We start from the raw sequence: 56,575 nt of genomic DNA, 5'->3' as shown, positions 1-56,575 counted from the left end.
CTTCATGTCGAACGACGGCTTCTACTTCGGCGTCCTGCCGGTACTGGCCGAAGCCGGCGCCGCCCACGGCGTCTCGCCGCTGGAGATCGCGCGCGCCTCGCTCGTCGGGCAGGCCCTGCACATGTCCAGCCCGCTGGTTCCGGCCGTCTACGTGCTCGTCGGCATGGCCAAGGTCGAATTCGGCGACCACACCCGCTTCACCGTGAAATGGGCGGCACTGACCTCCCTCGTGGTGCTGGCGGCAGGGATGCTTTTCGGCATCATCTGATCCCGGTGAACCCTGGCGCCGATAAAACTACCGTTGCTAGTTTGTAGGCTGTCCGCGAGGTCCGCGTCTACACGCTCGTGCGTGCTCGGGAGGAAAGCCATGAAGGCCCACGACGGGATGTACATCGGCGGCGCATGGCGGCCGTCCTCGGGACGCGACCGGATCGAGGTCGTCAACCCGGCCGACGAACAGGTCATCGGCGGGGTCCCGGCCGGCACCGCCGACGACGTGGACGCCGCGGTACGGGCGGCCCGCGCGGCGCTGCCCGGCTGGGCGTCGACCGCCCCGGCCGAACGGGCCGCCCTGATCGGCGCCCTGCGCGACGTACTGACCGCCCGCAAGACCGAGTTCGCCGAGACGATCACCGCCGAACTCGGTACCACGCTCGGCTTCGCGGAAGCCGTCCACGTCGGCGCCCCGATCGGGGTCGCCGCCTCCTACGCCGAACTGGCCGCCTCCTACGCCTTCGAGGAGCGCCTGGGCAACTCCACGGTGCTGATGGAACCGGTCGGTGTGGTCGGGGCCATCACCCCCTGGAACTACCCGCTGCACCAGATCGTTGCAAAGGTGGCACCCGCTCTCGCCGCCGGCTGCACCCTCGTCCTCAAGCCGGCGGAGGACACCCCGCTGACCGCACAGCTCTTCGCCGAAGCCGTGCACGAGGCGGACATCCCGGCCGGAGTCTTCAACCTGGTGACCGGTACCGGCCCGGTCGCCGGGCAGGCGCTGGCCGGGCACGAGGGAGTCGACCTCGTCTCCTTCACCGGCTCGACCGCCGTCGGCCGGAAGATCGGCGCCACCGCCGGCGCCGCGATCAAGCGCGTGGCCCTCGAACTGGGGGGCAAGTCGGCCAATGTCATCCTGCCCGGAGCCGACCTCGCCAAGGCCGTCTCCACGGGCGTGGCCGACGTCATGCGCAACACCGGCCAGAGCTGCAACGCGCTCACCCGCATGCTCGTCCACCGGGACCAGTACGAGGAGGCCGTCAGCCTCGCGGCCGCCGCCGTCGCGAAGTACGCCACGGGTGACCCCACCCAGCCGGGCACCCGCGTCGGCCCGGTCGTCAACGCCAAGCAGCGCGACCGCGTCCGCGCGTACATCGTCAAGGGTGTCGAGGAAGGCGCGCGCCTCGTCGCGGGCGGCCCCGAGGCGCCCCACGAGCACGGGTACTTCGTCGCCCCCACCGTGTTCGCCGACGTCACGCCCGAGATGACCATCGCCCAGGAGGAGATCTTCGGCCCCGTGCTGTCGATCCTGCGCTACGAGGACGAGGAGGACGCCCTGCGCATCGCCAACGGCACCGTGTACGGGCTCAGCGGAGCCGTGTGGGCCGCGGACGAGGAGACCGCGGTCGCCTTCGCCCGCCGCATGGATACCGGCCAGGTGGACATCAACGGCGGCCGCTTCAACGTGCTCGCGCCCTTCGGCGGCTACAAGCAGTCGGGGGTCGGCCGCGAGCTGGGGCCGCACGGCCTGGCCGAGTACCTCCAGACCAAGTCCCTCCAGTTCTGAGCCCCGCCGAACCCATACCCGCACCGCCCAACCCGCACCGCCCGGCCGACCTGCCCGAACCCCCGCCACCGCCCGGCCCCCTGCCCGAACCCCCGCCCCGAGAGACGGAAACGACCATGGTCCGCGCCGCCATCCTGCCCGCCGTCGGAGCCCCGCTGGAGATCCGGGACATCGTGCTGCCCGAACCCGGACCCGGGCAGGTCCGGGTCCGGCTCGCCGCAGCCGGTGTCTGCCACTCCGACCTCTCCCTCACCAACGGCACCATGCGGGTTCCCGTCCCCGCCGTCCTCGGCCACGAGGGCGCCGGGACGGTACTCGCGGTGGGGGAGGGGGTCACCCACGTCGCCCCGGGGGACGGAGTAGTGCTCAACTGGGCCCCGTCCTGCGGTGAATGCCACCACTGCCGGATCGGGGAGGTGTGGCTCTGCGTCAATGCCCTCACCGGAGTCGGCGCCGTCTACGCCCACGATGCCGAGGGCACCGAGCTGCACCCCGGGCTCAATGTCGCCGCCTTCGCCGAGGAGACGGTGGTCGCGGCGAACTGCGTGCTGCCCGCGCCCGAGGGGATCCCGCTCACCGAAGCCGCCCTCCTCGGCTGCGCCGTCCTCACCGGCTACGGCGCCGTCCACCACAGCGCCCAGGTCCGCCCCGGCGAGTCGGTCGCCGTCTTCGGCGTGGGCGGGGTCGGGCTGGCCGCCCTCCAGGCCGCGAGGATCGCCCAGGCGGGCCCGGTCATCGCCGTCGACGTCTCCCCGGCCAAGGAGGAGCTGGCGCGGGCGGCCGGAGCCACCGACTTCGTCCTCGCGTCCGACACCACCGCCAAGCGGATCCGCGCCCTCACGGGCGGTCGGGGCGCGGACGTCGCCATCGAGTGCGTCGGCCGGGCCGAGACCATCCGGGGTGCGTGGGAGTCCACGCGTCGCGGCGGCCGCACCACCGTCGTCGGCATCGGCGGCAAGGAACAGCAGGTCACCTTCCACGCCCTGGAGATCTTCCACTTCGCCCGCACCCTCACCGGTTGCGTCTACGGCAACAGCGACCCGGCCCGCGACCTGCCGGTGATCGCCGACCACGTCCGCGCCGGCCGCCTGGTCCTCGGGGATCTCGTCACCGACCACATCACCCTCGACGGCATCCCGGGCGCCTTCGACGACATGCTGGCCGGCAAGGGCGGCCGTTCCCTGGTCGTCTTCTAGCGCCCGTCGCCCTCCAGGGCCGGGGCGCCCGGCAGGCGTCTTCGTCAGGGTCCGCCGCGAGCGGTCACGACGCCTGCCGCAGCGCCTCGTACTGGAGGGCCAGTCCGTCCAGCAGGGCCGTCAGGCCCGTCTCGAACGCGCCCTCGTCCACCTCCCGCTGCCGCTCCGCCAGCAGGTGGGCCTGGCCCAGGTGCGGATAGTCGCCGGGGTCGTAAGCGGTCCGGTCGTCCACGAAACCGCGGGCGAAGGAAGCCACTGCCGAGCCCAGGATGAAGTACCGCATCAGCGCGCCGATCCTGGTCGCCTGGGCCGGCGGCCACCCGGCGGCCGTCATCGCGCCGAAGACGGCGTCCGCGACCCGCAGCCCCGCCGGGCGTCGGCCGGGCCCCCGCGCCAGCACCGGCACGATGTTGGGGTGGTCGGCCAAGGCGGCCCGGTAGGAGTGCGCCCAGTCGTGCAGGGCTTCCCGCCACTCCCGGCCGCCGTCGAACATCGACAAGTCGACCCGGCTGCTCACCGAGTCCGCCACCGCTTCCAGGATCTCGTCCTTGGTCCGGAAGTGGTTGTACAGCGAGGGCCCGCTGACCCCGAGCGCTGCTGCCAGCCGCCGGGTCGACACCGCCTCCAGCCCCTCCGCGTCCACGAGCGCGCCCGCCGACTCGACGATGAGGTCTCTGCTCAGGAGGGGCTTGCGCGGTCTGGCCATGCGGCACATAGTAAGACCCGGCCCGTTAAACTAGCACTGCTAATTAAAGCCCGGGCCGTACGAGACCACCTCACCCCCACGACGCCCGGAGGTCCCCGGTGAACCTGGAGCTCAGCGAGGAGCAGACCGCCGTACGCCGGCTCGCCCGGGAGTTCGCCGAGCGCGAGATCACCCCGTACGCCGCCGAATGGGACCGCGCCGAAAGCGTCGACCGGTCCATCGTCAAGAAGCTCGGGGACCTCGGCTTCCTGGGCCTGACCGTCCCGGAGCAGTACGGCGGTTCCGGCGGCGACCACCTCGCCTACGCGCTCGTCACCGAGGAGCTCGGCCGCGGGGACTCCGCCGTCCGCGGCATCGTCTCTGTCTCCCTCGGCCTCGTCGCCAAGACCGTCGCCGCCTGGGGCACCGAGGAGCAGAAGCAGGCCTGGCTGCCCCGCCTGTGCTCCGGCGACGCGCTCGGCTGCTTCGGCCTGACCGAACCCGGCACCGGCTCCGACGCGGGCAACCTCACCACCCGCGCCACGCGCGAGGGCCACGCGTACGTCCTCAGCGGCAGCAAGATGTTCATCACCAACGGCACCTGGGCCGACGTGGTGCTCCTCTTCGCCCGCACCAACGACGAGCCGGGCCACCGCGGTGTGTCCGCCTTCCTCGTCCCGGCCGACAGCCCGGGCCTGACCCGCCGCGAGATCCACGGCAAACTCGGCCTGCGCGGCCAGGCCACCGCCGAACTCGCCCTCGACGGCGTCCGCGTGCCCGCCTCCGCGATGCTCGGCCCCGAGGGCAAGGGCTTCTCCGTCGCCATGTCGGCGCTGGCCAAGGGTCGGATGTCCGTCGCCGCCGGCTGCGTCGGCATCGCCCAGGCGGCGCTCGACGCGGCGGTCGGGTACGCCGCCCAGCGCGAGCAGTTCGGCAAGCCCATCGCCCAACACCAGCTGGTCCAGGAGCTGATCGCCGACATCTCCGTCGACGTCGACGCGGCCCGCCTGCTGACCTGGCGGGCGGCCGACCTGATCGACCGTGGGCAGCCCTTCGCGACCGAGGCCTCCACCGCCAAGCTCTTCGCCTCCGAGGCCGCCGTGCGGGCCGCGAGCAACGCCCTGCAGGTGCACGGCGGGTACGGGTACATCGACGAGTACCCCGCCGGGAAGCTGCTGCGCGACGCCCGCGTCATGACCCTGTACGAGGGCACCAGCCAGATCCAGAAGCTCCTCATCGGCCGTGCCCGCACAGGGGTTTCGGCCTTCTGACGGGTCCCCGGCCAGAGCCTCGGCCCGCCCGCCCACGCCCCGGCCGGAGTCTCGGCCCGCCCGCCCGGGCTGCGGCGGGGGCGTCGGCGTGTGCCGTCTGAGTACGTACGTGAGTACGCGCGCGGATGCGCCGCCGGCCGCCCCGCCCCGAAGCTGGGGGCATGAACGAGACACCGGTCAAGCAGCAGAACACGGGGGCGTACTACGGCCAGGCCGTCGCCTCCTTCGCCACCGCCCTCGCCGCTGTCGGGCTGGGCATCTACAACATGGACGCCGACGGCTGGGTCCGCGCCTTCCTCGGCATCGCGGTCCTCTACCTCACCACCTCCGCCTTCACCCTCGCCAAGGTCATCCGCGACCGCCAGGAGGTCACGCAGATCGTCAGCCGGGTCGACCAGGCCCGAATGGAGAAGATCATGGCGGAGTACGACCCCTTCTCCCCGAAGCAGGCCCCGGAACGCCCGGCCGCCTAGGCAGGACGCCCGGGGTCGCCTAGCCCGGATGCCCGGATGCCCGGATGCCCGGATGCCCGGATGCCCGGATGCCCGGATGCCCGGCCACTCGGCGCCCGGCCGCAAAGTCCTAAGCGCTTGCTCACCCTCCGGTAAGGTGTTGGTTCCTACAAGCCGAAGAGGGTGAGCGAGCGATGGACAGTGCCGGCGCGGCAGAGACCGGCGGCTACCAGCCGTGGTCGGAGGTCACCCCCGACGCCGCCCGGCGGCTGCTGGTCGCCGCCGTCGAGACCTTCGCGGCGCGCGGCTACCACGCCACCACCACCCGCGACATCGCCGCCCGCGCCGGGATGAGCCCGGCCGCGCTCTACATCCACTACAAGACCAAGGAAGAGCTCCTCCACCGGATCAGCCGCATCGGCCACGACAAGGCGCTGGAGATCCTGGAGACCGCCGCCGACGGCCCCGGGTCCCCGGCCGAGCGGCTCGCCGAGGCCGTGCGGTCCTTCGTGCGGTGGCACGCCGCTCACCACACCACGGCGCGGGTGGTCCAGTACGAGCTCGATGCCCTCGCCCCCGAGCACCGCTCCGACATCGTGGCGCTGCGCCGGCAGAGCGACGCCGCTGTGCGCCGGATCCTCGCCGACGGCGTGCGGGCCGGGGAGTTCGACGTCCCCGACGTCCCGGGCACCACGCTCGCCGTGCTGTCCCTGTGCATCGACGTGGCCCGCTGGTTCAACGCCGCCGGGCAGCGCACCCCCGACGAGGTCGGCGCGCTCTACGCCGACCTCGTGCTGCGCATGGTGGCGGCGAAACCCTGACGGTGCGGGGCGGCGTGCCTCAGAAGTAGTACCGGGACACCGACTCCGCCACGCACACCGGCTTCTCGCCGTCCTCCCGCTCGACGGTCACGGTCGCGGTGACCTGCACCCCGCCGCCCACCTCCGTGACGTCGGTGACCACCGCGGTGGCCCGAAGCCGGGATCCGACCGGCACCGGAGCGGGGAAACGCACCTTGTTCGTCCCGTAGTTGACGCCCATCCGCATGCCCTCGACCCGAATGATCTGCGGCACGAGGCTCGGCAGCAGCGACAGCGTGAGGTAGCCGTGCGCGATGGTGGAGCCGAAGGGTCCGGCGGCCGCCCGCTCCGGATCCACGTGGATCCACTGGTGGTCGCCCGTGGCGTCGGCGAAGAGGTCGATCCGCTTCTGGTCCACCTCCAGCCAGCCGCTCGGGCCCAACTGTTCGCCGATGCCGGCGCGCAGTTCCTCGGCGGACGTGAAGATCCTCGGTTCGGCCATGCCTGCCCCTGCCTCTCGCTGATCAAGCTAATAAGCGCTTGCTCAGCATGCGGGGGACGCCCGCCCCTGTCAACGCACCCCCCGACAACCGGACCGGGACCCCCGCACCGCACCTCCGCCCCGTTCCCCGCCCGGGCCGACTACCCTCGGTCAGGTGCCGCAGATTCCCGGAAACGTCCACGAACTCACGGTCGGCCAGCTGTCCGCGCGCAGCGGCGCGGCCGTCTCCGCACTCCACTTCTACGAGGCCAAGGGCCTGATCAGCAGCCGCCGCACCTCCGGCAACCAGCGCCGCTTCGCGCGTGACGCGCTGCGCCGGGTGGCCTTCGTACGCGCCGCACAGCGGGTCGGCATCCCGCTCGCCAGCATCCGCGAGGCACTGGCCCGCCTCCCCGAGGAACGCACGCCGACCCGCGAGGACTGGGCGGCCCTGTCCGAGGCCTGGCGCACCGAACTCGACGAGCGGATCAAGCAGCTGACCCGGCTGCGCGAGAACCTCTCCGACTGCATCGGCTGCGGCTGCCTGTCGCTCAAGACCTGCGCGCTGTCCAATCCGGACGACGTCTTCGGTGAACGGCTCACCGGGTCCCGGCTGTCGTCGTAGCGGCGCGCGCCCATTCCCGGACGGCGGCCGCCACCAACTCGGCGTTCGAATGCGCCGGCCGCCCGTCCGGCAGAGACAGCACCTCTCCCACGCCGATGCGCGCGCCCGCGCCGCACCGCGCGGCCAGCCGCAGCACGGGCCAGGCGGCGGCCTCCCGCCCGAACAGCATCCACGGCACGGACGGCGGCCTCCCCAAGACCGCCACCAACCCCGCCGCCAACCCGGCCGCCGACCCCGCCACCAGCGCCGGATCCGCCTGCGCCGGCTCACCGACCAGCCGGACCCGCCCCGCCCGGGCCGCCCCCACCCAGGCTCCCGCCTCCCAACGGCCCTCCTCCACCCGGACCACCGCGTCCACCGCCACCCCGCGCGCCAGCAGCGCCGACGCCAACTCCCGCGCCCCCGGCTCCGCCCAGCGCACCACCGCCCGCTCCGGCAGCACCACCCAGGACCGCACCCGCTCCAGCCGCCCCACCGGATCCGGCTCCGCCGCCACGCTCACCGGCACGCTCAGCGGTACGGAGACCCCCGCGCCCCGCAACGCCTCCAGCACCGGCCCCACGACCCGGGGCGAGAGGCTCTCGCGCCCGCACGGGGTCCTCGGGTGGACCAGTACCTCCCGGGCCCCCGCGGCGACCGCCCCCAGGGCCGACTCCGCCAACGCCTGCGGGGACATCGGCACGGCGGCCCCCTCGGCCGCACCCCGCGCACCGTTCAGCGCGACCTGGATCCACGCCCCTCCCGGGCCGCCCGGCCCCACCCCCCTCACCGTTCACGCAGCCGACGCCGGATATGTCAGCGCGTCCGCCAACGCCGGTCTGGGCACGACGATCCCGCAGCCGCCGCACACCGGGCCGTCCCACCCCCACGCCCCGTCCCACGCCCCGTGACCGGCGCCCACCGACGGCCAGCGCAGCTCCTGCTCCCCACAGACCGGGCACGACGTCCCCGGCTCCGACTCCAGCGCCTTCACCAGCCGCCGCAGCACATCGCCCAGCGTCCCGTCCGGCCGTACCCCAGGGTCCGCGCACCGCACCACCGCGTCCCCGCTGCCGCCCCACGCCCACTCCGGCCGGCGCAGTCCGTGGTGCTTCTCGCGCCTTCTGCGCTCCGCGAACTGGCGCTCGTACTCCAGCCAGACCGCCCGCGCCTCCTCCAGCTCCTCCAGCGCCGCGACGAGCCGCTGCGGATCGGCCGCCCGGTCCTCGGGGGCGATCCCGTGCCGGTCGCACAGGTGCCACCACGTCGCACGGTGCCCGTACGGGGCGAACCGCTCCAGACAGCGGCGCAGCGAATGGCGCCGCAACGCCCGGTCGTTGCGCCCGTCCCGCACCTGGTAGGCCAGACTCCGGAATCCCGCCATGACACCCTCACCTCCGCCGCGCCCACGCCCACACCGACGTCGAGACGCCGTACGAGGTGAACGTCGTCCTACGTTCCGACGTGCCCAACATGCCCGGAGGTTCGTGGGCGCATGCGGGGCGGTCGAGGCGTGCGGGTGGCACATGGCCGGAAGTCAGCGCCCCATGCGCCCCGCCGCCACCACGATCCGGGCCAGTTCCTCGTGGCAGATGTCGCTGTGCGCCCCCGTCGGCGCTCCGCCCCTGCGGACCACGGCGCCCGCGTCCACGCTGACGCAACCGGCCGTCGGCAGGCCGTCGCGCAAGGCCGCGGCCAGTGTCATCCGGGGGGCGCCGGCCACCGCCTGCACGCCGTCGTGTCCGAGCGCGCCCCACCGTTCGTCCAGGCCGAGCACACCGGCCGAATCGCCTGCCATCCGCGAAGCCAGCGGGTAGAACACCTTGAGGGCGGTGTCGTAAGGGGAGTGGCAGGCGACCACCGGGCCGTCCACCGCGCGCTGGAGCCCGTGCAGGGCGCCGCCGCGGCTCTTGTCGTGCGGCAGGCGGTCGGTGAAGGCGTAGTGGGAGAAGGCCCCTTGGAGCAGGGTCAGGGACTTCACGTAGCGGGCGCCGCCGGGCACCGCACGCAGGGAGAAGGACACCACCCGGCCGCCGAAGCTGTGCCCGATCAGATGGACGCGCAGGGCGGGTCTGCGCGCGGCCAGCCGGGCCAGTACCGGTCCCAGCCCCCGCTCGCCGATCACTGCGGCACGCTTCTTCATCTCGTAGTACGTGGCCTGGCGCAGCACCTCCTTGGCGCCGCTCCACAGGGCCCGGAGCCCGTCGCCCACGGAGAACTCCGCCCCGCCCGCGGCCGCGCCCGCTTCGGCGAGGGCGTCGGTGAAGCGGCGGCACACCTCCAGGACGTCCTCGGTGAACATCGCCGGCACGTCCTCGCCGGTGGCGGCGGGCACCGCCACCACCCCGGCCAGCTCCCGCACCAGTGCCCCGAACTCCACGAACGCGGCCTGCGACTCGGGCCGTTCCTCCAGCAGTTCGGCGACCCGGTCCAGTTCCGCCTCCCGCCCCGGCCAGAACCGGCCGAGCGCCCGCCTGGTGTCAGGGTCCAGCGCCGTCCCGAACCCCGGCTCGGCGAGCGTGCCCGCGGGGCCGGGGGGGTCGAAGTCCGGTATCGGCTCGTCCGCGAAGCGGATCGAGGGCCACAGCACCCCCGCGTACCCCAGTCGCACCGCCGGCCCCACCAGGTCGGGAAACGGTTCGAAGAACCGGTCGTAGAGCAGCGTCGAAGTGGCGGGTTCGCTGTTCCAGCCGTGCGCGAAGACCAGCAGGTCGGTGACCTCCATCGCGTCGAGCGCGGTCCCGGTGCCCGGGGCCGGATCCCCGTCGGCGTCGAAGACCAGCTCCGCGTACGGAGACACCCCGACGCCCGTTCCCCACGCCGCTCCACCCGACATGACGCCCCCCTCCGGGTCCTGCCACCGCCGCGTCCAGCATCCTGCGGCCGGGCCCGCCCGGCCAGCCCCGCGACGGAACCCGCCGCGGGTCACCGGTACAGCAGGTACCCCTCCCGCACCGCCGCGAACCGGGCCAGGCCCTCGGCCCAGTCGCCGGCGATCTCCTCGACCCCCGCTCCCGCGTCCACCATGGTCCGCACCCGGTCGGAACCGGTCAGCCGGTCGATCCAGTGGTCGGGCCGCCAGGCGAACCCGCTCCACGTCCGGCGGGCGGTGACCAGGAGTCCGATGCCCGCCCGCACCGGATCGAAGGCCGCGCGGTCGTGCACGAGCAGCCGGACCCCGCCGCACACCTTGCCCGCGTGCTTGGAGAAGACCGGCGTGAAGTAGGCCTCCCGGAACCACACCCCGGGCAGCCCCAGCGCGTTCGCCGCCTCGGCCCACCGCCGGTCGACGCCCTCCGCGCCCACCACCTCGAACGGTGTCGTCGTACCGCGCCCCTCGGACAGGTTGGTCCCCTCGAACAGGCAGGTCCCGGGGTAGACGAGGGCGGTGTCCGGGGTCGGCACGTTCGGGCTCGGCGGCACCCAGGGCAGTCCCGTCGCACCGAAGAAGGACTCCCGGCGCCAGCCCGACATCCGTACGGTGCTCAACGCGAGGGGGCGTTCGGCGGGGAACTCCCCCTGGAACAGCAAGGCCAGCTCGGCCACCGTCATGCCGTGCGCGAGCGCGATCGGCTCGCGTCCCACGCCACTGGCGTACGGCCGTTGCAGCACGGGCCCGGCCGCCCGCAGCGCGCCGATCGGGTTGGGGCGGTCCAGCACGACCACCGCCCTGCCGGCCAGTGCGGCCGCCCGCATGCAGTCGTACAGGGTCCAGATGTAGGTGTAGAACCGCGCGCCCACGTCCTGGACGTCGAAGACGACCGTGTCGACGCCGGCCGCCGTGAAGACGTCCGCGAGCTGCCGGCCGCTCTTGCCGTACGTGTCGTACACGGGCAGTCCGGTGGCCGGGTCCCGCGCCGAGCCCTCGGAGCCGCCCGCCTGCGCCGTCCCGCGGAAGCCGTGCTCGGGCCCGAAGACCGCGACCAGGTCGACCCGTTCGTCGGCGTGCAGCACGTCGACCACGTGACGGGCGTCCGCGGTGAGACCCGTCGGATTGGTGACCACCCCGATCCGCTGTCCGTCGAGCAAGCCGTACCCGTCCGCGGCGAGCCGCTCGAACCCGGTGCGCACCCGCCCCGGTGCGGCCCGTGCGCTGCCCGGGCCACACACGGCCCCCGCCGCCCCCACGGCCCCCGCCAGTCCCAGCACCCCGCGTCGTGACAGCGTCATCCGCACACGCTAGGCGGCCGACCCCTTCCGATCCGACATACCGACTGGTTAGTCTGCCCTCCGGATACCGCCTTCCGGATCCGTCCGTCAGCGTCGAAAGGCATCCCTGTGAGCGCGTACCAGGACCAGCGAGTCGTCGTCACCGGCGCGGGCGGCGGCATCGGCGAGGCCCTCGCCCGCCGCTTCGCCGCCGAGGGGGCCACCGTCGTGGTCAACGACCTCGACCCGGCGAAGGCCGCCGCCGTGGCGGACGGGATCGGCCCCCGGGCGATCGCGGTCCCGGGAGACGCCTCGGCCGTCGTCGAGCGGGCCCGCGAGGCCCTCGGCGGGACCGTCGACGTCTACTGCGCCAACGCCGGACTCGCCTCGGGCGGCGACGCCTTCGCCGACGAGGGGGTCTGGGAGGCCGCCTGGGACGTCAACGTCATGGCGCACGTCCGCGCCGCCCGCGCCCTGCTGCCGCACTGGCTGGAGCGGGGCAGCGGCCGCTTCGTGTCCACCGTCTCCGCCGCCGGGCTGCTGACCATGATCGGGGCCGCCCCGTACAGTGTCACCAAGCACGGCGCCCTCGCGTTCGCCGAATGGCTTTCGCTGACCTACCGCCACCGGGGCGTCGAGGTCCACGCGATCTGCCCGCAGGGCGTGCGCACGGACATGCTGACCGCCGCGGGATCGGCGGGCGAGCTCGTCCTCGCGCCGACCGCGATCGAGCCGGAAGCGGTCGCGGACGCCCTGTTCGACGGCATGGAGAAGGGCCGGTTCTTGATCCTCCCGCACCCGGAGGTGGCCGACTACTACGCGGCCCGCGCCACCGAGCCCGACCGCTGGCTGACCGGCATGAACCACCTCCAGCGCAAGTGGGAGGCACGGTGACCGCGAGCCCCGGCTACGCCGACCGGCCCTGGCTGGGCCGCCTCACCGCCGCCCAGCTGGCGCCCGTCACGCCCCCGCCCAGCGTGCTCGACGCCTTCCGGGCGGCCGTCGCCCGCGCGCCCCGCCACCCGGCGGTCGCCTACTTCGACGGCCGGCTCTCCTACGCCGAGACCGACGCGCTCTCCGACGCGGTCGCCGGACACCTGGCCGCGCGGGGCGTGCGCCGTGGCGACCGGGTCGCGGTCATGCTCCAGAACACCCCGCACTTCGTGCTCGCCGTGCTGGCCGCCTGGAAGGCCGGGGCGATCGTCGTCCCCCTCAACCCCATGTACAAGTCGAGGGAGGTCCGGCACATCCTGCGCGACTCGGGGGCCGCCGCGCTGGTCTGCGACGCCCGGGCCTGGCCGGCGTACCTGCGCGAGGCCGTCCGGGACAGCGCCGTGCACACCGCGCTCACCGCGCACGACACCGACTTCCAGACCCGAGACGACGTACGGGTCCTCGGTCCCGGCCGGGACCCGCAGGCAGCCGCCGCGACGGCGGGCCCGACGGCCACCCTCCCCGCGATCCCGCGCCAGAACCACCCCGACCTCCCCGTCCACCACGCCGCGGCCGGCGCCGCCCCCGGGCCCGGCGTCGCCGACCTCACCACCGTCGCCCGCCAGGGCCGCCCCGCCCCGCCCCACCCCGGTTTCGCCGCCGCCGACACGGCCCTCATCAGCTACACCTCCGGAACCTCCGGCACCCCCAAGGGCGCCATGAACCCGCACGGCGCCCTCAGCTACAACGCCGTCCGCCAGGTGACCGGGCACCCCGTCCCCGAAGGCGCCGTCTACTTCGCGCTGGCCCCGCTCTTCCACATCACCGGCATCGTCTGCGAGCTCGCCGCCTGCTTCGCCAACGCCGGCACCCTCGCCCTCGCCCACCGCTTCGACGCGGGCGCCGTCCTCGACGCCTTCCTCGAACACCGCCCCGCCTACACCGTCGGCCCGGCCACCGCCTTCATGGCCCTCGCCGCCCACCCCGCCGCCACCCCGGACCACTTCGCGTCCTTCCGGGTGATCTCCTCCGGCGGCGCCCCGCTCCCGCCCGCCCTCGTCGAACGCCTGCGCGCCGACTTCGGTTTCTACCTGCGCAACGGCTACGGCCTCACCGAGTGCACCGCCCCCTGCGCCTCCGTCCCGCCCCACCTCGAAGCACCCGTCGACCCCGTCTCCGGCACCCTGTCGGTCGGCGTCCCCGGCGCCGACACGCTCGTCCGCATCCTCGACGAGCACGGGGCCGAAGTCCCCTTCGGCGAGAGCGGCGAGATAGCCGTCCGCGGCCCCCAGGTCGTGCCGGGCTACTGGGGCCTGCCCGACGACACCGCCAAGGCGTTCCCGGACGGCGAACTGCGCACCGGGGACGTCGGCTTCATGGACCGCGACGGCTGGCTCTACGTCGTGGACCGCAAGAAGGACATGATCAACGCGTCCGGCTTCAAGGTCTGGCCGCGCGAGGTCGAGGACGTGCTCTACACCCACCCCGCCGTCCGCGAGGCGGCCGTGGTGGGCGTCCCCGACCCCTACCGCGGCGAGAGCGTCAAGGCGTACGTCAGCCTGCGCCCCGGCGCCTCCGTCGAACCCGGGGAACTGTCCGCGTACTGCGCCGAACGCATCGCCGCGTACAAGTACCCGCGCCAGGTCGAGGTCCTGCCTGTCCTTCCGAAGACCACCAGTGGCAAGATCCTGCGACGGGAACTGCGCGAGCGCGGCTGAAAACAGTCGGACGGTCGTACAACGCCCTGACAGCGAGGGAACAGAAAGGAAGGCGAGCGCCATGGCCGCCAGAACCACCACGGAGCCGGAGGGCGCCGCCCGGGAGACCCCGGTGCCTCAGCGGCTGCTGGCCGTCGCCACCCGGCTGTTCGCCGAACGCGGTTACGACCGCACCTCCGTCCAGGAGATCGTGGAGGCGGCCGGGGTCACCAAGGGCGCGCTCTACCACTACTTCGGTTCCAAGGACGACCTGCTGCACGAGGTGTACGCGCGCATGCTGCGCCTCCAGCAGCAGCGCCTCGACGCGATCGCCGATTCCGGCGCGCCGGTGGAGGAGCGGCTGCGGGCCGCCGCCGCCGACGTGGTCGTCACCACCATCGAGAACCTCGACGACGCGGCCATCTTCTTCCGTTCGATGCACCAGCTCAGCCCCGACAAGTCCAAGCAGGTGCGCGCCGAGCGCCGGCGCTACCACGAGCGTTTCCGCGCACTGGTCGAAGAGGGCCAGCGCACGGGCGTGTTCTCGGCCGCCACGCCCGCCGACCTGGTGGTGGACTACCACTTCGGGTCCGTGCACCACCTGTCCACCTGGTACCGAGCCGACGGCCCGCTCACGCCGCAGCAGGTCGCCGATCACCTGGCCGACCTGCTGCTGCGCGCGCTGCGCCCCTGACCCGCAGACACCGGGCCCGGCGGTACCGTCCTCAGCGGTACCGCTTGAGCTCCCGGTGCGCCAGCGAGCGCTGGTGCACCTCGTCCGGGCCGTCCGCCAGCCGCAGGGTCCGCGCCGCCGCCCACAGTTCGGCCAGCGGGAAGTCCTGGCTCACCCCGCCCGCGCCGTGCAGCTGCACCGCGTCGTCCAGGATCCGCACCACCGCGCGCGGGGTCGCGATCTTGATGGCCTGGATCTCGGTGTGTGCCCCGCGGTTGCCGACCGTGTCCATCAGCCAGGCCGTCTTGAGCACGAGCAGACGCAGCTGCTCGACGGTGACCCGGGCGTCCGCGATCCAGTTCTGCACCACGCCCTGCGCGGCCAGCTCCTTGCCGAAGGCCGTGCGTCCGATCGCACGCCGGCACATCAGCTCGATGGCCCGCTCCGCCATGCCGATCAGCCGCATGCAGTGGTGGATCCGCCCGGGCCCGAGCCGCGCCTGGGCGATGGCGAAGCCGGAGCCCTCCTCGGCGATCAGGTTCGCCGCCGGGACCCGGGCCCCGTCGAAGACCACCTCGGCGTGACCGCCGTGGTCGTGGTCCTCGTACCCGTACACCCGCATGGCGCGCCGGACCTCCACGCCCGGCGTGTCCCGCGGCACCAGGATCATCGACTGCTGGCGACGCGGGTCCGCGCCGTCCGGGTCGGTCTTGCCCATGACGATGAAGACCTTGCAGTCCGGGTTCATGGCACCCGAGATGTACCACTTGCGGCCGGTGACCACGTACTCGTCGCCCTGCGCGGAGCGCTCGATGCGGGTCTCCACGTTGGTCGCGTCCGAAGAGGCCACCTCGGGCTCGGTCATCGCGAAGGCCGACCTGATCTCCCCGGCCAGCAGCGGCTCCAGCCACTGCTTCTTCTGCTCCTCGCTCGCGAACTGCGCGAGCAGCTCCATGTTCCCGGTGTCCGGGGCGGCGCAGTTGGTCGCCATCGGCGCCAGGTGCGGGCTACGGCCCGTGATCTCCGCCAGCGGCGCGTACTGGAGGTTGGTCAGCCCGGCGCCGTACTCCCCGCCTGGAAAGAAGAGGTTCCACAGGCCCTGACGGCGCGCTTCGGCCTTCAGTTCACCGAAGACGGCCGGGGTGTCCCAGGGCGAGGCCAGCCGTGCGCGCTGCTCGGCGGCGACGGGTTCCGCCGGGTAGACGTACTCCTCCATGAACGCCGAGAGCCGTTCGCGGAGTTCCTCGGTACGGGCGTCGAATGCGAAGTCCATGCGGATGCCTCAGCCTTCCTGGAGGGTGTTCAGGCCGTGTTCGATGAAGACCGGGACCAGTTCGCCGATCCGGTCGAAGCCCGCGCCGACGGTCTGGCCGAGCGTGAAGCGGTAGTGGATGCCTTCGAGGATCACCGCGAGCTTGAACCAGGCGAACGCCGTGTACCAGGCGATCGCCGTGGTGTCCCGGCCGGAGCGGGCGGCGTAGCGCTCGATCAGTTCGGCGGGCGAGGGGTGGCCGGGCGCGCCGCTCGTCGTACTGACGGGGGAGTCGGTCAGGCCGAGGTCGGCGCTGTACATGACGAGCAGCCCGAGGTCGGTCAGCGGATCGCCGAGCGTGGACATCTCCCAGTCCAGCACGGCCCGGATGCTGTCGTCCGGGCCGCCGATCAGCACGTTGTCGAGCCGGAAGTCCCCGTGGACCACGGTGGGGGCGGGGGAGGCGGGCAGGGCGCGGCCGAGCGCTCCGTGCAGTTCGTCGATGCCGGGGAGGTCCCGGCCGCGGGAGGCCGCGAGCTGCTTGCCCCAGCGGCGCAACTGCCGGTCGAGGAAGCCCTCGGGGCGGCCGAAGTCGCCCAGGCCCACGGCCGCCGGGTCCACCGCGTGCAGGTCGACCAGGGTGTCCACCAGGCCCAGGACGGCCCGCCGGGTGCGGTCGGGGCCGAGGGAGGCGAGCTGGTCGGCGGTCCGGTACGGGACCCCCTCCACGTACTCCATGACGTAGAACGGCGCTCCGAGCACCGACTCGTCCTCGCACAGCAGCAGCGGCTCGGGCACCGGTACGGCCGTGCCGTGCAGGGCCCTGATCACCCGGTGCTCGCGCCGCATGTCGTGCGCGGTGGCCAGGACGTGGCCCAGGGGCGGCCGCCGCACGACCCAGCGGAGGGACCCGTCGGTGATCACGTACGTGAGGTTCGAGCGGCCGCCCTCGATCAGGCGGCCGCTCAGCTCCCCGGCCACGAGCCCGGGCCGGGACGCGTCGAGATGGACGCGCAGCCGGCCCAGGTCGAGGCCCCGGGGGCCGGCCGGCGGCGAGGCTGGTGCTGGGGTCATGGGGCGCACCTCCATGCGGAGTGGACTCCATCCGGAGCGGACGGGGTATGGCGAACGGAAGCCATCATGCCGACCAGTCGGTATGCCGTCCAGTGCCCCCGGGCCGGGAATTCCCCGGTGACCCCCCCGGCCCGGGCTCCTGGCTCCTCAGGCGTGGCAGAGGATCGGCGTCCCGCCGTTCATCACGGTCATGTCCTTGAGTACGGCCAGTATGTCCAGCGGCGCCCCTTCGGGCTCCCCGGCCAGCTCCGCGTACGCCCGGTGCAGGTTCGCCACCAGCCGCTCGCTCTCCCGCCAGGCCGCGAACTCGCCCAGGTCGGCCTCGCGGGCGACCTCCAGCGGCGTCAGCCCCTTCGCCACGCCCTCCCGGGCGAGTTCGGCGACGTAGCGCAGGTACCGCTCGGTGGCGTCGTACGCCGACGGGTCGGTCAGCGGCCCGTGACCCGGTACGACGGTCTCGGCGCCGAGCGAGCGCAGCAGCTCCAGCGCCCGCAGCGATCCGGCCAGGGACCCCATCGCCAGGAACGGCGTGCCCTCGGCGAAGACCAGGTCACCGGTGAACACGACCCGCTGCCCGGGCAGCCAGACGACGGAGTCCCCGGTGGTGTGCGCGACGCCCGGGTGGATGACCTGGACCTCGGTCCCCCCGACGTGCAGGGTCATCCGGTCGCTGTAGGTGAGGGAAGGTGCGGTGATCTCGATCGCGCCGAAGTCGGTCGCGGGCCAGATCATCTCCAGCTGGTGCCCGGCGGCGAGCTGCTCGGAGCGGGCGTTGTCGTGGCCCAGGACCAGCGCCTCGGGGGTGAACACGCCGTTGCCGTAGGTGTGGTCGCCGTGGTGGTGGGTGTTCACGACCGTGCGGGGCAGCGGCACCCCGGCCGCCACGACCGCGTCCCGCAGGGCCAGCGCCCGGCGCTCGGTGGCGGCGGTGTCGATGAGCAGCGTCCGGCCGCCGTCGCTGACGAAGCCGGCGTTGTTCAGGCACCAGCCGCCGTCGGGCTGGACGTAGGCGTACACGCCGGTCGCGGGCTGGACGAGGTACGGCTCGTCGACGGTCATCGGCACTCTCCCCGGGTCGCTTGACAGGCGGTCAGCATCCTGCCAGTCGACGCGGCGCCGGGGGAGGGCGGGGTCCGCTGGTGCGGGGAAGGGGATCTGCCGGTGCGTCAGTGGTCGTCGTAGTGGCCGTCGTGCTCGGCGTGCCGGTGGCCGTCGTGCACGTAGTCCATGTGGTCGCCGTGCTGGACGGTCTCGTGCCCGCAGGCCGGTCCGTGCGCGTGGTCGTGGTCCTCGTGCGCCGTGTGCCCCTGCGTCTCGCACTCGTCCCAGTGCCCCGCGTGTTCCCGGTGCAGATGGCCGTCGTGCGCGTAGTCGACGTGGTCGCCGTGGGGCACCTGAGGGTGACCGCAGCCGGGGGCGTGTGCGTGCTCGTGCAGGGGGTGTTCCTGGTGGAGGGTCGTCATGGCGCCGAGATTAGTGCGAATCCTCCCCATATCGGAGTCATATCCACAGTGGCGCGGAGAAGGCTGATCATCCGTCCGTCCGATCAGGTGATCACCGTCATGGCGAACACCGCCAGCGCCACCGTGCACAGCACCGCCCCCAGGGCCACCCGCGGCGCCAGCACCGGCGGCCGGTAGGCCGCCAGCTCGCGGATCCGCCGGTGCGCGACGCCCAGGAACGCCAGCCAGACCAGCACGATCAGGGCCGCCCCACCCGCCTCCAGCGCCGAACCCGACCCGCGCAGCGCCTGGCGCAGCGCGAGGACCGCCGTCACCGAACAGGCCAGCGTCGTGCGCCGCCACGCCAGCCGGGTCCGCTCCGGCTGGAGCCCCGCGTCACGCCTCTCGTCCGGCCCCGGCACCGCCCTCACCGCGAGTTCGTCAGGCCCAGCAAGACGATCACCACCATCGCCCCCGCGACCAGCCCCACCCCCAGGCCCAGCACCACCGGGAACCGGGACACCGGCAGGTCGGCACCCCGCCGCATCGCCCGCTCGCACCTCATCCAGTGGTTCACCGCCCGCAGCGCACAGGCCGCCCCCGCCGCGAGCAGCGCGACTGTCATCCCGACGCGCACCCCCCACCGCAGGTCGGGCAGGAACTGGTCGACCGCGAACCCGCCGCCCACCAGCGCCAGCGCGGTCCGGATCCAGGCGAGGAACGTCCGCTCGTTGGCCAGCGAGAACCGGTAGTCCGGTGTCTCGCCCTCCTCCTTCAACCGCTGGGGGGCGAACCAGAGGCGTACGTCCTTGACCAAGTCGATCACCCGGTCAATCTACTGGTGCCACCCTTCGTGCGCGCGCAGCCGCCGGTACGCCTCCAGCCCGTCCGGCACCCACGCCCAGGCGCCCTGCGCCACCCGCCGCGCCAGTTCGTCCTCGGAGAGCCACGCGTGCCAGGCCACCTCCGACTCCTGCGGACGCACCGGCAGCTCGCACCGCACCTCGTGCACGTACGACCACCAAGAGCCGCCCGGCCCCTCGTAGAGGAACTTGAACAACGGTCGCGGCTGCTCCAGCCCCCGCACTCCCAGCTCCTCCTCGGCCTCCCGCAGCGCCGCCTGCGCGTAGTCCTCCCCGGTGCCCAGCACCCCGCCCACGAACATGTCGTAGTGCGAGGGGAACACCAGCTTCGAGGCGGTCCTGCGGTGCACGAAGACGCGGCCCGCCGCGTCCCGGGCCCGCACGAACACGCACCGGTGGATGAGTCCGCGCGCGTACACCTCCCCGCGCGGCGCCCGTCCCGTCACCCGGTCGTCCCGGTCCACCACGTCCAGTACCTCGTCTGCAGCGCTCACGCGATTCATCCAACACCCCTGTTGACGGGTTACCGATCCGTAGCAAAGGATCTGCCCCACCACCGACGGAGGACGGCAGCGCATGACGTACGACGCAGACGTGATCGTGATCGGAGCCGGGCTCGCGGGTCTCGTCGCCACCGCCGAGCTCGTCGACGCGGGCCGCAAGGTCATCCTGCTCGACCAGGAACCCGAGCAGTCGATCGGCGGGCAGGCGCACTGGTCCTTCGGCGGCCTCTTCTTCGTGGACTCGCCCGAACAGCGCCGGATGCGGATCAAGGACAGCCGCGAGCTCGCCCTCCAGGACTGGCTCGGCACCGCCGGGTTCGACCGTACGCAGGACGCCTGGCCGCGCCGCTGGGCCGAGGCCTACGTCGACTTCGCGGCCGGGGAGAAACGGCCCTGGCTGCACGCCCAGGGGGTCCGCTTCTTCCCCGTCGTCGGCTGGGCCGAACGCGGCGGCTACGACGCCGGCGGCCACGGCAACTCCGTACCCCGCTTCCACATCACCTGGGGCACCGGCCCCGGCCTGGTGGCCCCCTTCGAACGCAGGGTCCGCGCCGGGGCGGCCCGCGGCCTGGTCGAGCTGCGGTTCCGCCACCGCGTCACCGGTCTCTCCCGTACGGCCGGCGCGGTGGACACCGTCAGCGGCGAGGTCCTGGAACCCTCCGACGCCGTACGGGGCTCCGCGAGCGGCCGCGAGAGCACCGGCGCCTTCTCCCTGCGGGCCCAGGCGGTGATCGTCACCAGCGGCGGCATCGGCGGCAACCACGACCTCGTACGCGCCCAGTGGCCGGCCCGCCTCGGCACCCCGCCCGAGCGGATGCTGTCCGGGGTCCCGGCCCACGTCGACGGCCTGATGCTCGGCATCGCCGAGGAAGCGGGCGCCAGCCACATCAACAAGGACCGGATGTGGCACTACACCGAAGGCATCGAGAACTGGAACCCGATCTGGGCCCGGCACGGCATCCGCATCCTGCCCGGCCCGTCCTCGCTCTGGCTCGACGCCACCGGCAAGCGGCTGCCCGTACCGCTCTTCCCCGGGTTCGACACGCTCGGCACCCTCGACCACATCATGGGGACCGGCCACGACCACACCTGGTTCGTGCTCAACCAGCGCATCATCGGCAAGGAGTTCGGACTCTCCGGCTCCGAACAGAACCCCGACCTGACGGGCAAGTCGGTCCGTGACGTCATCGACCGGGCCCGCCAGGCCGTACCGGGGCCGGTCAAGGCCTTCATGGACCGCGGTGCGGACTTCGTCGTGGAACGGGACCTCGCCGCCCTGGTGCGCGGCATGAACGCCGTCACCAAGGAGAACCTGCTCGACGAGGCGACCGTCCGCGAGGCGGTCGTGGCCAGGGACCGGGAAATGGCGAACCCGTTCTCCAAGGACTCCCAGGTCACCGCGATCCACGGAGCCCGCAAGTACCTGGGGGACCGGCTGATCCGCACCGCGGCGCCGCACCGGATCCTGGACCCGAAGGCCGGCCCGCTGATCGCCGTCCGGCTGTCCATCCTGACCCGCAAGTCGCTCGGCGGCCTGGAGACGGACCTCTCCTCGCGGGTGCTGACCGGCGGCGGCGAGCCGCTCCCGGGCGTGTACGCGGCCGGCGAGGCGGCCGGCTTCGGCGGCGGCGGCGTGCACGGGTACCGCGCCCTCGAAGGCACCTTCCTCGGCGGCTGCGTCTTCTCGGGCCGCGCGGCGGGCCGGGCCGCGGCCAAGGCGGTGGGCTGAGCGGGACGGTGGCCTGAGCGGGACGGCTGAGCGGGACGGCTGAGCGGGACGGCTGGGCAGGACGGCCGAGCGGGACGGCTGGGGCGCGACGGTGGCCGGCTGCCGGCGCCGCCCGGGCCGGTGGCGCCATTCGGCCACTGATGCCCGGCTCCCGCATCCGCCCGGCGCGCGCCCCGGGCCCCCGCCCGTCGGCACCGGACCTTCCGCGCCGGTCACCTCACGGACAGCCGCCGGACAGCCGCAGGGGCCCGCTCCCGCCGCCCGCAGGTCCGCGAGGGGCGGCGCACGGTCGCCGGAGCGGTACGTGCACCGCGCTCGCGCCGTAGCGCAGTCGGCGCAGGTCGGCGCCGCTGCAGGGGGCCTTTCGCAGTGGGGCGCCAAGGCGCCGGACCGGGCCGGGGGAGGATCGCCGCCGCCCGGCACGGGGGCCCGGTGACCGGCCCCGGCCGCAGTCGCCATGGTGTGGCCAAACCGGCACAACAGCCTCAACTCCCCCCTTCGGTGGAGCAGTTGAAACCCGCCACGCGCCGGTCTGGACCTTGACGCGGACCTGTGCTCACCGGTTTGCTGTGCGTGATCATCCGGTCCTCGACCGGCGTGATCCAGCCGCAATACCCGTACCACTCGCACCACCAGCCCCACCGGCACAACCGAGTACCACCCGCACCGTCCCCGCGCGTGCTGCCCGCACGCCGTCCGCCCGCGTCCGTGTCCAGGAGGGAACCCGCGGATGTCGCCCCCTCCGCCGCCCCTCGGCCGCGCCCGCAAGCGGGACGCCCAGCTCTTCGACCCCGCCCTCTGCGACGCGGAACTCGTCGACGTCCGCGCCCAGTTCACCCAGGGCCGGTGGTCCAAGGCCCGCTCCCTCCTCGTCGGCACCGGCGACGACTGGGACCGCCGCGGCCACCGCGTCGTCGTCCTCGCCCAGACCCCGGCCGCCACCGCCTGGGCCCGGGAATGGCTGCTCGCCGAACCCGCGAGCGCCGACGCCGCCACCCTCCTCGCCTGCGCCGCCGTGTTCACCGCACTGCGCCGCAAGGGCACGCCCGAGGCCGCCGACGAGGCATGCCGCCGGGCCGCCGCACTGCTCCCCGCCGACCCCACCCCCTGGCTCGGCCTGCTCATGCTCTCGCGCGCCTTCGGCACCGAGGAGGAGTTCAGCCGCCACTTCGACCAGGTACGGGCCCGCCACCGCGAGCACCACCACGCCCACCACCTCATGGTCGCCAAGCTGGCCGAACGCAACCCGGCCGTCGGATACGACCCGCTCCACGAGGTCTACGACTTCGCCGCCTGGGCCGCCGAGGAGTCCCCGGCCGACTCACCGCTCGCCGTACTCCCCGTCATCGCCCACGCCGAGCGCTACCGCGTCCTCGCCGCCGTCCACGGCCGCAGCCCCGACGCGGCCGCCGCCCACTGGTCCGGCCGCCGGGCCCGCCAAGTGCTGCGCTCCGCCTTCGACTGGTGGCTCGAATGGGAGCGCGAGGACCACCCCCGCAACCGGGTCGACCTCAACTTCCTCGCCCACGCCAAGCTCTGCGAAGGCCGCCCGGCCGAGGCCGCCGCCCTCTTCCACCGCATCGGCAGCCACGCCACCCGCGCCCCCTGGTCCTACCCCGACCTCGACCCGCACAAGGCGTTCCTCGCCGCGCGCAGCGCCGCGCTCGGCACCGCCTGACGCACCCGCTCCGCACACGCCGCCCGACCGCACCGCACCGCGCCCCCGCCCTTCCCCCGAAAGGACACCCCGCCATGCCGACGGGCAGATCCACCACGCTCACCGACCCGGCCGAGATACGGACCTACAAGGGCCAGGACCGGGCCCTGCGCGCCGACCGGCTCGGCACCGCCGGCCTGCTGCTCTCCGTGCTCGCCGCCAGCGCGCCCCTGATGGTCGTGGCCGGCGTCATGCCCACCATCTTCGGCGTCATGGGCATCGTCGGCCAGCCCCTGCTGTACGTCGTCCTCGGCGCCGTCCTCGCCCTGTTCAGCGTCGGCTACGCCGAGATGAGCCGCCACGTCCACAACGCCGGCGCCTTCTACGCCTACATCGCCCGGGGCCTGGGACCCACCGCCGGCTCGGCGGCCTCCTTCGTCGCCCTCGTCGCCTACAGCGCCATGCAGGTCGGCGTGTACGGCATCCTCGGCTTCGAGATCTCCGGGCTCTTCGCCACCTACCTCGACGTCGAACTCGCCTGGTGGATCCCGGCCCTGATCGCGGTCGCGGCGACCGGCGCACTCGGCTGGCTCAAGATCGACCTCAACGCCAAGGTGCTCGGGGTCCTGCTGCTGATCGAATGCGCCCTCGTCGTCGTCTTCGACCTCGCCGCCCTCGGCAAGCCCGGCGCCGAAGGCCTCTCGCTGCACGCCTTCGACCCCTCGACGCTCGGCGGAGCCGGCCTCGGCACCGCCCTGTGCTTCTGCATCGCCGCCTTCGTCGGCTTCGAGCAGTCGCCGGTCTACGCCGAGGAGACCAGCAAGCCGCACATCGTGGTCTCCCGCGTCATGTTCCTCGCCGTCGGCTTCGTCGCCCTCTTCTTCGCCCTCAGCGCCTGGGCCCTGACCGTCGCCACCGGACCCGGCGCGGTGGTCAAGACCGCCGCCGAAGCCGGTCCCGGCCTGCTCTTCCAGCTCACCGAGAGCCGCCTGGGCACCGCCTTCACCGACGTGCTGCACGTCCTCTTCGTCACCGGCATGTTCGCGGCCATGCTCAGCTTCCACAACGTGGTGGCCCGCTACGCCTTCGCCATGGGCCGCGAGGGCCTCCTCCCGGCCCCCTTCGGCCGCACCAACGCCGGCACCGGAGCCCCCGCCACCGGCTCGCTCCTGCAGACCGGCATCGCCGCCGTCGTCGTCATCGCCTTCGCCGTGACCGACGACATGCCGGCCGGCGACCCCACGGCGCCCGTCCTGCACCTGTTCACCTGGATGGGCAGCGTCGGCGCCCTCGGCGTGACGCTTCTCATGGCCGCCGCCTCCTTCGCCGTGATCGCCTTCTTCGTCCGCCGGGGCACCGCCGCCGCCCAGGTCTGGCGGCTCGTCGCGGCCGGCGCCGCAGGCCTCGCGCTGCTGTTCATCGCCGTCTACACCGTCAAGGACTTCGCCGTCCTGGTCGGCGCGGACGAGGGCTCCGCGCTCAGCTGGGTCCTGCCCGCCATCATCGCCGTCGCCGCCCTCGCAGGCCTCGTACACGGCCTGGTGCTGCGCTCCCGCAGCCCCGAGGCACACGCCCGGATCGGCCTGGGCAACGAGGCGTTCCGCCTCGACCAGGCGGCCGAATCCGCCCCGCGCGGCTGACCCCGTCACCCCTGCTTCGAAGCCTCGGCGAAGCCCCCGGCGCCCTTTCCATGGTCGCCGGGGGCTTCGGTGCACATGACGCGTTTTTGGCGGGCAGCGGAGCCTCATGGTCTCCTGGGGCCACAACCCTCCGGACCGCGGCACAGGTGAGACCACCCAGCTCCCCTGCGTGGCGGCCGGGACCTGCCTGTCCCACCCACGAAGGCGAAGTCATCACATGAGTGACAGCACCTTGGCCAAGGCCCCCAGTCCGCCGTCTTCCCCGCACGTCGACGCCGGCGACGAGGGCTACAGCAAGGACCTCAAGTCCCGCCACATCAACATGATCGCCATCGGCGGGGCGATAGGCACCGGCCTGTTCCTCGGCGCCGGAGGCCGCCTCGCCGGCGCCGGGCCCTCCCTCGCGATCGCCTACGCCGTGTGCGGGATCTTCGCCTTCTTCGTGGTACGGGCCCTCGGCGAGCTCGTCCTCTACCGCCCGTCCTCCGGCGCCTTCGTCAGCTACGCGCGCGAGTTCATGGGGGAGAAGGGCGCCTATGCGGCCGGCTGGCTGTACTTCCTGAACTGGTCGACCACCACCGTCGCCGACATCACCGCCGCCGCGACCTACGCCCACTTCTGGGCGATGTTCACCGACGTCCCCCAGTGGGTCCTCGCCTTCATCGCCCTCGCCGTCGTCCTCACCGCGAACCTGATCTCGGTGAAGTACTTCGGCGAGATGGAGTTCTGGTTCTCCCTGGTCAAGGTCGCCGCCCTGGTCGTCTTCCTGGCCGTCGGCATCTACCTCGTCGCCACCAGCCACCCCATCGACGGCCACACCCCGGGCCTCTCCTCGATCACCGACAACGGTGGGATCTTCCCCGTCGGCATGGTCCCGATGCTGCTGGTCATCCAGGGCGTGGTGTTCGCGTACGCCTCCGTCGAACTGTGCGGCGTCGCCGCCGGCGAGACCGAGAACCCCGAGAAGATCATGCCGAAGGCGATCAACTCGATCATGTGGCGCGTCGGTCTGTTCTACGTCGGCTCGGTCGTCCTGCTCGCGCTGCTGCTCCCGTACACCTCGTACTCGTCCGACCAGAGCCCGTTCGTCACCGTCTTCGACAAGCTGGGCATCCCCGGCGCCGCCGGCGTGATGAACCTGGTCGTCCTGACCGCTGCGCTCTCCAGCCTGAACTCCGGCCTCTACTCCACCGGCCGCATCCTGCGCTCGATGGCCATGTCCGGCTCGGCGCCCAAGTTCACCGGCGTGATGAACAAGGGCAAGGTCCCCTACGGCGGCGTCCTGTTCACCGCGGCCTTCGGCGTCGCCGGTGTCGCCCTGAACGCCTACATGCCGAAGGACGCCTTCGAGATCGTCCTGAACTTCGCCTCCCTCGGCATCCTCGGCACCTGGGCGATGGTCATGCTCTGCTCGCTGCACTTCTGGCGCCGGGCGAAGCAGGGCCGCGTGGAACGCCCCTCCTACCGGCTGCCCTGGGCCCCGTACACGCAGATCGTCACGCTGGCGTTCCTGCTCACCGTGCTGGTCCTGATGTGGTGCGACGGCGGAGTGGGCCGCACCACGGTCCTCTTCGTCCCGGCCATCGCCGCGGCCCTCGTCGGCGGCTGGTTCCTCGTCCGCGGCCGCGTCGCCGCCATCGCGGCCGCCCGCGACTGACAGCCCCACCCGCTACGACGAAGGACCCCGCCCCGGCGGGGTCCTTCGTCGTAGCGGCACCGAACCTGCGCCACCCGCCGCAAACGCAGAAAACCCCACATGAAGTGGGGTTCTCTCGCTGGTGTCCGAGGGGGGACTTGAACCCCCACGCCCGATAAAGGGCACTAGCACCTCAAGCTAGCGCGTCTGCCATTCCGCCACCCGGACAAGGTGTCTGTCTCGCGTCCCTCGCGGGCCGTTCCGACGTGGAAAACATTACCAAACATTCCGGGGTCCCCGATCACACCCCCGTCCACCCGTGGGGTCCGGCCGGGTGACCGGGGTCCGCCCTTGGGGAGAGCGCCGCGGAGCGGGAGGATGGGGCAGCAGCCGGTACTGATCAGTGGGAGGAACACGTGAGCGAGTCGAGCGCGGGCAGGACCGTCTCCGGTGAGGACGAGGTCGTAGACCTCTGCCGGGACCTCATCCGGATCGACACCAGCAACTACGGGGACCACTCGGGCCCCGGCGAGCGAAAGGCGGCCGAGTGGGTCGCGGAGAAGCTGGCCGAGGTCGGGCTGGAGCCGCAGATCTTCGAGTCGCACAAGGGACGGGCCTCCACGGTCGCGCGCATCGAGGGTGAGGACCCCTCGCGGCCGGCGCTGCTGATCCACGGGCACACCGACGTGGTCCCCGCCAACGCCGCCGACTGGACGTACGACCCCTTCGCCGGCGAGATCGCCGACGGGTGCCTGTGGGGGCGCGGCGCGGTCGACATGAAGGACATGGACGCGATGACGCTGGCCGTCGTACGCGACCGCATGCGCAGCGGCCGCAAGCCCCCGCGCGACATCGTCCTCGCCTTCCTCGCCGACGAGGAGGCGGGCGGCGTCTACGGTGCCCGGCACCTCGTGGACAAGCACCCCGGCCTCTTCGAGGGCGTCACCGAGGCGATCGGCGAGGTCGGCGGCTTCTCGTTCACCGTCAACGAGAACCTGCGTCTCTACCTGGTGGAGACCGCCCAGAAGGGCATGCACTGGATGCGGCTCACCGTGGAGGGCACCGCCGGCCACGGTTCCATGACCAACAACGACAACGCGATCACCGAGCTGTGCGAGGCCGTGGGACGGCTCGGACGCCACCAGTGGCCGGTGCGCGTGACCAAGACCGTACGGTCGTTCCTCGACGAACTCTCGGACGCCCTCGGAACCCCGCTCGACCCCGACAACATGGACGCCACGCTCGCCAAGCTCGGCGGCATCGCCAAGATGGTCGGCGCGACGCTGCGCAACTCGGCCGCCCCGACGATGCTGGGCGCCGGCTACAAGGTCAACGTGATCCCCGGCCAGGCCACCGCGCACGTCGACGGCCGCTTCCTGCCGGGCTACGAGGACGAGTTCTTCGCCGACCTCGACCGGATCCTCGGCCCGCGCGTGAAGCGGGAGGACGTGCACGCCGACAAGGCCCTGGAAACGGACTTCGACGGAAAGCTCGTCGACGCCATGCAGAGCGCCCTCAAGGCGGAGGACCCGATCGCGCGCGCCGTCCCGTACATGCTCTCGGGCGGCACGGACGCCAAGTCCTTCGACGACCTGGGCATTCGGTGCTTCGGCTTCGCCCCGCTCCAGCTGCCGCCCGAACTGGACTTCGCCGGCATGTTCCACGGAGTGGACGAGCGGGTCCCGGTGGACGGGCTGAAGTTCGGTGTTCGCGTACTGGACCGATTCATCGACAACGCCTAACGCCGGGGAATCGGGAAAGTGTGCGGATTCCACTGAGAAGAGTGAATGCGCTCATACGCTCGTAGCCCTGGTGATCCCTCCTCGTTACAGGTGGTGCGGTCCGCGGCTGGGACCGCACTTGCCTACTAGGAGGAACAATGCTCAAGAAGGTTGTCGCCGCTGCGGCTGCCACCGGTGGTCTGGTTCTCGCGGGTGCGGGCATGGCCGCCGCCGACGCGGGCGCCCAGGGTGCGGCCATCGGCTCCCCCGGCGTCCTGTCGGGCAACGTCGTTCAGGTCCCGATCCACATCCCGGTCAACGTCTGCGGCAACACCGTCAACGTGATCGGCCTGCTGAACCCGGCCTTCGGCAACACCTGCGTCAACGCCTGACGCGTCTGAAGTCCTTGGCCCCGGAGCGCATTCCAGCGCTCCGGGGCTGCCGGGCTTTCGGGCCCGCATCTCTTTTCTATTCGGCGTCGCAGGCGGGGGAGCGTGTACGGCCTGTACGCCGACCGAACGTACACAGCATGGGGACGAGTACAGATGCGACGACCCGTAGTACAGGTCACCAGGAAGACCCTGATCACCATGGCGGCCGCCGGCGGAGCGCTGGCGCTCGGCGGCGGTTACGCGCATGCGGACGCCGGGGCGGTCGGACACGCGGTGAACTCGCCGGGCGTGCTGTCCGGCAACAACGTGCAGGCGCCGGTGGACGTGCCGGTGAACGCCTGCGGCAACACGGTCACCGTGATCGGAGGCCTGAACCCGGCCTTCGGCAACCGCTGCGTCAACGCGGGCGGCCCCGCGAAGCCGGACCACCCTGGGCACCCGGGCAACCCCGGAACCCCTGGGCACCCGGGCAACCCCGGAACCCCGGGACACCCGGGCAACCCCGGACACCCGGGCAACCCCGACGAGCCGTGCGATGACGACCACCCGGGCCACCCGGGCCACCCGGGCCACCCTGGCAATCCGGGCACGCCCGGTAACCCCGGTACGCCGGGCAACCCTGGTAACCCCGGCAATCCGGGGACGCCAGGCAATCCGGGGACTCCGGGTAACCCGGGCACGCCCGGCAACCCTGGAACTCCGGGCAACCCCGGTACGCCGGGGAACCCCGGCAACCCCGGTACGCCCGGCAACCCCGGTAACCCGGGGACTCCCGGTAACCCGGGCACGCCCGGTCACCCCGGCACTCCGGGCCGGCCCGGTACCCCCGCAGCTCCCGGCCAGGGGGACCACGCAACGCCCGGCCAGGGCAACGGCAACCTCGCCGCCACCGGCTCCGGGGACGTGCTGACGGCCGGACTCCCGCTCGCGGGCGGCCTGCTGCTCGCCGGCAGCGTGCTCTACCGCCGCGCCCGCAACGCCGCCTGACGGACGCAAGCGGACACACGGCCACACCCGACGCGGGCTCCCCCCAGGGGGGCCCGCGTCACCAAGTGGCGCGGACCTGACGGATGATCCGGCGGCGCAACCGCACGCGGCGACTGCCGTCCCGGAGCAGCGTCAGCCGGTCGAGCTCCCAGTGCCCGTACTCGGCGTGGTCGGTCAACATGCGGGTCGTCTCCTGGCGCGGCACCCCACGGGGCACGTACAGGTCGACAAATTCGTATTCCGGCATCGCATCTATTGTGCGGGCAGAGGCCTCCTACGGATAGCGTCTGCACTATGTCTGATGCCGCTCTGCCCACTGTTGCCGAGGTACGCGCCGCCGCCGAGGCGGTCAAGGCCGCGCTCGACCGTCACCTCGCCGCGGTCGAGAGCAGGATCGGGGACGACGACCCGGCCGTCTACGCCGCGTTCAACGAGCTCGCCGCCGCCGCCGACGAGTACGACGAACTGCTCTACGACCGCTACGACGAGGTCACCCCCTTCGAGATCCCCACCCCCGAGGACGGTGTGCCGTACACCGGCCCCGCCGAGCCCGCCGCGTTCAGCGTGCTCATCCGCCGCGACTACGCCGTGGTCGAACCACAGCGCCTGATCGCCCAGGCCGATCGCGTCGCCGCGCACGACCCGGACGCCGAGCCCGTCGAGGACGGCGGAACCGCCGGGGCGCTGGGCGTCCTCTTCGGGGAGTACGAGCCCGACGAGATCCACTCCCGCTACCGCGAGTTCGGCCTGGAGGAGGGCGACTCCACGCTGTGGATCGCCGCCACGGAAGAGGTCTCGGAACCGGGCGAGTGGCTCGACTCGCCCTTCGAGCACGCCGACGCGCAGAACGTGCTGCACCGGTTCGACGTGAGTTCCGTCTTCGACGAGGAGCCGGACGACTTCGAGGACGACGACGTGCCGGACGGCGCCACGGCTGCGGGCCTCACCCCGGCCTGACCACCGCACGACGGTGCGGGCCCCCGCCCCGGACCGGGACGGGGGCCCCGCACCTCGCCGCTGCCGTCGTTACCGGGGCTGTTCCGCGGCGGCTGCCGCGAGGGCCCGCAGCAGGTCCGCCAGCCGGGTCGTACGCGGCTTGGCCGGTACCTCGGCCACCGCGCGCGCCAGCGCCTGGTCGACGCCGTGCACCACCGACAGGTGCCGCTCGGCGCGCCCGAACGCGGTGTACACCCAGTCCCGGGACAGCGCGTCCGCCGCGTCCCCGGGCAGCACCACGACCACCGCCGGCCAGCGCGCGCCCACGGCCTGGTGCCCGGTCACGGCCCAGCCGTGCCGCACCGCCGACTCCACCCGCTCCTTCGGTACGACGATCCGCGCGCCCGCCGCCTCCAGGTGCAGCCCCTGCGCGTCGGCCGACACCACCCGGGCCGGCCGGGCCCGCCCCGGCGCGGGCACGTACACCACCTTGTCGCCGGGGTCGAAGCCGCCGAACCGGCCCGGGCCGGGGTTCAGCCGCTCCTTGAGGGCCGCGTTCAGCGCCCGGGTCCCCGCCGAACCGCCGTGGCCCGGGGTGATCACCTGCACGTCGTCCGCCGGGATCCCGAAGGCGCGCGGTACCGACTCGGCCACCAGCTGGACCGTGCGGTGGACGGCCTCGCCCGCGTCCCGCACTGGGACGATGACGACCTCCTTGCCGGGGGCGTCGACCTGGTTGAGCTCACCGACGCCGATGCCCGACACCAGCTCGCCCAGCGGCCCCGGATCCGGGATCCGGGAGACGACCTGGGGGCAGGTCCGGGCCGCCAGCACATCGGCGAACACCCGCCCGGGCCCCGCGGAACCGAGTACGGCGGGGTCCCCGGACAGCACCAGACGGGCCCCGTCGGGCACCGACTCGACCAGCGCGGCCGCGCTCTCCACGTCCAGCTGGGGCGCGTCCAGGACGATGAGCAGGTCCAGCGCGAACTGCCCGTCGGCGTCCCGCCCGGGCCCCTCCGTCCCGTCGAGCAGGCCCGCCACGGTGACGGCGCCCTCCGCGGGGGTGTGCGCGGCCAGGCCGGCCCGCAGGCCGAGCCGCCGCGCTGCTGCCAGCAGGGCCGCCGGTTCGCCGCGGGCGGCCTCGCCGCCGGTGTGGGTGACCAGGCCGTGTCCGGAGACGGCCCGGATCAGGTCGGCGCCCGGGCCGCCCCCGGCGGCCTCCTCCCAGTCCGCGGGGCCGGCGAACGTGCTGGCCAGGCGGGCCAGGCCGTCGGCGAGGCTCTCCTCGGCCAGCGCGTAGCCCTCCAGCCCCACCAGGACCGTGCCGGGCCGCTCGTCCTGCTCGTCTTCCGCGGCCTGTGCGGACCGGGCCGGCTCCGCAGACTCCGCGTCGGCCGACGGTTCGTGGAACACCAGCACGGCGCCTTCGCCGATGGCCTGTTCGAGCGCCCCGGCCGGGTCCGGCACGCCGTACTGGGCCAGCGCCTTCTCCAGGACCGGCGCCTCCAGGGCGGTGTGCCCCTTGAGCGCGGCCTGGGCCAGCAGCCAGGCCACCAGGGCGCCGCCCCGGCGCTCGTCCCCCGGCCCCGCCCCGTTGCCCAGCAGGGCGCGGGCGAACCCGTCTGCCTGGGCGGGGCGCACCCCGGCCACCGCCAGCAGCCGCCACGGGTTCTCCTCGAGCTGTCCGGCGGCGCCTTCCCCGAGCGCGGTGGCGGCCGCCCCGGCGAGCGCCTCCGGTGCTCCGCCCCGGGCCAGCACGGCCCGTACGCCCTCGACGTCGCCGGCCGCCGCGACCGGCGCGGTGGGGCGGGGCGACGGGGGAGTGGGGGCGGCGGCCCTGCGCGGCGCGGCCGGAGCGTCGTCGAAGTACGCGGCCGGGGGCTTGGCCCCGCTCTCCACCGCCCGTACGGCGGCCAGCAGGTCGGCGGCCGTGCCGCTGAGGCCGGCGCCCGCCTCGACCGGTGCCTGCCGCTCCGCCTTGCGCCGGGCGATCCGCTCCCGCTCGATCTTCTGCGCGGCCAGCTCCGCCTGCGCCTCGCTGAGCCCGGGCTTGGCGCCCTCCGCGGCCGTACCGTCCGCGCCTGCCGTTGCCGCGGCACCCCCGTCCGAGCCCTCCGACGTCCCGGGTGCGCCTTCGGCCCCGTCCGCGCTCCCCTCCGGGTCCTGAGCGGATTCCGGTTCGGCGGCCTGCCCGGGACCCGGACCGGCTTCGTCGGGCGAGACGTCCGAGCGCCCTGCCGCGGATTCCTCCCCGGCCGGTCGCGGGGCACGCGCGTCCCGGGCCGCCTCGGCCTCGGGGCCGGGGGCGTCCGGTTCGTCCGCGGCGTCGGTGGCGGCGGGGTCGGTACTCACAGCGTGCTCCAGTCCTGATCGGGGTAGCGGTGCACGGGCGCCGACACGTCGTCCAGCGCCCGGCAGATCTCCTCCGGAAGACTAAGGGCCTCCACCGACAGCGCCGCCACGAGCTGCGCCGGCGTACGCGCGCCGACGATCGGCGCGACCACCCCCGGCCGGTCCCGCACCCATGCCAGCGCCACCTGGAGCGGGGTGACCGCCAGCCCGTGCGCGGCCGTCGCGACCGCGTCCACGATCCGGCCCGACGCCTCGTCCAGGTACGGGTCCACGAAGGCGGCGAGGGTCTGCGACGCAGCCCGCGAGTCCGTCGGGGTGCCCGCCCGGTACTTCCCCGTCAGCACGCCGCGCCCGAGGGGGGAGGAGGGCAGCAGGCCCACGCCGAGGTCCAGCGCGGCCGGCAGCACCTCCCGCTCGACGCCCCGCTGGAGCAGCGAGTACTCCATCTGCGTGGAGGCGAGCCGGGTTCGCGCACCGGGGGCGGCGAGCTGCCAGGTCGCCGCTTTGGCCAGCTGCCAGCCGCTGAACCCCGCCACGCCCGCATACCTGGCCCGGCCGCTGGTGACGGCCAGGTCCAGCGCCTGGAGGGTCTCCTCCAGCGGCGTGGCCGGGTCGAAGGCGTGTACCTGCCACAGGTCGACGTAATCGGTGTCCAGCCGGGCCAGGGAGTCGTCCAGCGCCGCGAGGAGGTGCCCGCGCGAACCGTCGCACCGCCGGTCCGGATCCCGCACGGAGCCCGATTTGGTGGCGATCACCAGCTCCCGGCGCGGCACCAGCTTGCCGACCAGCTGCCCGAGGAGGTACTCCGCCTCCCCGCCCCCGTACACGTCGGCGGTGTCGACGAGCGTGCCGCCCGCCTCCCAGAAGGCCTTCAACTGCTCTGCGGCGCCCGCCTCGTCCGGTCCCTCCGCGGACCGGCCCCAGGTGAGGGTGCCGAGGCCGATCCGGGACACGCGCAGGCCGGTGCGGCCGAGATGCCTCTGCTCCATGAGCGCTGAGACTACTGGGGCACTGCCGCCGACGACCGGGGCGCGCTACAGTCCCCGCAGACCTACGTTACTGATCGGTAAACCGGTAAGGGGACGACTCATGCGGCTCGGCATCAATCTCGGTTACTGGGGTGCGGGCATGGACGGCGACAACCTCGCCGTCGCCCAGGAGGCCGACCGCCTCGGCTACGACGTCTGCTGGGCCGCCGAGGCCTACGGATCCGACGCCGCCACGGTGCTGGCCTGGGTCGCGGCCCAGACGGAGCGGATCGACGTCGGCTCGGCGATCTTCCAGATCCCGGCCCGCCAGCCCGCCATGACCGCCATGACCGCCGCCACCCTCGACTCCCTGACCAAGGGCCGCTTCCGGCTCGGCCTCGGCGTCTCCGGACCGCAGGTCTCCGAGGGCTGGTACGGCGTGAAGTTCGACAAGCCGCTCGCCCGGACCCGTGAATACGTGGAGATCGTCCGCAAGGCCATGAGCCGTGAGCGCCTCTCCTACGACGGGCAGCACTGGACGCTCCCGCTGCCCGGTGGCCCCGGCAAGCCGATCAAGCTGACCGTCCACCCCGAGCGCGAGCACATCCCGCTCTACATCGCCGCCATCGGACCGAAGAACCTGGAGCAGACCGGCGAGATCGCCGACGGCGCACTGCTGATCTTCCCCGCCGCCGAGCACCTGGAGGAGACCGCGCTGCGCCACATCCGCGCGGGCCGGGAGAAGGCGGGGCTGACGATGGACGGCTTCGACGTCTGCCCCACCGTCCCCCTCGCCGTCGGCGACGACGTGAACGCCCTCGCCGATACCTTCCGTCCTTACACCGCCCTGTACGTCGGCGGTATGGGCAGCCCGAAGCAGAACTTCTACAACCAGCTCGCGCAGCGCATGGGCTACGAGAAGGAAGCCGCCGAGATCCAGGAGAAGTACCTGGGCGGCGACAAGGCGGGCGCCGCCGCGGCCGTCCCGCACTCGCTGATCGACTCGACCACCCTGCTCGGCTCGGTGGAGCGGATCGCGGACGGCATGCGCGCCTACGCCGAGGCCGGGGTCACCACCCTGACGCTCGCCCCGGCCGGGTTCACCCGCGACGAGCGGCTCACCGCCCTGCGCGCCGGCGTCCAGGCCCTGGAACACGCCGGCCTCGCCTAGCCCTGAAGACCTGGCGAACGCCCCGCGGCCGTGGTGGGGGCTCGGGGGTCTTCCCCGCCACGGCCGACACAGCCAACAACGCGCGCGGTGGCCCCGGGGTTACGCCCCGGGGCCACCGCCTTCGCTTCGTTCATTCGGCCGAGTGCCGCCACGCATCGGTTGCCCGCCCGCCGCATCCGTCTTTGACTCGGAACATGCTCTCTGCCCGCAGCCTGTTCCGGGAGATCGTCGAGAACGACGACTCCTTCCAGCTGTTCTGTTCCATCGCCGCCAGCGGGGAATCCCAGGGCGGCTGGGAGAACGGCCGGATCTCCGCCCTCGTGCCCGACGGCATGCGCCACCTCGCGCCCAAGATCGCCCGGCACGGCGCGGACGAGGACAAGCACGGGCGCATCTTCCAGGGCCTGCTGCGCAAGCGCGGCCTGCCCGCCGTCCCGGTGCCGCCCGAGACGGACTACACGATGCTGCTGGAACGCCGGGGCATCGGCCTCCCGCACGAGAAGCTCGGCCGCGACGAGCCGCTGACCGAGGAGGACATCGTCGTCTACCTCGCGCACAGCCGCGTCACCGAACAGCGCGCCGCCGACCAGATGGCCATGCTGGTCAAGCACTTCGGGGACCACCCCGAGGTCGGCAGGGCCATCCGCATGATCAGCAACGACGAGGACAACCACCTCGCCTACTGCCACGAGGAACTCCTGGCCCTCGCCCGCGCCGGCCACGGCCGCACCATCCAGCGCGTGCTGCGCGAGAGCGCCCTCGCCGAGATCGGCACCTACCGGGACGTGAGCCTTGCCGTCATGGGCCACATGGGCAGGCTGCTGCGGTGGCCCGTGCCCAAGGCGGCCGCCCTCGCCGCCGGGATCCGCGGGGTGTACGCCTACGAGCGGTTCAGCGGCTGGCACCGCATGGTGGGCCTGCGCATGCCCCAGCGGCGCGACGCGCTGGGCGCCGTGCCGTCCGGAGCGCCGGACTACGCCTGACGGGCCTACAGCCAGCCGCGGCCCTTGAACAGCCGGTGCAGACCCACGCAGGCGACCGCCATGACCACGAGGACCGCCGGGTACCCCCAGCTCTGCCTGAGTTCCGGCATGTGCTCGAAGTTCATCCCGTAGATCCCCGCCACCATCGTCGGGACGGCCGCCATCGCCGCCCAGGCGGAAATCTTGCGCATGTCGTCGTTCTGCCGGACGCCCATCTGGGCCAGGTGCGCCGACAGCGCGTCCGACAGCAGCCGGTCCAGCCCCTCGATGTACTCGTTCGCCCTCGTCAGGTGGTCGGCGACGTCGCGGAAGAACGGCTGGGAGCGCTCGTGCACGAACGGCACCTGCCCGAAGGCGAGCCGGTCCATCGGCTGGAGCAGCGGGCTCGTGGCCCGGCGGAACTCCAGCACCTGCCGCTTGAAACCGTAGATCCGCGCGGCCGTGCTCTTCGTGTTCCTGCTGTCCGTGGCGTTCGGGGCGAAAACCTCGGCCTCCAGTTCCTCCAGGTCCACCTGGAGCTCCGCCGCGACCTCGATGTAGTGGTCCACCACCGCGTCCGACACCGCGTACAGCACCGCCGTCGGCCCGTGCCGCAGGACGTCCGGATCCTGCTCCAGGCGCTGGCGCACGGCGGTCAGCGCGGCGCCCTCGCCGTGCCGGACCGTGACCACGAAGGAGTCGCCGATGAAGACCATCAGCTCGCCCGTCGTCACCGTGTCGGTGTCGTCGTCGTACATGACCGGCTTGAGGACGACGAACAGCGAATCGTCGTAGACCTCCAGCTTCGGACGCTGGTGTGCGGTCAGCGCGTCTTCCACCGCCAGCTTGTGGAGCCCGAACTCCTGACTGACGTGTTCGAATTCCGTTTCCGTGGGCTCGTGCATGCCCACCCAGAGGAAGGCGTCACCCGTCGCCCGCGCCTCGGCGAGGGCCTCCGAGAAATCCTCGGGTGCCTCGGAGCGGTGGCCGTCCCGGTACATCGCGCAGTCGACTATCACGCCGCGTATTCTCCCCCGTCCCGGCTCCCCCGCCCGCACGCCGCCGCCATTAGGGTGGCCCCATGGCCACGCTGATCCTCGTACGGCACGGGCGGTCCACCGCCAACACCGCGGGTTTGCTCGCCGGGTGGACCCCGGGAGTGAACCTTGACGAACGCGGCGCCGAACAGGCCGCCGCACTGCCCGCCCGCCTCGACGGTGTACCGCTCGCCGCCGTCGTCAGCAGCCCGCTGCAACGCTGCCAGGAGACGCTCGCCCCCCTGCTGGCGGCCCGCCCGGGGCTGAAGGTGCACACCGACGAGCGGATCGGCGAATGCCACTACGGCGACTGGTCCGGCCGCAAACTCTCCGAACTCGCCGACGAACCCCTGATGAAGATCGTCCAGCAGCACCCCTCCGCCGCCGCCTTCCCCGGCGGCGAGAGCATGCGGGCGATGCAGGCCCGCGCCGTGGACGCCGTACGGGAGTGGAACGCGAGGATCGAGGAGGAGCACGGCGCCGACGCCGTCTACCTCATGTGCTCGCACGGCGACATCATCAAGTCCCTTGTCGCGGACGCCCTCGGCATGCACCTCGACCTCTTCCAGCGGATCCACGTCGACCCCTGCTCCGTCACCGCCATCCGCTACACCCCGACCCGCCCGTTCCTGTTCCGCCTCGGCGACACCGGGGACTTCGCCGCCCTCGTGCCGCGCAAATCGCCCGAAGACGGCGGGGACGCCGTCGTGGGCGGCGGCGCGGGCGCGGCCTGATCGAACGGCGCAGTAGGGTGGACGGGCCAACACAGGCAGCCCGCCCACGCCCCGCCCCTGCCACCGACACTTGGAGACTGGACGTGCCCCGTCAGGTGTTCCTCTACGACCCGCCGGACCGCTTCGTGGCCGGCACGGTCGGTCTGCCTGGACGCCGAACGTTCTTCCTCCAGGCCTCCTCCGGGACCCGCGTCACCAGCGTCTCCCTGGAGAAGACCCAGGTCGCCGCGCTCGCCGAGCGGATGGACGAACTGCTGGACGAGGTCGTACGGCGCACCGGCGGCAACGCCCCCGTACCGGCCGTCGCCTCGACCGAGGCCGCCGATACCGCCCCCCTCGACGTACCCGTCGAGGAGGAGTTCCGCGTCGGCACGATGGCCCTGGCCTGGGACGGCGAGGAGCAGCGGATGATCGTCGAGGCGCAGGCGCTCGTGGAAATGGACGCAGATTCCGACGAGGACCTCGCCGAGGCGGAGGAGCGCCTGCTCCAGGACGAGGAGAACGGCCCGCCGATGCTGCGCGTGCGCCTCTCCGGCGTCCAGGCCCGCGCCTTCGCCAAGCGCGCCCTGGACGTGGTCAACGCCGGCCGTCCGCCGTGCCCGCTGTGCAGCCTGCCGCTCGACCCCGAAGGGCACGTGTGTCCCCGCCAGAACGGCTACCGGCGCCAGGCGTGAGCGCCGTGAACCCGACCGAGGAACTGCTCGCCAGAGGTGAGCTCACCGTCCGGGGCCGTATCGCCGAGGCCTCCAATGCCGTGCTGCTGTGCACGGTGACGTACGAGGGCGTCAGCGCCGAATGCGTCTACAAGCCCGTCAAGGGCGAGCGGCCGCTGTGGGACTTTCCCGACGGCAGCCTCGCCCAGCGCGAGCGCGCCGCCTACCTGGTCTCCGAGGCCACCGGGTGGGGTCTGGTACCGGAGACGGTGCTGCGCGAAGGCCCGTACGGCGAAGGCATGGTCCAGCGGTGGATCGACGCCGGCGACGCGCCCGGGCCGGAACTGCTGGCGCTCGTCGAGGGCGAGGAGGCCGGGGAGGGCTGGAAGCCGGTCGCCCTCGCGGAAGTGGGGGAGGGGCGCACCGCGCTGCTCGTGCACGCCGACGACCCGAGGCTGCGCCGCCTCGCCGTCCTGGACGCCGTGATCAACAACGCCGACCGCAAGGGCGGTCACCTGCTGCCCGCCCCCGACGGCCGGCTCTACGGCATCGACCACGGGGTGACCTTCCACGCCGACGACAAGCTGCGCACCCTGCTGTGGGGCTGGGCGGGCGAGCCCCTCACGGACGAGGCCCGCACCGTACTGGTCTCCCTCGCCTCCCAGCTGGCCGATGCGGGCCCCCTCGCCGCCCGGCTGGCGGAACTGATCACCGCCGCCGAGCTGGCGGCCGTACGGGCCCGTGTGGCCCTCCTGCTGCGCGAGGGAACGCATCCCCGCCCCTCGGGGCAGTGGCCCGCCATCCCCTGGCCGCCGGTCTGACCTCCTCCGGCGCGTCGCGTGCCTCCAGGCACAGAACCGGCCAGACCGCAAGGGTGGCGATCAAGCCAACAGTGCTGGTCCGGTTCGATGACGGAACATCCGTCCGGTTAGTCTCGAAGCATGCATGCCTGGCCCGCTTCTGAGGTCCCCGCCCTGCCCGGCAAGGGCCGCGACCTCCAGATCCACGACACCGCGACCCAGGGGACGATCACCCTCGCCCCCGGTCCCGTCGCCCGTATCTACGTCTGCGGCATCACGCCGTACGACGCCACCCACATCGGTCACGCGGCCACCTACAACGCGTTCGACCTGGTGCAGCGCGTGTGGCTCGACACCAAGCGGCAGGTCCACTACGTCCAGAACGTCACGGACGTCGACGATCCGCTGCTGGAGCGGGCGCAGCGCGACGGCCATGACTGGACCGAGCTCGCCGAACGCGAGACGGCCCTCTTCCGCGAGGACATGACCGCCCTGCGGATCCTGCCGCCGCGGCAGTACATCGGCGCCGTCGAGGCCATACCGGGCATCGTGCCGCTCGTCGAGCGGCTGCGGGACGCGGGCGCCGCGTACGAGCTCGACGGCGACGTCTACTTCTCGGTGGAGTCCGATCCGCACTTCGGCGGCGTCTCCCACCTCGACGCCGAGGCCATGCGGCTGCTCTCCGCGGAGCGCGGCGGCGACCCCGAGCGCCCGGGGAAGAAGAACCCGCTGGACCCGATGCTGTGGATGGCCGCGCGGCCGGGCGAGCCGAGCTGGGACGGCGGCTCCCTGGGCCGAGGCCGGCCGGGCTGGCACATCGAGTGCGTGGCCATCGCCCTGGACCACCTGGGCATGGGCTTCGACATCCAGGGCGGCGGCTCGGACCTGGCCTTCCCGCACCACGAGATGGGCGCCTCGCACGCCCAGGCGCTGACGGGCGAGTTCCCGATGGCCAAGGCGTACGTGCACGCGGGCATGGTCGCGCTGAACGGTCAGAAGATGTCGAAGTCCAAGGGCAACCTGGTCTTCGTCTCCGCGCTGCGCCGGGCGGGCGTCGACCCCGCCGCGATCCGGCTCGCGCTGCTGTCCCACCACTACCGCGCCGACTGGGAGTGGACCGACGCCGTGCTGGAGGAGGCGGTGGCCCGCCTGGAGCGCTGGCGCGCGGCCGTGTCCCGCCCGGACGGTATCCCGGCGGACGCCCTGGTCGAGGAGGTCCGCGAGGCCCTCGCGAACGACCTGGACGCCCCCGCCGCGCTGGCGGCCGTGGACCGCTGGGCGCAGGCCCAGAACGCCTCGGACGGCGCCGACGAATCGGCCCCGGGCCTGGTCTCCCGCACGGTCGACGCGCTGCTGGGCGTGGCGCTCTGACGGCGCGGCGCTCTGACCGCGTGGCGCCCTGACCGAACGCGAACGCCGACGGGGCCGGATCCGATGATCCGGCCCCGTCGGCGTTACGCCTCCGGGGGCGCGTCGTCGCCCGGAGCCGCCGTCGGGGGCTCCTCCGGCGGCTCCGGGTCGGGCCTCAGCCGCGGCTTCGTACGGCCGCTGGACGTGTCCCGCAGGTACGACCCGTCGCCGGGTTCCGCGGTCGCGGAAGGGTCCCGCCGCCGCAGGTACCGCTCGAACTCGCGGGCGATCGCGTCCCCCGACGCCTCGGGGAGGTCCGCGGTGTCCCGCGCCTCCTCCAGCGTCTGCACGTACTCCGCCACCTCGCTGTCCTCGGCAGCCAGTTGGTCCACGCCGAGCTGCCACGCCCGCGCGTCCTCCGGCAGTTCGCCCAGCGGGATGCGGATGTCGAGAAGGTCCTCCAGCCGGTTCAGCAGTGCCAGCGTCGCCTTCGGGTTCGGCGGCTGCGACACGTAGTGCGGCACCGCCGCCCACAGCGACACCGCCGGGACGCCCGCGTGCGTACAGGCCTCCTGGAGGACGCCCACGATCCCCGTCGGGCCCTCGTACTTCGTCTCCTCCAGGTCCATCGTCCGTGCCAGGTCGGCGTCCGAGGTCACCCCGCTGACCGGGACCGGCCGGGTGTGCGGGGTGTCCCCCAGGAGCGCGCCCAGGATGACCACCATCTCCACGCCCAGCTCGTGCGCGAAGGCGAGGATCTCGTTGCAGAACGAACGCCAGCGCATCGAGGGTTCGATCCCGCGCACCAGCACCAGGTCGCGCGGCTTGGCACCGCCGATCCGGACCACCGAAAGCCGGGTCGTCGGCCAGGTGATCTTGCGCACCCCGTTCTCCAGCCACACCGTCGGCCGGTTGACCTGGAAGTCGTAGTAGTCCTCGGCGTCCAGAGCCGCGAAGACCTCGCCCTTCCACTCCCGGTCCAGGTGCGTGACAGCACCGGAGGCGGCGTCACCCGCGTCGTTCCAGCCCTCGAACGCGGCCACCATGACCGGGTCGATCAGCTCGGGCACGCCCTCAAGCTCGATCACCCAGGTCTCCTTCCGAAGTTCCCTTGTGTACGTGGGCCAGCCTAAGCCTTGAGGGGACACCAGCCACAGCCCACGACGGAGGGGCGGTTCCCCTCGGAACCGCCCCTCTTCCCCACCGCCGTGACGGCTACGGCTTGCGGCCCAGCATCTCCTCGACGCGGCTGCGGACCTCGGCGCTGTCCAGGCCGCGGACGGTCACCGTCGTACGGCGGCGCAGCACGTCGTCGACCGTCTCGGCCCACTCGTTGTCACGGGCGTACGCGACCTGTGCCCAGATCTCCGGCCCGTCGGGGTGGATGCGCTCGGCCAGCGCCGGGTCCTCGTTCGCCAGACGGGCGATGTCGAAGGCCAGCGAGCCGTAGTGCGAGGCCAGGTGCCGGGCGGTCAGCGGGTCCATCCGCGTGCCGGGCTCCCGGTCCACGAGCAGCCGGTGCGCGACCGCGTTGGGGTTGGCGACACCGGGCAGCGGGACGCGGCGCACCAGCGACTTCACCGGCTCCATGTCCTCGGTCAGCGGGCTGCCGGGCAGCTTCGCCAGCTTGTCCATCACCACGCGGCCGATGTGGCGGTACGTGGTCCACTTGCCGCCGGCCACCGACAGCATGCCGCCGGCGCCCTCGGAGACCACCGTCTCGCGCTTGGCCTTCTCGACGCCGCCGGGTCCGCCGGGCAGCACCCGAAGGCCCGCGAAGGCGTACGTCATCAGCGAGCGGTCCAGGTCCGCGTCCTTCACCGAGAAGGCCGCCTCGTCGAGGATCTGGCTGATGTCGGACTCGGTGGCGCGCACGTCCGCGGGGTCGCCCTCGTAGGCCTCGTCGGTCGTGCCGAGCAGGAGCTGGTCCTCCCACGGAAGGGCGAAGGTGATGCGGTACTTGTCGATCGGGGTGGCCATGGCGGCCTTCCACGGCGACTTGCGCTTCATCACGATGTGCGCGCCCTTGGACAGGCGGATCGACGGCATCGCGTGCTTGTCTTCCATGCGCCGCAGGTGGTCCACCCACGGGCCGGTGGCGTTGAGCACGACGCGTGCGTCGACCCCGAACTCGGTGCCGTCCAGGCGGTCCTTGAGCTCGGCGCCGCTGACCCGGCCGCGCGTCATGCGCAGGCCCGTGACCTCGGCGTGGTTCAGGACGACCGCGCCCGACTCGACGGCCGCGCGGACCGTCATCACGGCGACGCGGGAGTCGTTCATCTGGTGGTCGTAGTAGACCGCGACGGCCTTGAGGTTGTCGGTCTTGAGACCGGGGTTGTCGGCGACGGCGCGGGCCGGCGATATCACCTTGCCGATGCCGTCACCGAAGGCCGACAGGGCCGAGTACGCGAAGACGCCCGCGCCCAGCTTCGCGGCGCCGACCGGGCCGCCCTTGTAGACCGGCAGGTAGAAGGTGAGCGGGTTGACCAGGTGCGGGGCCACGTCCTTGGCCAGTACCCGGCGCTCGTGGTGGTTCTCCGCGACCAGCTTGACCGCGCCGGTCTGCAGGTAGCGCAGACCGCCGTGGACCAGCTTGGAGGAGGCCGAGGAGGTGGCGCCGGCGAAGTCGCCGGCGTCCACCATGGCAACCCGCAGACCCGACTGCGCGGCGTGCCAGGCCACGGACGTGCCCAGGATTCCACCGCCGATGACCAGCAGGTCGTACGTGGCCTTCGCCAGCTGCTCACGGGTCTCGGCGCGGCTCGCGTTGGAGCCGGCGGTCGGGTGCGAACCCAGTGCGGGAACGCTCTGCAGGGTGCTCATATCTCTTAGCTCCTCGTCGATTGACTCAGCTGAATGCGGTCAGCTGGCGTCTTCGTCGTCGATCCAGCCCATGGACCGCTCGACGGCCTTGAGCCAGTTCTTGTACTCGCGGTCCCGCTGCTCGGCGGGCATCCGCGGGGTCCACTCCGCCGCACGGCGCCAGTTGGCGCGCAGGGCGTCGGTGTCGGGCCAGAAGCCGACGGCCAGGCCGGCGGCGTAGGCGGCGCCGAGGCAGGTGGTCTCGGCGACCATCGGGCGCACCACGGGGGCGTCCAGGAAGTCCGAGAGGGTCTGCATCAGCAGGTTGTTGGAGGTCATGCCGCCGTCGACCTTGAGGGCGGCGAGCTCGACGCCCGAGTCCTTGGTCATGGCGTCGGTGATCTCGCGGGTCTGCCAGGCGGTGGCCTCCAGCACGGCACGGGCGATGTGCGCCTTGGTGACGTACCGGGTGAGGCCGGCGATCACACCGCGGGCGTCGGAGCGCCAGTACGGGGCGAACAGGCCGGAGAAGGCGGGCACGAAGTAGGCGCCGCCGTTGTCCTCGACGGAGGAGGCCAGCGTCTCGATCTCGGCGGCCGACTTGATCAGGCCCATCTGGTCGCGCATCCACTGGACGAGCGAGCCGGTGACGGCGATGGAGCCTTCGAGGGCGTAGACCGGCTTGTCCTCGCCGATCTGGTAGCCGACGGTGGTCAGCAGGCCGCTGTACGAGTTGATGATCTTGTCACCGGTGTTCATCAGCATGAACGTGCCGGTGCCGTACGTGGACTTCGCCTCGCCCTCGGAGAAGCAGGTCTGGCCGAAGAGGGCGGCCTGCTGGTCACCGAGCGCCGAGGCGACCGGCACGCCGGCGAGCACGCCTTCCTTGACGTGGCCGTAGACCTCGGCGGAGGAGCGGATCTCGGGGAGGACGTTGAGGGGGACCTCCATGGACTCCGCGATGCGCTCGTCCCACTCCAGCGTGTGGAGGTTCATCAGCATGGTGCGCGAGGCGTTCGTGACGTCGGTGACGTGCACGCCGCCCTGGGCCCCGCCGGTCAGGTTCCAGATGACCCAGGAGTCCATGGTGCCGAAGAGGATGTCGCCGGCCTCGGCGCGCTCGCGCAGGCCCTCGACGTTGTCGAGCAGCCAGCGGACCTTGGGACCGGCGAAGTACGAGGCGAGCGGAAGGCCCGTCTCGCGGCGGAAGCGGTCCTGGCCGACGTTGCGGCCGAGCTCCTTGCACAGGACGTCGGTGCGGGTGTCCTGCCAGACCAACGCGTTGTGCACCGGCTCGCCGGTGTTCTTGTCCCACAGGAGCGTGGTCTCGCGCTGGTTGGTGATGCCGACGGCCTTGACGTCGGCGGCCGTGATCTCCGCCTTGGCGATGGCGCCGGCGACGACCTCCTGGACGTTGGCCCAGATCTCGGCGGCGTCGTGCTCGACCCAGCCCGGCTTCGGGAAGATCTGCTCGTGCTCCTTCTGGTCGACGGCGACGATGCGGCCGTCGCGGTCGAAGACGATGCAGCGGGAGGAGGTGGTGCCCTGGTCGATCGCGGCGATGAAGGGGCCGGTGCTGCTGGTCATGGTGGCTGCTCCTGGCGGCTCTGGTTGGCGGAATCAGGGGGCGGTGCGGATCTTGCGATACGTGCCGATGCTGATCAGACGAACGCGATGTTGTACAGACCACCGGCGACGGCGGCACCGACGAGCGGGCCGACGACCGGGATCCAGGAGTATCCCCAGTCCGAGCCGCCCTTGTTGGGCAGCGGCAGCAGGGCGTGCACGATGCGGGGACCGAGGTCGCGCACCGGGTTGATGGCGTAGCCGGTCGGGCCGCCGAGGGAGAGGCCGATGCCGACGACCACGAAGGAGGTGATCAGGACGCCGATGACGCCGAGGCCCTTGCCGTCGTCCTGGAGGCCCTGGGTCAAGATGGCCAGGACCAGGACGGCGGTGCCGATGATCTCGGTGATCAGGTTCTGGACGACGTTGCGGATCTCGGGGCCGGTGGAGAAGATCCCCAGCACCGGGCCGGCCACGTCGTGCGGGTGCGGGTCCTCGGGGCCGAGCTTGGCGTCACGGATGTGCTCCGGGTCCGCCAGGTGCGCCCGGAACTGTCCGTAGTAGGTGGCCCACATCAGGACCGCGCCGAGCATGGCGCCGAGCAGCTGGCCGGCGAGGTAGACCGGCACGTCGCCCCACTCGCCGGTCTTGACGGCTATGCCGAGGGTGACCGCCGGGTTGAGGTGCGCGCCGGACAGGGGCGCGGACACGTACGCGGCGATCAGGACGGCGAAACCCCAGCCGAAGGTGATCGCGAGCCATCCCGCGTTGCGGGCCTTGGAGCTCTTGAGCGTGACGGCGGCGCAGACGCCACCGCCGAGCAGCGTGAGCAGGGCGGTACCGATGGTCTCGCCGATGAAGATGTCGGAGCTGGACACCCGCGACTCCTTTGTCTTACGTCCAGGGGGTGGGCGGACCACCGGGTCCCTCCGGTGGCCCACCGCACTCGGTGAGTGCTGCACCGGTCCTTGGCCTCGCCATACCCTAACGCGTATTGCCGGTAGGTGTTCGACAATGCCGACCGATGAACGGCAGTTTTCCGCCCGGGTGAAGATTGCGTCAAGGGTCCGGCAGGTCACAGATCCGGATCGTTACCAGCCGGTTCGATCCACCAAAACCAGCCAACCGCTGGGCGAAAAAAGACATAATGCGGCCATGTGGGGGCTTGAGCGGCCCCTGGACGCATCAAAGCAAGGTCAGAACCGGCCTGCGCCGAGGTCGCGCGAAACCGACCGCGCGCAGTCCCGTACCGAGGCGACCAGGCTCGCCCGGGGCTCTGCGGACTCCCCGCAGACCCGCTCCACGGCTCCCGCGACCGCCACCGCGCCGACCGGCATCTTGCGCCGGTCGTGGATGGGGGCGGCCACCGAGGCGATGCCTTCCCAGGTCTCCTCCACGTCGCAGGCCCAGCCGCGCGCCCGGGTCAGGTCCAGGACCTCCTCGAAGCCGGCCGCGTCGGTGACCGTACGGGGCGTGAACGCCTCCCGCTCCACCTCGACCGCCTGCGTGTGCGCCACCGGGTCGTACGCCGACAGCACCTTGCCCAGGGCCGTGGAGTGCAGCGGCTGCATGGCGCCCACCTCCAGCACTTGCCGGCTGTCGTCCGGGCGGAACACGTGGTGCATGATCAGCACCCCGCTCTTGTGGAGCACGCCCACGTACACGCTCTCGCCGCTCGCCCGCGCCAGGTCGTCCGTCCACACCAGCGCCCGGGCCCGCAGCTCGTGCACGTCCAGGTAGCTGTTGCCCAGGCGCAGCAGCTCCGCGCCGAGCTGGTAGCGCCCGGAGGCCGGGTCCTGCTCCACGAAACCCTCGGCCTGGAGGGTGCGCAGGATGCCGTGCGCCGTCCCCTTGGCGAGCCCCAGCGCACCGGCCACGTCCGACAGGCCCAGCCGGCGCTCGCCGCCCGCCAGGAGCCGCAGCATCGCAGCGGCTCGTTCGAGCGACTGGATGTTCCGTGCCATCGTGCAGCCTCCTGCTGACCTAGTTCGACAATGCTGAACACTATCGGCCGATGTCGACCTTGTGCATGCCCGGGGAACGCTTGGTGACACCCGCGTGCCGGACGGCCGGCTGGAGCCGTGCTGGAGTCAGGCCAAAGAATGCAGTCCGCCACGTGGGACAACCCCACCGGGTCCCGGTGCGCGCGGTTACCCTGGCCGCGTGCGCCCTTGACACAGCGAGGGCGCAAAGCCGACAGCCGTCGCACCCCAGGGAGCTTGACCATGGCCTCGTTGCCGAACCCGCCCGCAGATACCCAGACACGGGCCGATGCCCTCCGAGAGGCGCTCGCGACCCGGGTGGTCGTCGCCGACGGAGCCATGGGGACCATGCTCCAGGCGCAGGATCCGACGATGGAGGACTTCCAGCAGCTGGAAGGCTGCAACGAGGTCCTGAACGTGACGCGCCCCGACATCGTGCGCTCCGTCCACGAGGCGTACTTCTCCGTCGGCGTGGACTGCGTGGAGACCAACACCTTCGGCGCGAACTTCGCGGCCCTGGCCGAGTACGACATCGCCGGCCGCAACTTCGAACTGTCGGAGTCCGGCGCCCGCATCGCCCGCGAGGTGGCGGACGAGTACACGGCGAAGACGGGGCAGCAGCGCTGGGTGCTGGGTTCCATGGGGCCGGGCACCAAGCTGCCGACGCTGGGCCACATCGACTACGCGACGATCCGCGACGCCTACCAGACCAACGCCGAGGGCCTGCTCGCCGGAGGCGCGGACGCCCTGCTGGTGGAGACGACCCAGGACCTCCTGCAGACCAAGTCCTCGATCATCGGTGCGCGGCGCGCGATGGAGGCGCTCGGCGTGTCCGTGCCCGTGATCTGCTCGGTCACCGTCGAGACGACCGGCACGATGCTGCTGGGTTCGGAGATCGGTGCGGCGCTGACGGCGCTGGAGCCGCTCGGCATCGACATGATCGGCCTGAACTGCGCGACGGGCCCGGCCGAGATGAGCGAGCACCTGCGCTACCTGGCCCGCAACGCGCGGATCCCGCTGTCCTGCATGCCCAACGCGGGCCTGCCGGTGCTGGGCAAGAACGGGGCGCACTACCCGCTGACGGCCCCCGAGCTCGCCGACGCGCAGGAGACCTTCGTCCGCGAGTACGGCCTGTCGCTGGTCGGCGGCTGCTGCGGCACCACCCCCGAGCACCTGCGCCAGGTCGTGGAGCGGGTGCGCGGCCTGGCCCCGGCCGAGCGGCGGCCGCAGCCCGAGCCGGGCGCGTCCTCGCTGTACCAGACCGTGCCGTTCCGCCAGGACACCTCGTACATGGCGATCGGCGAGCGGACGAACGCCAACGGCTCCAAGAAGTTCCGCGAGGCGATGCTGGAGGCCCGCTGGGACGACTGCGTGGAGATGGCCCGCGACCAGATCCGTGAAGGCGCGCACATGCTCGACCTGTGCGTGGACTACGTGGGCCGCGACGGCGTCGCCGACATGAAGGAGCTGGCCGGCCGCTTCGCCACGGCGTCGACGCTGCCGATCGTGCTGGACTCCACCGAGGTTCCCGTGATCCAGGCGGGTCTGGAGAAGCTGGGCGGCCGCGCGGTCATCAACTCGGTGAACTACGAGGACGGGGACGGCCCCGAGTCCCGGTTCGCGAAGGTGACCGCCCTGGCGCGCGAGCACGGCGCGGCGCTGATCGCGCTGACCATCGACGAGGAGGGCCAGGCCCGCACCGTCGAGCACAAGGTGGCGATCGCCGAGCGGCTGATCGAGGACCTGACCGGCAACTGGGGGATCAACGAGTCGGACATCCTCATCGACACCCTCACCTTCACCATCTGCACGGGTCAGGAGGAGTCCCGCAAGGACGGCATCGCGACGATCGAGGCGATCCGCGAACTCAAGCGGCGCCGCCCCGACGTGCAGACCACGCTGGGCCTGTCCAACATCTCCTTCGGTCTCAACCCGGCCGCCCGCGTCCTTTTGAACTCCGTCTTCCTCGACGAGTGCGTCAAGGCCGGCCTGGACTCGGCGATCGTCCACGCCTCGAAGATCCTGCCGATCGCCCGCTTCGACGAGGAGCAGGTCACCACCGCCCTGGACCTGATCTACGACCGGCGCGACGGGGACTACGACCCGCTGCAGAAGCTGATGGCGCTCTTCGAGGGCGTCAACACCAAGTCGATGAAGGACGGCCGCGCCGAGGAGCTCCTCGCGCTGCCCCTGGACGAGCGGCTCCAGCGCCGCATCATCGACGGGGAGAAGAACGGCCTGGAGGACGACCTCGCCGAGGCCCTGCAAACCCGTCCGGCCCTGGACATCGTCAACGACACCCTGCTGGAGGGCATGAAGGTCGTCGGCGAGCTGTTCGGCTCCGGCCAGATGCAGCTGCCGTTCGTCCTGCAGTCGGCCGAGGTGATGAAGACTGCGGTCGCGTACCTGGAACCGCACATGGAGAAGACCGATGACGACGGCAAGGGCACCATCGTGCTCGCCACCGTCCGCGGCGACGTCCACGACATCGGCAAGAACCTCGTCGACATCATCTTGACCAACAACGGCTACAACGTCGTCAACATCGGCATCAAGCAGCCCGTCTCCGCGATCCTTGAAGCCGCGCAGGAACACAAGGCCGACGTGATCGGCATGTCCGGCCTGCTCGTCAAGTCCACCGTGATCATGAAGGAGAACCTGGAGGAGCTCAACCAGCGCAAGCTGGCGGCCGACTACCCGGTCATCCTCGGCGGCGCGGCCCTGACCCGCGCCTACGTCGAACAGGACCTCCACGAGATCTACGAGGGCGAAGTCCGCTACGCCCGCGACGCCTTCGAGGGCCTGCGCCTCATGGACGCCCTCATCGCCGTCAAGCGCGGCGTCCCGGGCGCGGAACTGCCCCCGCTCAAGCAGCGCCGCGTCCCCAAGCGGGACACTCCGCTGATCCAGGTGGAGGAGCCCGAGGAGCCGGGCGGCCGTTCCGACGTGGCCGTCGACAACCCGGTCCCGACCCCGCCGTTCTGGGGCACCCGCGTCGTCAAGGGCATCCCGCTCAAGGACTACGCCTCCTGGCTGGACGAGGGCGCGCTGTTCAAGGGCCAGTGGGGCCTCAAGCAGGCCCGCGCCGGGGGAGCGACGTACGAGGAGCTCGTCGAGTCCGAGGGCCGTCCGCGGCTGCGCGGCCTCCTGGAGAAGCTGCACACCGAGAACCTGCTCGAAGCGGCCGTCGTCTACGGCTACTTCCCCTGCGTGTCCAAGGGCGACGACCTGATCATCCTGGACGAACAGGGCAACGAACGGACCCGCTTCACCTTCCCGCGCCAGCGCCGCGGCCGGCGCCTGTGCCTGGCCGACTTCTTCCGCCCGGAGGAGTCGGGGGAGACCGACGTCGTCGGCCTCCAGGTGGTCACCGTGGGCTCGAAGATCGGCGAGGCCACCGCCAAGCTGTTCGAGTCCGACTCCTACCGCGAGTACCTGGAACTGCACGGCCTGTCCGTCCAGCTCGCCGAGGCCCTCGCCGAGTACTGGCACGCCCGTGTCCGCGCCGAGCTCGGCTTCGGCGGCGAGGACCCGGCCAAGGTCGAGGACATGTTCGACCTCAAGTACCGGGGCGCACGCTTCTCGCTGGGCTACGGCGCCTGCCCCGACCTGGAGGACCGGGCCAAGATCGCCGACATGCTCCAGCCGGAGCGCATCGGCGTCCACCTCTCGGAGGAGTTCCAGCTCCATCCGGAGCAGTCCACCGACGCCATCGTCATTCACCACCCCGAAGCGAAGTATTTCAACGCACGCTGACGCGGACCGGCGTACACTGGTCGGTCCCATACAGGCCGGTCACCTGTTCCCCCGGGCATGTCCCCGAGGAGCGAGGTGACCGGCCTTCTCGTCCCTTGTGAGAGGTGTGCGCATGACCAGCACCGTTCCAGCCGCCGTCACCCGTACGACCGACGGTTCGGCCCTGCAGGCGGTACTGCTGGACATGGACGGCACCCTCGTCGACACCGAGGGGTTCTGGTGGGAGATCGAGGAGGAGATCTTCCGCGAGCTGGGCCACCGGCTGGAGGAGACCTGGCGCGACATCGTCGTCGGCGGGCCCATGAGCCGCAGCGCCGCCTTCCTGATCGAGTCCACCGGCGCGGCCATCGGCCTCGCCGAGCTCAGCGTGCTCCTCAACGAGCGCTTCGAGGCGCGGATCGCCGACCAAGTGCCCCTGATGCCCGGCGCCGAGCGGCTGCTGGCCGAGCTGGCCCGGCACAACGTACCCACCGCGCTCGTCTCCGCGTCCCACCGCCGGGTCATCGACCAGGTCCTGCTCACCCTCGGCCGCGACCGCTTCACCATGACGGTCGCCGGCGACGAGGTGCCCCGGACCAAGCCGCACCCGGACCCCTACCTCCTCGCCGCCCAGGCCCTCGGCGCGCACCCCTCGCGCTGCGCCGTGATCGAGGACACCGCCACCGGGGTCGCCGCCGCCGAGGCCGCCGGCTGCCGGGTCGTCGCCGTGCCCTCCGTGGGTCTGATCCCCGCCGCTCCCGGCCGCACCATCGTGCGTTCCCTGGAAGAAGTGGACCTGGCGTTCCTGCGCTCGCTCATCACTCCGCTGAACTGAACGCGCACGCTGCGTACCGAACAGAACCAGGCGTTACCGGGGAGCGGCGAGAGGATCTTCCGCGCGGCGCCCCGGAGGCCGAAATTCCATCCCGCGTCACGCAGTTGCCCCGGGGTGAGCTTGGTCACCCGGCGGAACCGCGGCGGGCCCTCGCACACGCCCTGGACCGTTCCCTTGTGTCCGGATTGATCAGCTCCTGACCCCCTCTGCGCCCACTCTGGGATGAACGGTCAGTCCGCGCCCATAACCGTCCGGTTACGCCCCAACTCCTGCCAGTTCCAGCCATCCCGTCCCAGGCCACTAATGTCGACGCCGGGCACTGCGCCGCACCTCAGCAGTACCGGAGACACACCCCTGTGCCGGTACCGCGTGGACCGATCGTCACACACCGGCCCGATCGTTCCGCCCTGAACGGGCGACCGTCGCGATGTGCCCTCTACGCCGCTTTGAGCAAGTGCCGGGTGAGGGAGTACTTCCAGCATGAACCGCAAGACCATGGTGCTGACGGCCGCGATAGGCCTGCTCACCCCCGCGCTGTCCGCCTGCGGCAGCGCGAGCGGAGGAGGAGCGGGAACCGGGGCGATCGTCGTCGGTACCACCGACCGGTTCGAAACCGCCGACTACGCCCCCGCCCCCTTCGACCCCGCCTACGCCTACGACGCCGGTGCCTGGAACGTCCTGCGCCAGACCGTCCAGACGCTGATGCGCACCCCGCGCGGCGGCGGCCAGCCCGTCCCCGAAGCAGCCTCCGACTGCCGCTTCACCGACACCGGCAACGAGAGCTACCGCTGCACGCTGCGCCCCGGGCTCACCTTCGCCGGCGGTGACCCGCTGACGGCCAAGGACGTCAAGTTCTCCATCGACCGCGTCCTCGCGATCAAGGCGGAGAACGGCCCGTCCTCGCTGCTCTCCACCATCGACACCGTCGAGGCCCAGGGCGCCGACACCGTCGTCTTCCACCTCAAGACCGCCGACGCGACGTTCCCGTACAAGCTCTCCACCCCGGCCGCCGGCATCGTCAGCGCCAAGGACTACGACGCGAAGAAGCTGCGCCCCGGCTTCGCCGTCGACGGCTCCGGCCCCTACACGATGAAGGCCGAAGTCAAGGGCAACCAGCTCGTCCGCGCGGTCTTCACCAAGAACCCGCACTACAAGGGCGACATCAAGCTCCAGAACGACAAGGTCGAACTGCGTTCCTTCGCCGACTCCGAGAGCATGGGCAAGGCCCTGCGCGGCGGTTCGGTGCACGTCGTCTCCCGCACCCTGTCGCCCACCCAGATCGCCGAGCTCTCCGCGAACCCGCCCAAGGCCGTCAAGCTCGTCCCGCTGCCCGGCCTGGAAATCCGCTACCTCGGCTTCAACACCGACGCCCCCGCCGTCAAGGACAAGGCCGTCCGCCAGGCCCTCGCCGCGGCCGTCGACCGCAACGCCCTGATCTCCAAGGTCTACGGGAAGGCCGCACAGCCCCTGTACTCCCTGGTCCCCACCAGCGTCACGGGCCACGTGAACTCCTTCTTCAACAAGTACGGCGAGGCCAACACCGCCAAGGCCGCCGACCTGCTGAAGAACGCCGGGATCAAGACCCCCGTCAAGCTCACCCTCAACTACACCACCGACCACTACGGTGACGGCACCGCCGCCGAGTTCGAGGAACTCAAGGCCCAGCTGAACTCCACCCAACTGTTCGACATCACCGTCCAGGGCAACGACTGGGCCGACTACCGGCCCGCGCAGAAGAAGGGCGACTACGCCGCCTACGGGCTCGGCTGGTTCCCCGACTACCCGGACGCCGACAACTTCCTCGCCCCGTTCCTGGAGCAGGACAACTTCCTGGGCACGCCGTACGCCAACGCCGCCGTACGCACCCGGCTCATCCCCGAATCGCGGCGCGCGGCCGACCGCACGGTCGCCGCACCCGCGTTCAAGGAGATGCAGGACATCGTCGCCGACGACGTCCCCGTCCTGCCCCTGTGGCAGGGCAAGCAGTACGTCGCCGCACGCGACGAGATCACCGGGGTGGAATGGTCGGTCAACGCCATCTCCGACCTCCAGCTGTGGGAACTCGGCCGGGGCGTCAGCGGCTGAGCAAGGCACCAACCGGCAGCGGGTGCCGCAGGCCGGGGCAACGAAACAGTACGACTGTGAAGGACGTTCGCGTGATGAGACGTAACCAGTGGTTGGCAGCCCCGCTCGGCGCCGCAACCGCCGCCGCGCTGCTGAGCGGTTGCGGTTCGCAGGATGGCTCGGCCGCGGGCAGCGGCAAGGGCGTTGTCATGGGGATATCCGACAAGGTGAAGTCCACCGACCCCGCGTCGGGCTACGACCCGGGCTCCTGGCTCCTGTTCAACAACGTCTTCCAGTCCCTGCTGACCTTCCCCAAGGGCGGCAACACGCCCGAACCCGACGCCGCCCAGAGCTGCGGCTTCGAAGGCGCGGACAGCAAGGTCTACAAGTGCGTCCTGCGCGCCGGGCTCAAGTTCAGCAACGGCGACACCCTCACCTCCAAGGACGTCAAGTACTCCTTCGAGCGCACGTTGAAGATCAATGACGCCAACGGCCCGGCCGTCATGCTCGGCTCCATCGCCGGCATCGAGGCCCCCGACGAGAAGACCGTCGTCTTCCGCCTCAAGACCTCCGACGCGACCTTCCCCAGCAAGATCGCGGCCGGCGCCGGCGCCATCGTCGACCACACCCAGTACCCGGCCGACAAGCTCCGCACGGACGGCAAGGCCGTCGGCTCCGGCGTCTACAAGCTCGACTCCATCAGCGACAAGAGCGCCAACTTCTCGGTCAACGACTCCTACAGCGGCAAGGCCAAGCCGAAGAACACCGGCGTCACCTTGAAGTTCTTCAACGACGACCAGGCCGCGCTCAAGAAGGTCCTCGAAAGCGGTGACGTCGACTTCGCCTTCCGCGGCCTCGCCGCCAAGGACATCGCCAGCCTCGCCAACAAGGCCGGCGAGCAGAAGGTCGAAGTCGTCCAGGGCACCGGCGCGGAAGTCCAGCACCTCGTCTTCAACATGAACGACCCGGTCGCCGGAAAGCTCCCCATCCGCAAGGCCATCGCCTACCTCGTGGACCGCGAAGCGATCATCAAGGAGGTCTACGACGGCACCGCCACCTCCCTGTACTCGATCGTCCCCGCCGGCATCGCCTCCCACAACACCGCCTTCTTCGAGCGCTACGGCGGCACCCCCCAGCTGGAGAAGGCCAAGAACGTCCTGCGCGCCGCCAACGTCAAGGACAAGGTGAAGATCACCCTGTACTCGACGCCCACCCGCTACGGGCCGGCCACCGACCAGGAACTCCAGCTCATCGCCAAGCAGCTCAACGACAGCGGCCTCTTCGACGCCGACGTGAAGTCGGTGGCGTTCGACCAGTACGAGAAGGACATCGAAGCCGGCAAGTACGGCGTCTACGTGAAGGGCTGGGTGCCCGACTACCCGGACGCCGACAACTTCACCCAGCCGTTCTTCGGCCCGGACAACGTCCTGCACAACAACTACGACAACAAGGAGATCAGCGGGACCATCATCCCCTCGACCTCCGCGAAGTCCGACCGCACCGCCGCCACCGCCGAATTCACCCGGCTCCAGGACATCGTCGCCGACGAGATCCCGATCCTGCCGCTCTGGCAGGGCAAGCAGTACGCGGTCACCCGCCAGAACGTGACCGGCCTCCAGTGGTCGCTCGACGCCTCGACCGTCTTCCGTTTCTGGGAGATAAGCAAGGGCTGAGACGTGCCGACGGGCCGGCAGCCGCACCACGCGGCCGCCGGCCCGTCGCCGTTACCACTGGGTCCCCGGGACTACTGCTGCGCCCCCGGACGCACCAGACCGCTCTCGTACGCGTACACGGCGGCCTGCACGCGGTCGCGCAGGCCCAGCTTCGTCAGCACGTGCCCCACGTGCGTCTTCACGGTGGTCTCGCTCACGAACAGGTCCGCCGCGATCTCCGCGTTCGACAGCCCACGGGCCACCAGCTTCAACACCTCCACCTCACGCTCCGTCAGCGTGCCCAAGGTGTCCGGGACGCTGTCGGCCCCCGACGGCAGATGCTCCGCGTACTTGTCCAGCAGCCGCCGCGTGATGCTCGGCGCCAGCATCGCCTCGCCGCCCGCCACCACCCGGATCGCCTGCACCAGCTCGTTCGCGGGAGCGTCCTTGAGCAGGAACCCGCTCGCACCCGCCCGCAGCGCCTCCACCACGTACTCGTCCAGATCGAACGTGGTCAGCACCAGGACCTTCGCCGGGCCGTCCCGGCCCGGCCCCGTGATCTGCCGCGTCGCCTCCACCCCGTCCATCCGCGGCATCCGGATGTCCATCAGCACCACGTCGGGCTGCAGCACCCGCACCTGGTCCAGCGCCTGGAGGCCGTCCCCGGCCTCACCGACCACCGCCAGGTCCGGCTCCGCCTCCAAGATCATCCGGAATCCGGTGCGCAGGAGCGGCTGGTCATCCACCAGCAGGACGCGGATCGCCACGGGGGTACCTCATCTTCGAACGGCGGCTTCGACGGGCGGGCTGCCCATTGTGCCCTGGCCCGGCGATCACGATCCCCCCGGTCCCGCCCCCTCCGCCTCCGCCTGGGTCCTCGGGACGATCACGAGGGGATAGGCCGGGGGAGTACCACCGAACTCCGGACACACCGCCCGGTGATCACACCACCCGCACAGCTTCGTCGGCCGCGGCCGCCACTCACCCGTCTCCGTCGCCTCGACGATCGCGTCCCACAACGCCAGCAGCTTGCGCTCCACCCGCTCCAGGTCCGCCACCACCGGGTCGTACGTCAGCACGTCCCCACTGCCCAGGTACACCAGCTGCAGCCGCCGCGGCACCACCCCCTTCAACCGCCACACCACCAGCGCGTAGAACTTCATCTGGAACAGCGCGCCCTCCGCGTACTCCGGCCGCGGCGCCTTGCCCGTCTTGTAGTCCACGATCCGGACCTCGCCCGTCGGCGCGACGTCCACCCGGTCGATGATCCCGCGCAGCCGCAGCCCCGACTCCAGCTCCGTCTCCACGAAGAACTCCCGCTCCACCGGCTCCAGCCGCGTCGGGTCCTCCAGCGTG

The 56,575-nt window shown here is 72.1% G+C and carries 52 protein-coding genes and 1 tRNA gene (2 of these 53 only partly in view); 28 read left to right on the top strand and 25 right to left on the bottom strand.

Translation table 11 applies throughout. From position 1 onward, the window contains the following. From IE207_RS18425 to IE207_RS18415, 3 genes are all read left to right on the top strand, one after another. Positions 1-268 carry the 3' end of a CitMHS family transporter gene (locus IE207_RS18425; protein WP_190185321.1) on the top strand. Its footprint begins 1,211 nt before the window's first position, so the window shows 268 of its 1,479 coding nt (coding positions 1,212-1,479); its start codon lies off the left edge, out of view; the stop codon is at positions 266-268. Positions 269-367: 99 nt separating this feature from the next. Beyond that, on the top strand, positions 368-1,780 hold the full coding sequence (locus tag IE207_RS18420; RefSeq protein ID WP_190185320.1) for an aldehyde dehydrogenase family protein: 1,413 nt from the start codon (positions 368-370) through the stop codon (positions 1,778-1,780). Positions 1,781-1,896: 116 nt separating this feature from the next. Continuing rightward, the gene (locus tag IE207_RS18415) at positions 1,897-2,976 is read left to right on the top strand and encodes a Zn-dependent alcohol dehydrogenase (RefSeq protein WP_190185319.1); all 1,080 of its coding nucleotides are present in this window, start codon (positions 1,897-1,899) and stop codon (positions 2,974-2,976) included. Between the two features lie 64 nt (positions 2,977-3,040). On the opposite strand, the gene IE207_RS18410 is transcribed toward IE207_RS18415, so the two are convergent. Then, positions 3,041-3,691, bottom strand: a complete 651-nt coding sequence (locus IE207_RS18410; RefSeq protein ID WP_190185318.1) for a TetR/AcrR family transcriptional regulator — start codon at positions 3,689-3,691, stop codon at positions 3,041-3,043. An 89-nt stretch (positions 3,692-3,780) separates the two neighbouring features. Here IE207_RS18410 and IE207_RS18405 point away from each other — a divergent pair, with 89 nt between their 5' ends. The 3 genes from IE207_RS18405 to IE207_RS18395 all read left to right on the top strand — a co-directional run bounded on the left by IE207_RS18405 (position 3,781) and on the right by IE207_RS18395 (position 6,205). Continuing rightward, positions 3,781-4,932 carry an acyl-CoA dehydrogenase family protein gene (locus tag IE207_RS18405; protein ID WP_190185317.1) on the top strand — a complete coding sequence of 384 codons (1,152 nt, stop codon included), beginning with the start codon at positions 3,781-3,783 and terminating at the stop codon, positions 4,930-4,932. Between the two features lie 161 nt (positions 4,933-5,093). After that, the gene (locus IE207_RS18400; protein ID WP_190185316.1) at positions 5,094-5,405 is read left to right on the top strand and encodes a YiaA/YiaB family inner membrane protein; all 312 of its coding nucleotides are present in this window, start codon (positions 5,094-5,096) and stop codon (positions 5,403-5,405) included. 173 nt (positions 5,406-5,578) lie between these two features. After that, entirely contained in the window at positions 5,579-6,205 is a 627-nt protein-coding gene (locus IE207_RS18395) for a TetR/AcrR family transcriptional regulator (RefSeq protein WP_190185315.1), read from the top strand. A 19-nt stretch (positions 6,206-6,224) separates the two neighbouring features. Here IE207_RS18395 and IE207_RS18390 read toward each other — a convergent pair whose 3' ends face one another. Next, on the bottom strand, positions 6,225-6,686 hold the full coding sequence (locus IE207_RS18390) for a MaoC family dehydratase (RefSeq protein WP_190185314.1): 462 nt from the start codon (positions 6,684-6,686) through the stop codon (positions 6,225-6,227). Between the two features lie 154 nt (positions 6,687-6,840). Here IE207_RS18390 and soxR point away from each other — a divergent pair, with 154 nt between their 5' ends. Continuing rightward, a complete protein-coding gene (gene soxR / locus IE207_RS18385; protein ID WP_190185313.1) occupies positions 6,841-7,290 on the top strand; it encodes a redox-sensitive transcriptional activator SoxR in 450 nt (149 codons plus the stop codon). On the opposite strand, the gene IE207_RS18380 is transcribed toward soxR, so the two are convergent. From IE207_RS18380 to IE207_RS18365, 4 genes are all read right to left on the bottom strand, one after another. Continuing rightward, entirely contained in the window at positions 7,265-8,050 is a 786-nt protein-coding gene (locus tag IE207_RS18380) for a 3-keto-5-aminohexanoate cleavage protein (protein ID WP_308433621.1), read from the bottom strand. The two genes, soxR and IE207_RS18380, sit on opposite strands and share 26 nt — an antisense overlap. A gap of 12 nt (positions 8,051-8,062) precedes the next feature. After that, positions 8,063-8,653 (bottom strand): hypothetical protein, encoded by a 591-nt coding sequence (locus IE207_RS18375; protein WP_190185312.1) that lies wholly within the window; start codon positions 8,651-8,653, stop codon positions 8,063-8,065. Positions 8,654-8,806: 153 nt separating this feature from the next. After that, positions 8,807-10,105 carry a lipase family protein gene (locus IE207_RS18370; protein WP_190185311.1) on the bottom strand — a complete coding sequence of 433 codons (1,299 nt, stop codon included), beginning with the start codon at positions 10,103-10,105 and terminating at the stop codon, positions 8,807-8,809. A gap of 89 nt (positions 10,106-10,194) precedes the next feature. Beyond that, a complete protein-coding gene (locus IE207_RS18365) occupies positions 10,195-11,439 on the bottom strand; it encodes an exo-beta-N-acetylmuramidase NamZ family protein (RefSeq protein WP_190185310.1) in 1,245 nt (414 codons plus the stop codon). Positions 11,440-11,547: 108 nt separating this feature from the next. Between IE207_RS18365 and IE207_RS18360 the strand changes: the two genes are divergently transcribed. From IE207_RS18360 to IE207_RS18350, 3 genes are all read left to right on the top strand, one after another. Beyond that, positions 11,548-12,312, top strand: a complete 765-nt coding sequence (locus IE207_RS18360) for an SDR family oxidoreductase (RefSeq protein ID WP_373304729.1) — start codon at positions 11,548-11,550, stop codon at positions 12,310-12,312. After that, positions 12,309-14,069, top strand: coding sequence for an AMP-binding protein (locus IE207_RS18355; protein ID WP_229873801.1), 1,761 nt, complete (start codon positions 12,309-12,311; stop codon positions 14,067-14,069). The genes IE207_RS18360 and IE207_RS18355 overlap by 4 nt, the downstream gene beginning before the upstream one ends. 61 nt (positions 14,070-14,130) lie before the next feature. Then, on the top strand, positions 14,131-14,742 hold the full coding sequence (locus IE207_RS18350; protein WP_190185308.1) for a TetR/AcrR family transcriptional regulator: 612 nt from the start codon (positions 14,131-14,133) through the stop codon (positions 14,740-14,742). A 31-nt stretch (positions 14,743-14,773) separates the two neighbouring features. Here the strand turns inward: IE207_RS18350 and IE207_RS18345 are convergent, their stop codons facing one another. The 7 genes from IE207_RS18345 to IE207_RS18315 all read right to left on the bottom strand — a co-directional run bounded on the left by IE207_RS18345 (position 14,774) and on the right by IE207_RS18315 (position 19,855). Beyond that, positions 14,774-15,994, bottom strand: a complete 1,221-nt coding sequence (locus IE207_RS18345) for an acyl-CoA dehydrogenase family protein (protein ID WP_190185307.1) — start codon at positions 15,992-15,994, stop codon at positions 14,774-14,776. Between the two features lie 9 nt (positions 15,995-16,003). Further along, positions 16,004-17,047, bottom strand: coding sequence for a phosphotransferase family protein (locus IE207_RS18340; protein ID WP_190185306.1), 1,044 nt, complete (start codon positions 17,045-17,047; stop codon positions 16,004-16,006). 147 nt (positions 17,048-17,194) lie between these two features. Beyond that, complete coding sequence (locus tag IE207_RS18335) at positions 17,195-18,106, bottom strand: MBL fold metallo-hydrolase (RefSeq protein ID WP_190185305.1); 912 nt, start codon at positions 18,104-18,106, stop codon at positions 17,195-17,197. A gap of 107 nt (positions 18,107-18,213) precedes the next feature. After that, on the bottom strand, positions 18,214-18,510 hold the full coding sequence (locus tag IE207_RS18330) for a hypothetical protein (RefSeq protein WP_190185304.1): 297 nt from the start codon (positions 18,508-18,510) through the stop codon (positions 18,214-18,216). A gap of 83 nt (positions 18,511-18,593) precedes the next feature. After that, a complete protein-coding gene (locus IE207_RS18325; protein WP_373304728.1) occupies positions 18,594-18,920 on the bottom strand; it encodes a DUF202 domain-containing protein in 327 nt (108 codons plus the stop codon). Beyond that, on the bottom strand, positions 18,917-19,315 hold the full coding sequence (locus IE207_RS18320; protein ID WP_190185303.1) for a YidH family protein: 399 nt from the start codon (positions 19,313-19,315) through the stop codon (positions 18,917-18,919). Before IE207_RS18320 ends, IE207_RS18325 begins: the two co-directional genes overlap by 4 nt. 9 nt (positions 19,316-19,324) lie before the next feature. Continuing rightward, entirely contained in the window at positions 19,325-19,855 is a 531-nt protein-coding gene (locus IE207_RS18315) for an NUDIX hydrolase (RefSeq protein WP_373304727.1), read from the bottom strand. 73 nt (positions 19,856-19,928) lie between these two features. Here IE207_RS18315 and IE207_RS18310 point away from each other — a divergent pair, with 73 nt between their 5' ends. The 4 genes from IE207_RS18310 to IE207_RS18295 all read left to right on the top strand — a co-directional run bounded on the left by IE207_RS18310 (position 19,929) and on the right by IE207_RS18295 (position 26,538). Then, positions 19,929-21,584, top strand: a complete 1,656-nt coding sequence (locus tag IE207_RS18310; RefSeq protein WP_190185301.1) for an FAD-binding dehydrogenase — start codon at positions 19,929-19,931, stop codon at positions 21,582-21,584. A gap of 730 nt (positions 21,585-22,314) precedes the next feature. Further along, positions 22,315-23,262: a hypothetical protein gene (locus IE207_RS18305; RefSeq protein WP_190185300.1), complete on the top strand. Its 948-nt coding sequence runs from the start codon at positions 22,315-22,317 to the stop codon at positions 23,260-23,262. A gap of 74 nt (positions 23,263-23,336) precedes the next feature. After that, the gene (locus tag IE207_RS18300; protein WP_190185299.1) at positions 23,337-24,881 is read left to right on the top strand and encodes an APC family permease; all 1,545 of its coding nucleotides are present in this window, start codon (positions 23,337-23,339) and stop codon (positions 24,879-24,881) included. Positions 24,882-25,098: 217 nt separating this feature from the next. Then, positions 25,099-26,538: an amino acid permease gene (locus IE207_RS18295; RefSeq protein WP_190185298.1), complete on the top strand. Its 1,440-nt coding sequence runs from the start codon at positions 25,099-25,101 to the stop codon at positions 26,536-26,538. Positions 26,539-26,657: 119 nt separating this feature from the next. On the opposite strand, the gene IE207_RS18290 is transcribed toward IE207_RS18295, so the two are convergent. Next, positions 26,658-26,745 (bottom strand) — tRNA-Leu (locus tag IE207_RS18290). A gap of 188 nt (positions 26,746-26,933) precedes the next feature. On the opposite strand from IE207_RS18290, the gene IE207_RS18285 reads away from it, so the two are divergent. From IE207_RS18285 to IE207_RS33985, 3 genes are all read left to right on the top strand, one after another. After that, the gene (locus IE207_RS18285) at positions 26,934-28,259 is read left to right on the top strand and encodes a M20/M25/M40 family metallo-hydrolase (RefSeq protein WP_190185297.1); all 1,326 of its coding nucleotides are present in this window, start codon (positions 26,934-26,936) and stop codon (positions 28,257-28,259) included. A 137-nt stretch (positions 28,260-28,396) separates the two neighbouring features. Further along, positions 28,397-28,630, top strand: coding sequence for a chaplin ChpH (chpH, locus tag IE207_RS18280; RefSeq protein ID WP_136215000.1), 234 nt, complete (start codon positions 28,397-28,399; stop codon positions 28,628-28,630). 153 nt (positions 28,631-28,783) lie between these two features. Then, positions 28,784-29,617, top strand: coding sequence for a chaplin (locus IE207_RS33985; protein ID WP_229873800.1), 834 nt, complete (start codon positions 28,784-28,786; stop codon positions 29,615-29,617). A gap of 58 nt (positions 29,618-29,675) precedes the next feature. On the opposite strand, the gene IE207_RS18270 is transcribed toward IE207_RS33985, so the two are convergent. Continuing rightward, positions 29,676-29,864, bottom strand: coding sequence for a DUF5703 family protein (locus tag IE207_RS18270; protein ID WP_190185296.1), 189 nt, complete (start codon positions 29,862-29,864; stop codon positions 29,676-29,678). Between the two features lie 47 nt (positions 29,865-29,911). Between IE207_RS18270 and IE207_RS18265 the strand changes: the two genes are divergently transcribed. Next, positions 29,912-30,574 (top strand): hypothetical protein, encoded by a 663-nt coding sequence (locus IE207_RS18265; protein WP_190185295.1) that lies wholly within the window; start codon positions 29,912-29,914, stop codon positions 30,572-30,574. 69 nt (positions 30,575-30,643) lie between these two features. Here IE207_RS18265 and IE207_RS18260 read toward each other — a convergent pair whose 3' ends face one another. Continuing rightward, complete coding sequence (locus IE207_RS18260) at positions 30,644-32,908, bottom strand: helix-hairpin-helix domain-containing protein (RefSeq protein ID WP_190185294.1); 2,265 nt, start codon at positions 32,906-32,908, stop codon at positions 30,644-30,646. After that, complete coding sequence (locus IE207_RS18255) at positions 32,905-33,897, bottom strand: aldo/keto reductase (protein WP_190185293.1); 993 nt, start codon at positions 33,895-33,897, stop codon at positions 32,905-32,907. The genes IE207_RS18260 and IE207_RS18255 overlap by 4 nt, the downstream gene beginning before the upstream one ends. Positions 33,898-33,997: 100 nt before the next feature. Between IE207_RS18255 and IE207_RS18250 the strand changes: the two genes are divergently transcribed. Then, positions 33,998-35,047 (top strand): LLM class F420-dependent oxidoreductase, encoded by a 1,050-nt coding sequence (locus tag IE207_RS18250; RefSeq protein ID WP_190185292.1) that lies wholly within the window; start codon positions 33,998-34,000, stop codon positions 35,045-35,047. 194 nt (positions 35,048-35,241) lie between these two features. After that, positions 35,242-36,030, top strand: a complete 789-nt coding sequence (locus IE207_RS18245) for a ferritin family protein (RefSeq protein WP_190185291.1) — start codon at positions 35,242-35,244, stop codon at positions 36,028-36,030. A 5-nt stretch (positions 36,031-36,035) separates the two neighbouring features. Here IE207_RS18245 and corA read toward each other — a convergent pair whose 3' ends face one another. Further along, positions 36,036-37,037, bottom strand: coding sequence for a magnesium/cobalt transporter CorA (corA, locus tag IE207_RS18240; protein WP_190185414.1), 1,002 nt, complete (start codon positions 37,035-37,037; stop codon positions 36,036-36,038). Between the two features lie 53 nt (positions 37,038-37,090). On the opposite strand from corA, the gene IE207_RS18235 reads away from it, so the two are divergent. The 4 genes from IE207_RS18235 to mshC all read left to right on the top strand — a co-directional run bounded on the left by IE207_RS18235 (position 37,091) and on the right by mshC (position 40,604). Next, positions 37,091-37,780, top strand: a complete 690-nt coding sequence (locus IE207_RS18235) for a histidine phosphatase family protein (protein WP_190185290.1) — start codon at positions 37,091-37,093, stop codon at positions 37,778-37,780. Positions 37,781-37,863: 83 nt separating this feature from the next. Further along, positions 37,864-38,454: a DUF3090 domain-containing protein gene (locus IE207_RS18230; protein WP_190185289.1), complete on the top strand. Its 591-nt coding sequence runs from the start codon at positions 37,864-37,866 to the stop codon at positions 38,452-38,454. Next, positions 38,418-39,254, top strand: a complete 837-nt coding sequence (locus tag IE207_RS18225) for an SCO1664 family protein (protein WP_190185288.1) — start codon at positions 38,418-38,420, stop codon at positions 39,252-39,254. Before IE207_RS18230 ends, IE207_RS18225 begins: the two co-directional genes overlap by 37 nt. Positions 39,255-39,374: 120 nt before the next feature. Next, on the top strand, positions 39,375-40,604 hold the full coding sequence (gene mshC, locus IE207_RS18220; protein ID WP_190185287.1) for a cysteine--1-D-myo-inosityl 2-amino-2-deoxy-alpha-D-glucopyranoside ligase: 1,230 nt from the start codon (positions 39,375-39,377) through the stop codon (positions 40,602-40,604). An 83-nt stretch (positions 40,605-40,687) separates the two neighbouring features. Here mshC and IE207_RS18215 read toward each other — a convergent pair whose 3' ends face one another. The 5 genes from IE207_RS18215 to IE207_RS18195 all read right to left on the bottom strand — a co-directional run bounded on the left by IE207_RS18215 (position 40,688) and on the right by IE207_RS18195 (position 46,915). Then, a complete protein-coding gene (locus tag IE207_RS18215) occupies positions 40,688-41,671 on the bottom strand; it encodes a PAC2 family protein (protein WP_190185286.1) in 984 nt (327 codons plus the stop codon). Between the two features lie 127 nt (positions 41,672-41,798). Continuing rightward, entirely contained in the window at positions 41,799-43,406 is a 1,608-nt protein-coding gene (locus tag IE207_RS18210) for a glycerol-3-phosphate dehydrogenase/oxidase (protein WP_190185285.1), read from the bottom strand. Positions 43,407-43,445: 39 nt separating this feature from the next. Further along, complete coding sequence (gene glpK, locus IE207_RS18205) at positions 43,446-44,972, bottom strand: glycerol kinase GlpK (RefSeq protein ID WP_190185284.1); 1,527 nt, start codon at positions 44,970-44,972, stop codon at positions 43,446-43,448. A 74-nt stretch (positions 44,973-45,046) separates the two neighbouring features. Further along, positions 45,047-45,829, bottom strand: coding sequence for an MIP/aquaporin family protein (locus tag IE207_RS18200; RefSeq protein WP_190185283.1), 783 nt, complete (start codon positions 45,827-45,829; stop codon positions 45,047-45,049). A 318-nt stretch (positions 45,830-46,147) separates the two neighbouring features. Next, entirely contained in the window at positions 46,148-46,915 is a 768-nt protein-coding gene (locus IE207_RS18195; RefSeq protein ID WP_190185282.1) for an IclR family transcriptional regulator, read from the bottom strand. A gap of 261 nt (positions 46,916-47,176) precedes the next feature. On the opposite strand from IE207_RS18195, the gene metH reads away from it, so the two are divergent. From metH to IE207_RS18175, 4 genes are all read left to right on the top strand, one after another. Further along, positions 47,177-50,689, top strand: coding sequence for a methionine synthase (metH, locus tag IE207_RS18190; protein WP_190185281.1), 3,513 nt, complete (start codon positions 47,177-47,179; stop codon positions 50,687-50,689). Positions 50,690-50,801: 112 nt separating this feature from the next. Continuing rightward, complete coding sequence (locus IE207_RS18185; RefSeq protein WP_190185280.1) at positions 50,802-51,503, top strand: HAD family hydrolase; 702 nt, start codon at positions 50,802-50,804, stop codon at positions 51,501-51,503. A gap of 480 nt (positions 51,504-51,983) precedes the next feature. Further along, positions 51,984-53,588: an ABC transporter substrate-binding protein gene (locus tag IE207_RS18180; RefSeq protein WP_190185279.1), complete on the top strand. Its 1,605-nt coding sequence runs from the start codon at positions 51,984-51,986 to the stop codon at positions 53,586-53,588. A 71-nt stretch (positions 53,589-53,659) separates the two neighbouring features. Beyond that, positions 53,660-55,240 (top strand): ABC transporter substrate-binding protein, encoded by a 1,581-nt coding sequence (locus IE207_RS18175; protein WP_190185278.1) that lies wholly within the window; start codon positions 53,660-53,662, stop codon positions 55,238-55,240. A gap of 71 nt (positions 55,241-55,311) precedes the next feature. Here IE207_RS18175 and IE207_RS18170 read toward each other — a convergent pair whose 3' ends face one another. Continuing rightward, a complete protein-coding gene (locus IE207_RS18170) occupies positions 55,312-55,986 on the bottom strand; it encodes a response regulator (RefSeq protein ID WP_190185277.1) in 675 nt (224 codons plus the stop codon). A gap of 66 nt (positions 55,987-56,052) precedes the next feature. Further along, positions 56,053-56,575 carry the 3' portion of a RecB family exonuclease gene (locus IE207_RS18165; protein ID WP_373304725.1) on the bottom strand. It continues 404 nt past the right edge of the window, so only the last 523 of its 927 coding nucleotides appear in the window; its start codon lies off the right edge, out of view; the stop codon is at positions 56,053-56,055.

It is taken from the genome of Streptomyces cirratus (assembly GCF_014650775.1).
Classification (GTDB): domain Bacteria; phylum Actinomycetota; class Actinomycetes; order Streptomycetales; family Streptomycetaceae; genus Streptomyces; species Streptomyces cirratus.
The sequence above is the reverse complement of the archived record's forward strand: the minus strand, read 5'-3'. Positions and strand labels throughout refer to the sequence as shown.

What these genes read in the sequence shown, in the direction of transcription:
- IE207_RS18420 (WP_190185320.1), top strand. Translation starts at nt 368, where the DNA reads ATGAAGGCCCACGACGGGATGTACATCGGCGGCGCATGGCGGCCGTCC.
- IE207_RS18415 (WP_190185319.1), top strand. Translation starts at nt 1,897, where the DNA reads ATGGTCCGCGCCGCCATCCTGCCCGCCGTCGGAGCCCCGCTGGAGATC.
- IE207_RS18410 (WP_190185318.1), bottom strand. Translation starts at nt 3,691, where the DNA reads ATGTGCCGCATGGCCAGACCGCGCAAGCCCCTCCTGAGCAGAGACCTC.
- IE207_RS18400 (WP_190185316.1), top strand. Translation starts at nt 5,094, where the DNA reads ATGAACGAGACACCGGTCAAGCAGCAGAACACGGGGGCGTACTACGGC.
- IE207_RS18395 (WP_190185315.1), top strand. Translation starts at nt 5,579, where the DNA reads ATGGACAGTGCCGGCGCGGCAGAGACCGGCGGCTACCAGCCGTGGTCG.
- IE207_RS18390 (WP_190185314.1), bottom strand. Translation starts at nt 6,686, where the DNA reads ATGGCCGAACCGAGGATCTTCACGTCCGCCGAGGAACTGCGCGCCGGC.
- IE207_RS18375 (WP_190185312.1), bottom strand. Translation starts at nt 8,653, where the DNA reads ATGGCGGGATTCCGGAGTCTGGCCTACCAGGTGCGGGACGGGCGCAAC.
- IE207_RS18370 (WP_190185311.1), bottom strand. Translation starts at nt 10,105, where the DNA reads ATGTCGGGTGGAGCGGCGTGGGGAACGGGCGTCGGGGTGTCTCCGTAC.
- IE207_RS18365 (WP_190185310.1), bottom strand. Translation starts at nt 11,439, where the DNA reads ATGACGCTGTCACGACGCGGGGTGCTGGGACTGGCGGGGGCCGTGGGG.
- IE207_RS18350 (WP_190185308.1), top strand. Translation starts at nt 14,131, where the DNA reads ATGGCCGCCAGAACCACCACGGAGCCGGAGGGCGCCGCCCGGGAGACC.
- IE207_RS18345 (WP_190185307.1), bottom strand. Translation starts at nt 15,994, where the DNA reads ATGGACTTCGCATTCGACGCCCGTACCGAGGAACTCCGCGAACGGCTC.
- IE207_RS18340 (WP_190185306.1), bottom strand. Translation starts at nt 17,047, where the DNA reads ATGACCCCAGCACCAGCCTCGCCGCCGGCCGGCCCCCGGGGCCTCGAC.
- IE207_RS18335 (WP_190185305.1), bottom strand. Translation starts at nt 18,106, where the DNA reads ATGACCGTCGACGAGCCGTACCTCGTCCAGCCCGCGACCGGCGTGTAC.
- IE207_RS18330 (WP_190185304.1), bottom strand. Translation starts at nt 18,510, where the DNA reads ATGACGACCCTCCACCAGGAACACCCCCTGCACGAGCACGCACACGCC.
- IE207_RS18315 (WP_373304727.1), bottom strand. Translation starts at nt 19,855, where the DNA reads ATGAATCGCGTGAGCGCTGCAGACGAGGTACTGGACGTGGTGGACCGG.
- IE207_RS18310 (WP_190185301.1), top strand. Translation starts at nt 19,929, where the DNA reads ATGACGTACGACGCAGACGTGATCGTGATCGGAGCCGGGCTCGCGGGT.
- IE207_RS18305 (WP_190185300.1), top strand. Translation starts at nt 22,315, where the DNA reads ATGTCGCCCCCTCCGCCGCCCCTCGGCCGCGCCCGCAAGCGGGACGCC.
- IE207_RS18300 (WP_190185299.1), top strand. Translation starts at nt 23,337, where the DNA reads ATGCCGACGGGCAGATCCACCACGCTCACCGACCCGGCCGAGATACGG.
- IE207_RS18295 (WP_190185298.1), top strand. Translation starts at nt 25,099, where the DNA reads ATGAGTGACAGCACCTTGGCCAAGGCCCCCAGTCCGCCGTCTTCCCCG.
- chpH (WP_136215000.1), top strand. Translation starts at nt 28,397, where the DNA reads ATGCTCAAGAAGGTTGTCGCCGCTGCGGCTGCCACCGGTGGTCTGGTT.
- IE207_RS33985 (WP_229873800.1), top strand. Translation starts at nt 28,784, where the DNA reads ATGCGACGACCCGTAGTACAGGTCACCAGGAAGACCCTGATCACCATG.
- IE207_RS18270 (WP_190185296.1), bottom strand. Translation starts at nt 29,864, where the DNA reads ATGCCGGAATACGAATTTGTCGACCTGTACGTGCCCCGTGGGGTGCCG.
- IE207_RS18265 (WP_190185295.1), top strand. Translation starts at nt 29,912, where the DNA reads ATGTCTGATGCCGCTCTGCCCACTGTTGCCGAGGTACGCGCCGCCGCC.
- IE207_RS18255 (WP_190185293.1), bottom strand. Translation starts at nt 33,897, where the DNA reads ATGGAGCAGAGGCATCTCGGCCGCACCGGCCTGCGCGTGTCCCGGATC.
- IE207_RS18250 (WP_190185292.1), top strand. Translation starts at nt 33,998, where the DNA reads ATGCGGCTCGGCATCAATCTCGGTTACTGGGGTGCGGGCATGGACGGC.
- IE207_RS18245 (WP_190185291.1), top strand. Translation starts at nt 35,242, where the DNA reads ATGCTCTCTGCCCGCAGCCTGTTCCGGGAGATCGTCGAGAACGACGAC.
- IE207_RS18235 (WP_190185290.1), top strand. Translation starts at nt 37,091, where the DNA reads ATGGCCACGCTGATCCTCGTACGGCACGGGCGGTCCACCGCCAACACC.
- mshC (WP_190185287.1), top strand. Translation starts at nt 39,375, where the DNA reads ATGCATGCCTGGCCCGCTTCTGAGGTCCCCGCCCTGCCCGGCAAGGGC.
- IE207_RS18210 (WP_190185285.1), bottom strand. Translation starts at nt 43,406, where the DNA reads ATGAGCACCCTGCAGAGCGTTCCCGCACTGGGTTCGCACCCGACCGCC.
- glpK (WP_190185284.1), bottom strand. Translation starts at nt 44,972, where the DNA reads ATGACCAGCAGCACCGGCCCCTTCATCGCCGCGATCGACCAGGGCACC.
- IE207_RS18195 (WP_190185282.1), bottom strand. Translation starts at nt 46,915, where the DNA reads ATGGCACGGAACATCCAGTCGCTCGAACGAGCCGCTGCGATGCTGCGG.
- metH (WP_190185281.1), top strand. Translation starts at nt 47,177, where the DNA reads ATGGCCTCGTTGCCGAACCCGCCCGCAGATACCCAGACACGGGCCGAT.
- IE207_RS18185 (WP_190185280.1), top strand. Translation starts at nt 50,802, where the DNA reads ATGACCAGCACCGTTCCAGCCGCCGTCACCCGTACGACCGACGGTTCG.
- IE207_RS18180 (WP_190185279.1), top strand. Translation starts at nt 51,984, where the DNA reads ATGAACCGCAAGACCATGGTGCTGACGGCCGCGATAGGCCTGCTCACC.